This is a genomic window from Pseudothermotoga sp., assembly GCF_031962025.1.
GTDB lineage: Bacteria > Thermotogota > Thermotogae > Thermotogales > DSM-5069 > Pseudothermotoga_B.
The window spans coordinates 1-57,671 of sequence record NZ_JAVRKW010000007.1 but is presented as its reverse complement, the minus strand read 5'-3'; the positions used below and the strand labels follow the sequence as shown (position 1 = coordinate 57,671).

The following is a 57,671-nucleotide window of genomic DNA, read 5'->3' as shown; positions in this document are numbered from 1 at the left end:
AGCGGCAGCACCTTTTTCTGGCTTCATTTCGTCGTCCACTATGATCAGTTCGATGGGTCTACCGAGAACTCCGCCAGCGTCGTTGATTTCCTTAACAGCCAATTTCATTGCGTTTGCCGCCTGCCGTCCTGTAATATCAGACAGAGGCAAGATGGCACCGATCTTTATCGGTTTTTCTGCCAGAACACAGAGCGCGACTATTAGCGACAGGAAAACGAAGAACTTTCTCATACCAGCACCTCCCTTCAATTTTCAAAGAATCTGCAATTTGCTGGCTTCTTTTTTGAGCATTTCTCTGAAATCTGGATGTGCAATCTCGATCAAAGCCTTTGCCCTTTCTCTGGTGGTTTTACCTCTGAGCCAGGCAACACCCCATTCTGTGACTACATAATCCAGTTCCTGACGCGGCACTGTCACCGGTGAGCCGGCTGGTAGAATTGGAACTATTGTGGAAATTGTCCCGTTCTTTGCCGTAGATCGAAGGGCTATTATCCCTTTACCTCCCTTGCTCTTAACTGCTCCGCGGTGTGTATCGAGTTGACCACCAGTTCCACTGTAATGCTGAGTGCCAAGCGCCTCTGAGCAAACATTACCGGTTAAATCAACCATCAGCGCAGTATTAATACTCACCATTTTGTCATTCTGGCAAATCACATAAGGATCGTTGACATATCTGCCTCTGAGGAAAAAGACCGAGGGATTATCGTCGATGAATTCATACATTCTCTTGGTGCCAAAAGCAAAAGTGCAGATGAATTTGTCTTTCCAGATACTCTTTTTCTTGTTGGTAATAACACCAGCTTCAAACAGGTCTATCATTGACTCGGTGAACATCTCTGTGTGAACACCAAGGTCTTTTTTGTTTGTCAGGAACTTGGCAACGGCATTTGGTATTCCACCTATACCCAGTTGGATGGTTGAACCATCTTCGATCAATTCACTTATGTGTTGTGCAATCAATGCTTCGGTTTCTGTCGGTTCAACCAGTTCAACCTGCGGGAGTTCATAATTTACTTCAACTACGTAGTGAACATCTTTTATGTGGATGTGGGTGTCACCGTGAGTTCTCGGTGCATTGGGATTCACTTCCAGAACAACGAGTTTTGCCTGTTCAATAACATCTTTTTCGTAAACTACCGATGCCGACAGAGTTAAAAAACCATTTTTATCCATCGGTGATGCAACACCAACAAAGATATCAACGGGATGGCTTTCAAGCAAGTTTGTTCCCGATTGGTGCAAATTATTAGGCACATAGCTGACCGTACCAAATCCGTTTTTCACAGCTTCCCTGTTTGACTGACCAAAGAACCATGAAGCGTTTTCAAAAACTCCGTTGAAGGATTTGTCCATGTAGAATGGATAATTCTCCATGTTCAAGCACGTGAAAACTGTGACATTATTCACTCTATCGGCAACTCTGTGCAGATTTCTTAAAAAGAGCTTTGGCTCTGCCGGTGTCATTCCAACAACTATAGTCTGATTTGATTCAACCAAGCTCAGTATTTTTTCAATATCCACGAGCTTAGATTTGTAAACTGTGTGCCAGTCCAAGATAATCCCTCCTACCAGCTGACAGGCTCTTTAAGACTACCCCAGCGAACAACGGCTGCGTTCCATGTCCAGCCAACTCCAGCCCCAACAAGAACTATGACATCACCATCTTTTATCTTTGCGTTGAGAAGTCCTTCTTTTATTGAGAAGATTTGGTCATTCTGACCCATGTGTCCGTATTTTTCCAGATAGGTGGTCTGACTTTCTCTAAGACCGAGTTCCTTAAGCACCTCAAGATGAGCAGACCTTTTGAAATGCAATATTGCCAGATATGAGATGTCTTTTCGAGTTAACCCGCTTTTTCTCAGGGCATCGTCGATCACAAAATAGAAATTTTTGAGCGTCACTTCATTCAATCGGTTTTTGAATTTTTCTGGTTCCTGTATCTGAAAATAGTAGTTTTCAAGATCCTGTGGTTGAATGGGCCATTTTCTGGTTCCACCAACCGGTACTATGCAATCTTCAGCAAATGATCCATCGACGATGCTTGACACACCAAGCAATGCGTTTTTCCCCAGATTTTTCTTGAGCACCACGGCTGAACCACCTGCACCAATATCAATCATGAAAGATGTATGCTTGTATTCATGGTTCACAAGATCCACATTTCTGTATCCGCTCACCAGCAGGACGCAGTTTATGTTTTTCTCCGAAAGCATCAACGATCTTGCGACCTGCAGTCCGACTATCATCGAACCGCACATTGCTTCCATGTCAAAAGCCCAGGCATTTTTTGCACCTATTTCGTAAGCTACCTTTGTACTCGCTAGCCAGCACGGGTAGTCTTTGTGCTGTGCGCCATTCCATATAACGACATCGATCTGTGAAGGATCTATCTGAGCATCTTTGATAGCTTCACGGGCAGCCATAATGCCCATAAAGCTCGTGGTGTCACGCTCTGAAGGGATGTACTTGCCGATTATACCGAATTTTTCAACAAGTACGCTGGCAGGAATCTTTGTCAGTTTTTCCAGATCTTCAGCGGAAAGATAGTTACTTGGCAGATAAGTGCCTATTCCGGCGATTCCAACATGTTCTGTCATAGTAATTCCCCCAGACAAGTTGACAGTTGATTCACCATAAATAGTAACACCTGAGTCATCTGTTTTGCAAACGCACGGATAAGTCCTTCACGCTGATTTTTTGACAAAATCTACCTATTTCTTCTTCTGGCTTCTTTTTTCTCAGGATTTCTCGTACAATCGCTACTACTTAACAGGATCGAGATACCTTTGAAGATAAAATCAGACAATCGGGACAGATAATCATTCACACGCTGTGTGTTACCGTACTTTTGCACGACCAGATCTTCACCCATGAAATGTCCTATCCCCATCAAAGCAAGAGCAAGATTATCAGGTGAGAAATCTTTGAACTGTCCATCTTTCATTGCTTTTTGCAATGGTGGAAGGTAACTGCTGAATATTTTCTGATAATAACTTCTGGAAATAGCAGGATTGAAAAACTCGGCTTGTCTGACAATTAGATACATATTCGAATGGAGCATGAAAAATTTCAGAAAAGCTAAAAAACCAGCTATTTCAGCATCTCTTCTGTCTGAGAATTTTTTGATTGCAGTCGAAATAGTGATTCTCATGTTTTTGTTAGTTGACATCACAAGTTCTTCCAGAATTTTTTCTTTGCTTTCAAAGTGAACGTAGAATGTGCCACTTGCCACGCCTGCAATACGCGTGATATCACTTATCATGGTGTTTCTGTAACCGTGTGTACCAAAGAGTTTTTCGGCAGCTTGCAAGAGTTTCATTTTCGTAGAAGTAACCTCGACTTTCAGAGGCTGTAGATCTGTTTCAAACACCTCTTTGCTGAGCTTGTGATCATTTGGATCAAGACCTCTCATTGCAAATTCGACCAGGTCGTCTACTATTTTCCGATCAACGCTGTAATCGTTTTGGAGTGATTTGTATATCGATACGAAACGAACAGGACCTGTTATGAACCACCTGAGGACCATTTTATTTTCTTCGTCGCAGTCTGGAATGATTTTGTCGAGTACCTTGTTCAGTGTCTTTTCAACTTTTCGAAATACTCCTCTGCGCAGGTAAACTGCTTCGTGCAATATCTTATAACAGTATCTGTTGTTGGAAAAAAAATCAAAGTAGTTCTCTATGAATGATCGGACTATCTGGCTCGCATCGGTACCGTTGACCTTTTGCATACGAGTCTGGAATCTCTCAAAAGAATGATCTAACAGTTTTTGGTATATCGATTCTTTATCGGAAAAATACTGGTAGAAAGTGGCATTTTTTACACCGGCTTTGTGTGCAATCATGGGAATCGAGACACCATAGTATCCATAGGTCGCAAAAAGTTCATTTGCTACATCCATCAGATTCTTGAGGGTCTTCTTTCCATCAGATCTTCTGGGGTCTCGTCTCATTCTGAATTCCTCCAAATGAATCATCTTTCATGTTTTTATTATATACCTTATTTTCTTTTTATATCCAGCACTTTCATGCGATAGTAAAGTGTCCTAACACTCATTCCAAGTGCAGCAGCAGCTTTGGGAACATTCCAGTCATTCTGGTCCAGCGCTTTGAGTATAATCCCTTTCTCGTATTCAAAAAGCATTTCTTTGAGATTTCCAGCCGATGGTACGTCAACTGCATGGTAAGTGGTTTTCAGAGGCGGTAAGTGGTGTAATCTCACAAGTCTATCTTCACTGTCCATATTTATCATCGCGCGACCTATAACATTCTCAAGTTCTCTCACATTCCCGGGCCAGTTGTAATTCATCAATCTGACCAAAGCATCTGGTGAAATACCTTCCACCGTTCTGCCATATTCCTGATTGAGTTTTCTTATTATATACTGAATCAAAATTGGTATATCTTCTTTTCTCTCTCTAAGAGGTGGTAGAAATATTGGAAAGACATTGAGCCTGAAGTAAAGATCCGGTAGAAAGGTGCCTTGCTGTACCATTTTTTCTAAGTCCATATTTGTCGCGGCAATTATTCTTGCATCTATTTTTGTCGCTTTGGTGTCTCCAACGGGGACTATCTCTCTACTCTCCAGAAACCTGAGCAATTTCGACTGGACAGTTAAAGGCATCTTGCCAATCTCGTCGAAGAAAATGGTCCCGTGCTGGGCTTCTTCGAGTAAGCCTTTCTTGCCTTCCTTTCTCGCTCCCGTGAAAGCTCCGGATGCATAACCAAAAAGCTCGGATTCTAAAATCGATTCTGGAATTGCCGCGCAGTTAACACTCACAAAGGCTCGATCTTTCCTATCACTTGCATTGTGAATGGCATGTGCAAACAGTTCTTTGCCTGTGCCGCTCTCACCTCTCAACAGCACAGTGGCTGGAGTGGGTGCGACCTTCATTGCCTGGGTAAGTGCAATTTTCATCTTGGGACTTTCTGCTACTACATCTTCAAAAGTGTATTTTGCACCCATTCTTCTGATCAGTCTTTTTACCTCGTCCAGTTCTTTGTTCAGTCTGATGATTTCTGTAACATCATGGATCACAGCAACGCTTCCTTTAAACTCGTTTTTCACAAAAAGTGGAGTAACATCGACCACAACTTCTCTTTTTCCCGGACCAACGAGCAGTCTTGCACCATAAATCGGTTGCCTGGTTTTTGCCACTTTTATGTGCATGCTTTCACCCTGAGCGATGTCGACAGTTGCAAGTTTACCCACAACTTCGCTGGAGCTGTAGCCGGTGATCTTGGTGTAAGCTTTATTCACCATAACTATCTTTCCGTCTTCATCGGCGACAGATATCGCATCGCTTGTCGACTCAATGATTGCTTTCAAAAGTGCTTCCATTTGTCTCAAATTTGTTACCTCTTCAGCCATCTTTTGAACGCTCGTAATATCTCTAAAAATTGCCATAGCACCTATTATCTGTCCAGAACTGTCCCTGATAGGAACCCGAGTTGTTATTATCTGTGTATGACCAAGCTGCTGGATCCTGTCCGGTTCTGGTATACCTGTTTTCAAAACAATGTGCAATCGTGTATTGGGAATGGCATCAACAACATTTTTGCCAATTGCCTGTGAAATGGGGATTCCCAGAATCAGCGATGCCTGTTTGTTCATAAAGATTATCCTTGCATCTTTATCCACCATTATTATTCCTTCAACTATTGAGTTCAACACAGTTTCAAAAAGCTCTGCTTTTGTCACCTGACCACTCCTTTTGACACCCCTAATCACCCACCAATTCTTACCAGTTCACAGCTATCTTTCACAGTGCCAACTCTGACATCAGACAACAAAGATGCGGTTTGTAATTCATACATTCATTTATCTTCATTAGACGAGTTTTCTGGCTGATTTGCTGTAAATTTCTAAAATCTCATCTGTAGAGAGATCACGAACACGCTTTTGCAAGATTTCCGCGCGAACATCTTGAAGAGATCTCAGGGCATATCGAACAGTTTTATTGGGTGAAGTGAAAAGCCTGCGCAAAAACAGGGCATATCCACCAGGTTCAGGTGTTTTCTGCTTTTTGACCATGACTATTATGGTCGATTCCACTTTTGGTGGTGGAGAAAATGAGCTTTTTGGTATGTTGCATATTCTTCTGATTGTGTAAAAACTCTGAGCTAAGGCTGAGATGAAGGTGTATTTTCTGGTGGATGGTGAAGCTGTGAGTTTTTCTGCAAATTCCTTCTGAACAATCAGTACTGCCTTTTTGAAAGAAAGGTCTATTATCTTTCTGACCAACTTTGATGAGATTTGATACGGTATACTGCCAATACAACAGCTCAAGTCTGGCAGTTCTTGGATATCTACTTTGAGAAAGTCTTTCACTCGTATATCTAAATTAATGCTATTGACACTTTCTTTGAGCTGATTGGCGATCTTTTCATCGATCTCATAAGCCACGATTTTGAAACCGTTTTGAAGAAGAAATTTGGTTATAAAACCCTTTCCTGGACCTATTTCGATGATTGTTCTGTTTTTTTCATCCAGTAATTGTTCTATCAAACAGTGTACTGCTTTTTCGTCTGTCAGAAAATGCTGGCCAAAAGGTCTCATGATTCGAAAAGTACCTCACAAACTCCTTCTATTGCGATTGTTGAATCTTCCTTTATCACATTCGTATCAAGCACAAGTCTGTGCTTATCAGTTATCACTTGAGTTATTTTGACTTGTATTTCTATCTGCTCGTTTATGTAAACCGGCGCCCTGTATTTGAACTGCTGCTTTACAAGAATAGTTCCAGGACCTGGAAAGTCCATACCGAGAACCTTTGAGATCAGTGATGCGGCAAGCATTCCATGACAGATTCTTCTTTTGAAACGTGTTGATTTTGCGTACTCTTCGTCCAGATGAACGGGGTTTTTATCACCGGTGAGTTCTGAAAAATCTCTGACCATTTTCTCGGTAATGACAAATTTTTCACTGTAAGTCTGACCAACCTGAAAATCTGAAAATGTCATCTGGTCACCTCCGTAATTTATTATACAGTAATACATTCATCGCTGTTTTCAGAGGGTATGTCTTATAGCTGATTTTTTGTAATACTAACTACAACTTTGAGTAATTGAAAAACCATAAAATACAGATAGTAAACACGCAAGGGGTGAAGATATGAAAAAGAAGCAAAAGAATCCCAGAACAGTTTCGCAGTATGAGCTCCTTCGTATGTTAAAAGAAGGGGAAAAAGGTGCTGAAGAAGAGATGCGAAGGAGGATGACCCTTGTTGACGCAGAACAATCAGACTGCACCAGATCAAGAAAAGGCGTCAGAGGATCGTAGTTCCATTGAATTTCTCAATTTCTCTATGTCCATAGATGGCGTAAGTGTACTGAAGAACATCGATTTAACGGTTCAGACAGGCGAATTCACGATAGTATATGGCCCAAGAGGAGCTGGTAAATCTGCCCTGTTGAGGTCCCTTCTAAGGTTGAATAAAGAGATATACGATAACGTCGTCTGGGATGGAGAGCTAAAGATAAACGGCAAACCAGTAACCGCTTATGAGAAAAAGACCCTCAGAAGGCTCGTAACTTATATCGAACCATCCTTTGTTGAAGCGCTCGATCATTTGAGATTTGGTGAATTCATAAATTTAGTTCTATCGGAAAAACAGGTGGCATTGGACGAATTTTCATCAGAACTGGATAGGCTTGGCATTCTCAAATTACTTCGAAGAGAATTGCAGACGCCACTGAAAGAGTTTTACACGATGGAGAAGATCATGATTCTCCTTTTTGCTGCAATTGTGAGAAAATCTTCCATAATCGTTCTGGATTGTATTCTTGATCACGTTGATGACGAAACTCTTGTTCCTGTTGTTAAAGAGCTTTCAACGTTAAAAGAAGACAGAGTTGTCATATTGAGCACCAGACACAGGAATCGTTTCTTACCACTTGCAGATATTTTTGTGGTTATGAAAGATGGTAAAATAGAATATAAAGGAACACCAAGAGAGTTGATTTTGAAGAGGTGACAGCTTGAAGGTTATAACCGTTACTCTTAACCCTGCTCTGGATCGAGAGTTCATAGTTGAAGATTTTCAGGTTAATGAACTTCACAGAATAGCGCATCACAGAGATATAATGATGTCACCCGGGGGTAAGGGAATAAATGTTTCCATTGCACTTGCAAAATTGAGAGTGCAGTCTGTGGCTATTGGAATACTGGGTGGTTATATTGGACGCGTCCTTTTAGCGGAACTCGGTAAAATTAGCCCGCTGATAAGCACGAGTTTTGTGCATATAGATCAGGAAACACGCGAAAACATTTCCATAATCGATCCAAAAAACCACACCCTGACTGAGATCAATTCTCCCGGACCTGTTGTTGAAAAACACGCACTGGATCTTTTGCTAAAGCGTTACGAGATCTTTTTATCCCGTGCCGAAATGGTCGTTCTCTCTGGAAGCCTTCCTCCAAACTTTCAGGGTGACGTTTATGGAGTTTTTGCAAAGCTGGCAAAACAAAAAGCAAAGCATGTATTCATGGAAGTAGTCGACGAATATATCAAGCCTGCTCTTCAGGTACAGGTGCCGGATGTGATAAAACCAGACACAAGAGAGAAAAATGTCGTTCTTGGAAGAGAACTTTTTACCCTCGATGATTATGTTCAGGCGGCAGTTGAACTCGTCAAAATGGGATGCAGGATGTCTGTGATATCTTATCAGATAAAAAGCGATGTTGTTGCAACCAGCGACGGTGTCTGGTTGATAACCACACCACAAGATGTAGAGATTTCGAATTTGCTTGGAGCCGGTGATGCCTACATAGCAGCCATGGTTTATAAAAGGCTTTCTTCACCAGCTCATGATCTGCTCGAGGTAGCTAAGTTCGGGTACGCTGCTGCGCTGGCGAAGACGAAAAAACCACTAAAAGAGATGCCAGAGTATGAAGAGATAATGGCTTGTTTGCAGGATTGTCAAGTTGAGAGACTTCGGTAGGTGGTTTAAATGCGAGTGTTTGATATCATGGTCAGAGATGTTACAGCAGTTACCAAGGATGAGACTGTCGGTAATGTTTTGAAAATAATGGCAAGCCAGCTTCTTTCAGGTATACCAGTTGTCTCAGAAGACATGCACGTGATTGGTTTTGCAAGTGAGAGTGATATAATCAAAGCCGTTGTTCCCAGTTATTTTTCTCTTTTGCAATCTACGTCGTTCATACCAGATATGAATCAGTTTTTAAAAAACGCTGTTCTTATAAAGGACAAACCCATATCGGAATACATGACGCACCCACCGGTTGTAGTCAACGAAAATGCCATGCTGGTACACGTTGCTGACATCATGATTCGATACAATACCAAGACAATACCAGTTATAGATGACCAGGGAAGGCTTGTTGGGATCGTCAGCAGAACAAATATTCTCAAAGCAGCGATGGAAGGGGCTCTTTGAGTGAAAAAGGTTTATGTAACATTTCTTGGCTGTAAAGTCAACCAGTATGAAGCCGAGTACATGATTGAAAAACTCGAGCAAAATGGTTTTGTTGTCTCACCGCACCCTTCAAAGGCGGATCTCTGTGTCCTGAACACCTGCATGGTTACTTCAGAAGCTTCCAGAAAGTCAAGGCAGATACTTCGAAAATTGAGAAAACTCAATCCCAAAGCTTTGATAATTGCAACCGGGTGTTACGCGCATTTACAGCAACAGGAGCTCTTAGAGATAGGAGCAGATCTGGTACTTGGTAACAACGAGAAAAAGGATCTGACCGATTACATAAAAAGATATCTTCAGCAATCAGAGACAAAAGTCGTGAATGTTTCAGAACCGGTGCGTGAAGTAGATGAAAAAGTTCAGAATTTTCTGTCTGACAGGACCAGGGCGTACATAAAGGTAGAAGATGGCTGTAATGAGTTTTGCAGCTATTGTATCGTTCCTCTGGCGCGAGGACATCGGATAAGGTCCAAATCCGTCGAAAAGGTGGTTGACGAAGCAAGAACGCTTCTGGGAAATGGTTACAGGGAGATCGTTCTGACTGGAATCAATCTGGGTAAGTACGGTGTGGATCAGCAAACAAATCTTGCCGAGCTTTTGAAAACCATGCTGGAAAAATTGTCTGGTGATTTTAGAATCAGATTGAGTTCTTTAAATGTTCAGGATATAACCGGCGAGCTGATAGAGGTATTTGCACAGAGCGATAGAATCTGCCCACACTTACACATTCCCATGCAGAGCGGGTCGAATGAGATCTTATCGAAGATGAACAGAAAGTACACCGTTGAGGAAGCCTATGGAATATTTGATAGATTGAGAGAGATTAACCCGGACTTTTCAATTACAACGGATATAATAGTCGGCTTTCCTGGTGAAACAATCGGTGACTTCAAACAAACTCTTGAAATGGTTAACAGGGCTGTTTTTTCAAGAGTACATGTTTTCAGATACTCTGCCAGACCAGGAACGGTTGCATCGAGATTCGATCATCAGATACCGCCTGGTGAAAAAGAACGCAGAAGCAAGGAATTGTCTAAGGTCGTTGAGGAAGTCTCAAGAATGTATCGAGAAAAAAGCATCGGAAAGCTGAGAAAGGTTCTGGTCGAACAGAACAGGTCCGGTATATCTTCGGGCTACGATGAATACTATGTCCGCCATGAATTCACAGGTGGTTGTATCGGAAATTTTGAAACTGTTATGCCAAAGCGTGTAAATGGTGCAGGGGTGGTGTCAACACTTGCTGGTTTGGAAGGGTCAATGGCTAAGGAAGCATGAAGCGAGTTTACCGATTGATGAGCCAGGAGTACTTTATGGAGGTATACCGTACGAAACACTTAGGACCTACCAGAAAAGGTTGTTTGCCGCAAAGTTTCATTATGAAAGGCTATCAGTTTCTGCAGCTTATTTAGGTATGAAAGTCCCTGTTGAGTATGAACGCTTTCGCCAGATTATTTTGCAGGGCATAGAGAACTTTGAAGACGATGTATCGATAAGGGTATTGCTTTTACCGCGCGGAGAAATCAGCGCTTTTAAATACCAGCTTCATGCAGGCGAACTGATTATTTACATGGATCAGCTGAGGGTTTTTAAGAAAGAAGAAAAAATCCAGGTAAAGCTCAGCAATATAAGAAAAATCGATAGTTGTGCGACACCGGCTGATTTAAAAGTCGTTGGTAGAACAGATATCTTGCTTGCAAAATCCATGAAAGGCAATGCATACGATGTGTTGATGCTTGGCAGTAAAGGACAGCTCTGCGAAGGGACCTTTACCAATGTATTTCTTGTGAAAGACAATCGCATCGTGACTCCAGATCTTGAAAGTGGTATTTTGCCAGGTATAACCAGAAAAAATGTAATAAGCCTGTGCAAATCTTTAAAAATCGGGATTGAAGAGCGCTGGGTTGAACCATCGGAACTCTATGGGGCTGATGAAGTTTTTCTCACTCACACCAGCAGAGGTATTGTGCCGGTCGATGAACTTGATGGCTGGAGAAAATACTCAAAATCTGTTGGATTATTTCTGTCAGAGAAATTTGAGGATCATATAAAAACCATAGAGGAAAACTGGATATGAAGAAAATAGGCGAAATTTTCGATTCGCTTTCATCTAAAAGCGATGTTTTCAAGCAATTGAGATTTAGAATAGCTCTGTCGGATTTGAGAGATTTTCTTGGTGAATCGCTTGCTCGGCATTGTAAATTTGTGGAGTACCGTGATGGTGTAATCTTTTTTGAGTGTGATGATACCATGTGGCTCACAGAAGCGAATTTTATGAAAAGAAAACTTAGAGAGAAAATAAAGCAGGTTTTTCCAGATCAGCAAATCGTTGACGTGGTTTTCAGGAGGTGCAAGTAGTGGCTATAGAATATGGTGCGGAAAGCATTCAGATCCTGAAGGGTCTTGAGGCAGTCAGAGTAAGACCCGGTATGTACATAGGCTCCACGGGTAAAAGTGGACTGCATCATCTTGTATACGAAATTGTCGATAACAGCATAGATGAAGCCATGGCTGGTTTTTGCAGTGTAATTCGTGTTACCCTTTTCGAAGACGGATCTGTGGAAGTTGAAGACAACGGTAGAGGTATCCCTGTAGATATTCATCCAGAGACAGGCAAGAGTGCTCTTGAAGTTGTAATGACGACTCTACATGCCGGTGGAAAGTTCTCAAAAAACGTGTATAAAGTCAGTGGAGGACTGCACGGTGTGGGAGCCTCGGTAGTCAATGCCCTGTCTGAGCAGCTTGAAGTGTGGGTACACAGAGACGGAAAGATATATTACCAGAAGTATTCAAGAGGAGTACCTCAATGTCCAGTTACAGTGGTTGGTGAAACCGATAGAACAGGAACGATAACACGTTTCAAACCAGACGGACAGATATTTTCCACGCTGGAGTTTGATCCAAACATAATAGAAAGCAAACTCAGAGAACTGGCATTTCTCAACCCGGGACTGAAGATTATCTTTGAAGATAAGATCAACGAATACTCCAACACCTTTCAATACAGAGGCGGACTGAAAGAATATATAAAGTTCTTAGCACAGAATGATAAGCCTTTGCACGATGTGATCGAAATATCCGGTGAATACGAAGAAGTACTTGTAAATATAGCCATTTTGTACACCGAAGCATATGAGCAGGAGAGGATCTATTCGTATGCAAACAACATAAGAACCATTGACCACGGCACTCATGTAACGGCTTTCAAAAATACAATCACAAAGATGCTCAATGAGTATGGAAAATCACTTGGAGTTTTGAAAAAAGACGAATCCTTTCAGGGTGAGGATGTGCGTGAGGGTTTAACAGCGGTGATAAGTGTGTTTTTGAAAGATCCAGAGTTCGAGGGGCAAACAAAATCAAAACTCGGAAATGAAAGTGCAGGCTCTGCTGTCTCCAAGGTTTTGAGGGATAAACTTTCGGAGTATTTTGAACTCAACAAATCTGTGCTGAAAGTCATACTCGATAAAGTGGTTAAAACCATGCAATCTCGCGAAGCTGCCAGAAAAGCACGAGAACTGGTCAGAAGAAAAAACGCAATGGAGAATTTGTCGCTCCCTGGAAAACTCGCTGATTGTGTCTCATCAGATGTTGAAAAATCCGAATTGTTCATAGTTGAAGGAGACTCGGCTGGAGGTTCGGCAAAGCAGGCACGCGATAGAGAATATCAGGCAATTTTACCGCTGAGAGGAAAAATTCTAAATGTTGAGAAATCATCAATTCAAAAACTGCTATCCAATGAAGAGATCAAAAACATAATCGTGGCTGTGGGTACAGGCATTGGAGACAGTTTTGATATATCTAAACTTCGCTATGGAAAGATCATAATTATGACTGATGCCGATGTGGATGGCGCTCACATCAGAACACTGCTATTGACATTTTTCTTCAGATACATGAAACAGCTCATTGAAGAGGGAAAGATATACATTGCTGTTCCTCCTCTTTACAAAGTCAATTTTGACTCCAGGTCGACCTATTTATATACCGAGGACGATTTCAAAGCCTTGAAAAAAGAACTTGGAGATACAAGAAAGATAGAAGTTCAAAGGTACAAAGGTCTGGGAGAAATGAATCCAGAGCAATTGTGGGAAACCACCATGAATCCTCAAACAAGAAAGCTCATCAGAGTTGATATCGAGAATGCCGAAGAAGCTGACAGGCTTTTCAATCTGTTAATGGGTGAAAATCCTTCAGAAAGAAGAAGTTTCATAGAAAAACATGCTCTGAAGGTGACCTATTTGGATGTATAATCCAGATAAAGCGATAATAACCCTGGGACTTTTCTTAGTTTTTATTTTTTTCTTTGTTGCTTTAAGGTTTTCACCTGTTTTACATCGTGCTTCAAACAACAATGTACCGGCTTATCTTGTGTCTTACAAAAATAGAATCTGGTGGATATCACAGAATGGAAAACTTTTGTACACGGCAGCTTTAGCCGATGTTTTGAAAAAGGCAGTTGTAAGTGGTGCAGATATAAGAGAACTGTCTGTGAGCAAAGGTTCTCTTGAGATCATAGCAAAACTGAAAGATGCCCTGAATGATCCGTGTGTTACAGAGATAAAATTGAACCAAAAATGTGCAATTCTTTTAAAAGGTGTTGTATTATATTTTAGTGACTGGGAAGATTTGGTAAATCACGTTTCACTTTTGAAAGACTTAATCTTGGTGATGGAGCCAAAAGCTGAATATTTTCTGACTTCAAGCGGGCTTGTTTACAAGATCAGAGGTGGTGGCGGTGAGGAAAAGTGAAAATTACGTCTCGATTGACATCGGTTCGCATTCTACGAAGGGTTTGGTTATCTCCAGGACGGCTGAGGGCTATGAGCTGCTTGCGCATTTTGATTTGAAGACCCGCGGGATAGATGGTGGGGATATAAGGGATGCCATCTCTTTGCAGGATACGCTGAATCAATTGATCACTCAGATAGAAGAGGTTGTAAATTTGAATCGAACAAATATCATCATATCCTCGAGTTGTGGTAAATTCGCGCTTCATGATGTAAAAAAGGAGTACATCGTATCTGACAATGAAAAGAAAACAGTCGATGAAGCGATGGTCGAGATGTTAAAGCAGTCTGCCATCGATGAGTTCGGTGACAATTATCAGGTTTTGCATATATACCCAAAAAGATACATAATCGACAAAACAAAGAGCGTGTTCAATCCCGTTGGTATGCCTGCAAAGCATCTTGAGGTAGAATTGACCGTTGTGACAGTTGATAGATCTTCCAGCTCTCTTTTTGAATTTCTGCAAGATGCAATCTCACAGGATTTTGATTTTGCAGCATCTGTTGTTTCAGGAGCAGAAGGTGTGCTAACAGACACTGAAAAAGAGAGCGGCGTATGCGTTGTCGAACTGGGACATTCTAACACAACGGTTCTTGTTTATTCAATGGGAGTTCCCATCAGACTCGAGACAATACCATTGGGTATGAAGCACGTTATTAAAGACATTTCCATAGTTTTCAATACCTCTATCGATGAAGCGGAAAGACTCCTCAAAACTCACGGGAGTGCCATATACGGAGAGCCGAGTTTTGGTCAGCAATCCATTGAATTCAAAGGACTTGATGGTAGAACTTCCAGAAGTATGACCAAGGATGAGTTGGCAAAGGTCATACACGCACGGCTCAGGGAAATCCTCACCAAAGTGAGAAGAGTTTACAGAGAAATCTGCTCGATTGTACCAGAATTTGCTCCAAGAGGTTTGCCGGGTGGCATAGTTCTTCTCGGTGGGGGTGCCAAGGTACCAAGACTGTTGGATCTGGCGTTAGATGTGTTCAAGAGTCCTGTCAGAATAGGCACATACAATACTTCTACCAATGTACTCATTAAGGATTCAGACGAAGTTCTGGACGATCCAGTTTATGCGTCGGTACTGGGTGGATTTGTATCTTTAATCGAAGCTGGGTCTGTCACAGAATCGCCGAAGAAAGAATCAAATGAAGGTTTTTTCAAAAGGCTCGTTGAGATATTCAAAAATCTCTGGTAATACCAGGGAGGTTGATAATATGGCTTTTGAGCTTGGTAAATCAAAGACAAACAATACGGATAAATTCACGAAAAAAAGAGTTCCAGTGATAAAGGTCGTTGGTGTTGGAGGAGCCGGCAACAACGCCATTAACAGAATGGTTGAGATTGGCATCAGAGATGTCACCTTTATTGCTGTGAACACTGATGTTCAGGTTCTGGAAGAAAATAAAGCCGATATAAAAATACAGATCGGTGAGAAGAGAACCAGAGGTTTGGGAGCAGGGGGAGATCCGAGAACCGGAGAGGAAGCAGCTCAGGAAAGCCGCGAAGAACTTGAACAAATGCTTCAGGACACCGATATGCTGTTCATAACCGCCGGTTTTGGTGGAGGTACAGGAACCGGAGCGACACCTGTGATAGCAGAGATCGCAAAGAGTATGGGAATTTTAACAGTTGCCGTGATAACAACACCATTTTACTTTGAAGGCAAAGAGCGATGGTCTGCAGCTATAGAAGGTTTAAAGAGACTCAGAAAGAGTGTTGACACTCTGATCAGGATTTCGAACAACAAACTGCTGGAAGAGCTACCTTCAGATGTGACTGTTGTCAACGCCTTTTTGAAGGCAGATGAAACACTTCATCAAGGTGTCAAGGGTATTTCAGAGCTGATCACAAAGAGAGGATATATCAACTTGGACTTTGCAGATGTTGAATCGGTTATGAGAGACGCAGGTGCTGCAATGCTCGGCATCGGCATCGGCAAAGGAGCTAATAGAGCTATCGAAGCTGCAAAGAGAGCTATGGAAAGTAAATTGATGGATCGACCAGTAGAAAATGCCGGAGCGATTATTTTAAACATCTCTGCTCCAAAAACCGTTCAGCTCCGTGAAATGCACGCTGCTGCAGCTATCATACGTCAGAGTTGCAGTGAAGACGCAGATGTGAAATTTGGTTTGATAATCGATGAAGAGCTGCCGCAGGATGAGATGCGTGTAACGCTCATAGCCACGGGATTTGACGATGAGGACAGTTATCTGTTCCCGGAAAGTGAGATCCCGGCTGTTTACAGAATGGGACTGGAGGATATAAATACCAATGGATAAACCACGGTACAAAAGACTTGGTGAGATTCTAATTGAAAAAGGGTTGGTAACAAGAGAAGAACTGTCAAGGGCTTTGGAAGAACAGCGCAAGAACAGAAAAGCCCTTGGTGAAATTCTGGTTGATATGGGTCTGATAACATGGGAACAGATCACCGATGCTCTGAGTGATCAGTACAATGTTCCCGTGCTTAGAGATCCACCCAAAACAATACCAGTTGAGATACTCAGAAGTATACCGCGGGCAATGATAGACGAATTGAGAGTCATACCGGTGGATAAACAATCTGACAGATTGGTCGTCATAACAGACAGCGTTTATAATCTGTCGAGAATTACAAGTGAGATCAAATTTCTGACCGGCAAGGATCCCGTTGTTTATCTTGTAACTCCAACGATTTTTTCATTGCTTTACGCCCAGCACATTCAGGGTGCACCAATGGCTCTGGCAGAAGAGCTTCCAGCAGAGCAAGTCGAGCCTGTCAGTGAAGAAGTGGCTGAAGAGACTCTCGCCGAAGCGGAAGCACCTGTTGTTAGAATGGTCAACGCGATAATTCAGAGAGCTGTTCAAATGGAGGCAAGTGATATTCATATCGAGCCATTTAGAAACTATGTGCGCGTACGCTATCGTGTAGATGGATTGCTGAGGAAAATCACTGACTATTCCAAGGTGCAGCACAGCGCTGTTGTGACAAGGGTAAAAATCATGGCTGGTCTTGATATATCCGAAAAAAGATTACCACAGGATGGAAAGTTTTACATGAACATACAGGGTGAACAATATGATTTTAGAGTTTCAACCATGCCGTCGGTGCACGGTGAAAAAGTGGTTATGAGAATACTCAAAGTCTCTGGTGCGTACAAGCAGTTAGAGGACCTCGGTTTCAGTGAGTTCAATTACAAGAAGATATCAGATCTTTTGAAAAGACCAAACGGGATAATTCTCATAACAGGACCAACAGGCAGTGGAAAATCAACCACGCTTGTTGCAATGATAAACAAACTCAAAGACATAACCGTCAACATAATAACAGCCGAAGATCCCGTGGAGTACACAATAGATGGAGTTACACAGTGTCAGGTTAATCCCGAAATAGGTTTGACTTTTGCAAGGTATTTAAGATCGTTTTTAAGACAGGACCCAGATATAATAATGATCGGAGAAATGAGAGACAAAGAAACCGCAAGTCTTGCCATCGAAGCATCCTTAACGGGTCATTTGGTGTTGAGTACTTTACACACTAACAGTGCAGCAGCCGCGATAGACAGAATGGTGAATATGGGAATAGACAGGCACATGATCAGCACATCGCTCATCGGCGTGATAAGCCAGCGACTTGTCAGAAAACTGTGCGAGAACTGCAGAGTAAAGACAGAACTGAGAAAAGAGTACTTAGAAATGTGGAAAGCAGCTTTTCCTGATATCGAACCAGTTGAATACACCGCAGGAAGTGGTTGCCCTGAGTGCGGCGGTAGCGGGTACAAAGGTCGTGTTGCAATTGGAGAGGTCCTGGTTATAACTCGAGATGTGAAAGACGCAATAATTGCAGGTGGTGGTGAAAGGGAAATATACGATTTGGCTTTGCAAAAGGGTATGCGTCCAATGTTCATAGATGGATTTGAGAAAGTGCTCAGGGGGATTACCTCGTTTGATGAAGTGCTCAGGGTGACTTCAGGCATATGAGATATTTTTCAAAAGATCCGGAGGAATGGAAAAAAAAAGAGCAGCAATTTCTGCAGCGTGAGAAAGAAAAGACTCGCAATTACCGCAGGCAGGGAATATACTTTTTGATTTTGAATATTGTCATTGTGTTGATATTCTTTCTCGGTCTCAGGATGTATTATGGTCAATTCCCAAGTCAAAGTTCCCAGCAGAACCAGCTCATCATTCAGGTTGATACTCCATACGTCTCTGGTACACCACTTGATGTGAAAGTACGGCTTTACAACAATCAAAACAAATCAAGAGAAGTTGTCATCTCTGGTTTCAATTTTCAGATCTTGAGTGATGAGGCAGCCGTATACAGTTTTTCTCAGAAAGACAGTGTGAAAACAACACTGGATGCTTTCGCAAGTCGCTTGCTGTTTGATCTCAAAAGAGAGGTTGAACTCAATTCCCTTCGCTCCGGTGAGTACAGGATAGTTGTAAAAGTAAAAGTGAATGAACAGGAGATCTCTGCCACTAAATCATTTGTAAGCGTCGAAAAGTACCAGATTCTGGTCGATGGGTTACTCGATTTCTACCTGGTCGGTGAAACCGTGAAAAGTTCAATATATATCGTGAACAACACAGCAACTGTGAGAGATTTACAGGTCCAACATGTGAAACTTTTACTGAAAGAAAGTGATCAAACAATCTGGCAAAGAGAATTTCAGATTCAATCTAAATGGTCACAGGTTGGCATAGGAAAAGATGTGAGAGTTTTAGATCAGGTTGAATTTCCCTTTGAACGCGATGGACGTTACGTGCTCACAGTTCAATGTTCCGTGAATGGCTCTCTCACCTCTGTTTCACTGCCCGTAATATGTGTGCGCGATTATGAAAAAGATTTGAAAAAGATAAAGATCTACTCTGATGTTCCAAAATTGATCAATGTACGCGACCAGATGGCTTTTTCTGTTTATTTACAAAATACGACGAATAAAGATCTTTTTTTGGTATTGGACAAAATCGATGTAACCCTGCCACCATCTGCGCTGAGTTATCAGAAGCGCTCGGTGAGAGTCTGGCTTGAGCCTTATTCGCAGTACGAGATTTTCAAGTTTCTGCCGTGGAATGCGCCTGTTATGACAAAACCTGGAATTTACAAGCTCACAGTCGAAGTGGTCTGCGGTTCAGATTCTAAGCAGTTTGAAAATTCCATACAGGTTGTAGAATAATAGTCGTTGGAGTTGTAATGGAGGTGCTTGGAAAATAGAAGTTTACAGCCTTGAAAAACTCGATTTTTATAGAGTGATCGACCTGATAGAGAAATTCGCTCTCAGTGATGTTGGAAAACAGTTTCTCAGAAACCTGAAGCCTGTCGATAATCCCCATTCAGAGCTCAGAATGGTTGATGAAATGATTGAACTCGTCAAGAGCGAGCAGCAGATATTTCCTTCAAATTTCTCTGAAATCGACATCCAGCAGATACTCAGCAAAGTGAGACAGGCTCAGATTCTTGAACCAGAGGAACTGCTCAGGGTTTCAAGTGCTCTTTCAATTGTCAAGACAGTGAAGAAAAACATATCAGATCTTGAGGACAGTGGTTTTATAAAAGAGCTTGCCAGATCTCTTACAGTACATGATGAAATCATCTTTGAAATACACAGGTGTGTGTCTGAGGATGGATCAATAAGAGACAGCGCATCAGAAAGATTGAAACAACTGAGAATCGAATACAGACGATTGTCGGAACAACTTCGAAAAAAGGCAGAAAGCTTTGTCAACACAAACAGAACGTATTTGCAAGAACCCATCGCAACCTTGAGGGATGGCAGACATGTTTTTCCCGTAAAGGCAACCCACAGATCGCAAATTAAAGGCATAGTTCATTCCGTTTCTTCTTCGGCTGCAACTTACTTTGTTGAGCCCGAGGAATTCGTTTCTCTGAACAATGAACTGAAAGAACTGAAAGAAAAAGAGCAGGAGGAAATAAACAAAATCCTGCGAAATCTCACTTTGAGTGTACTTGAACGCATAGAAAAGATAGAGCAGGACATATCGACTCTGGCTCATCTGGACAGTCTGTATGCGAGAGCTGTTTTTGCACACCGTTATGATGCACATGTGATATACCCATCGAATGAGATGGAAATAAAATTGATCTTGGCTAAACATCCATTGATTGAAAAACAAAAGGTCGTGCCAGTCGATATTGTCCTTCCAAGCCACAAATGCGGCTTGGTATTGACTGGACCGAACACAGGTGGTAAAACTGTCTCGCTCAAAACCGTTGGACTTTTTTGTTCCATGATGATGTCAGGTTTCCCCATACCGTGTGATGAGAACTCCGTGCTCCCTGCATTTTCAAAGATCGTAGTCGATATCGGTGATGAGCAGGACATCAAGCAGAATCTGAGCACCTTTTCATCTCACATAGTGAATGTCATCAAGGCATTAAAGATCGCCGATCCACAAACACTCGTTTTACTCGACGAACTCGGATCAGGCACCGATCCAGTCGAAGGAGCTGCCTTAGGGCTTTCTATAATACAGAAACTCAAAGAATCTGGTTGCAAATTCGTCATCACCACTCATCTGACACCAATTAAAATCTATGCCGCAAGTGATGAAAAACTTGTGAGCGCCTCTGTTGAATTTGACCCGCAAACTCTTGAGCCGACTTTTCGCATTTTGATGGGTGTACCCGGTGCCTCTCATGCATTTGAGATCGCAAGAAGACTTGGACTTGATGAATCCGTTTTGCAACAGGCTCAAGAATTCATTGGACAGGAATACATGAACGTTGAGAAAACCATTGAAAAATACCAGGAACAAACTGCGATGCTCCGTCAAAAGATTCAGGAATTAGAAAACGAGAAAGCGAAAATCGAAAAGTTAAAGGCAGAGTACGAGGCAAAATACGATGAGCTTAAAAAGAAAAAGATAGAAGAGCTCGATGAAGAACTGAAAAAAACTTATAACCAGATAAAGGAGATGAAAAAACAGATCGATGAAGCTATCAATAACGTCAGAAAGAAGAATCAGGACCTGGATGCGCTCAAAACGGCAGCCAAGCTTTTCGAACAGCAGTCAAAAACTGTCAGAGAACTGGAACTTGTAAAAGATCAGGTTTGTGAACCTCTGTCGGTGGGAGATACCGTACGACTTAAAAATGGTCAGGCTATCGGAAGGATTGTAGGTACAAAGGGTGAAAAATTCGTCGTTGATTTCAATGGAATAAGAATAGAAGCACATCCTCGGACCTTGGTGAGAGCTTTAGCAGAAAAAAGAGAGTCATTGACAGTTGACTTCAAAAGTACCTTCAATGGTCTGGGTAAACCAGAGATAGATGTGCGTGGATTGACAGTGGATGAAGCTGAACCGGTGATAGAAGATTTCATTGACAAATTGATCTTATCTGATTTCAAGATCGGTTATGTGATTCACGGAAAGGGAACGGGCAGGCTTGCCGTCGGAATATGGGAAATACTCAGACGCGATGGCAGAGTGAAAAAATACCGATTTGGTACACCCGCTGAAGGTGGTACAGGGGTAACTGTCGTGGAGGTGTGAGTTTGATTTTTGCGCTTGATGTTGGAACAAGAAAGGTAGCCGGCTTGATCGGTTATATTGAAGATGATGTTCTCAATGTTCTGGATTTTGAGACAGTTGAGCATCCTGCGCGAAACATGCTCGATGGTCAGATACATGACATAAAGGGTGTTGCAAAAGTCATCGAGACAGTTAAAAAAAGACTTGAAGAGAGAAACGAAGTGAAACTGAATGAAGTTGCAGTTGCAGTAGCTGGTAGATTTCTCAAAACGGTGGTTCTCGAAGCAGAGATGGATTTCTCAAAAGATCTGATCGATGAAGATACAATTAAAGAACTTGAAATGAAGGCTGTATCTCAGATTCCATCGAGTGATGAGAGCGGCTCTGAGCTGCATTGTGTTGGATATTCAGTTATAGAATACCGGCTTGATGGTTTATGGATAAAAAGCTTGGTCGGTCACAGAGGAAAAAAGCTCTATGTTCGTATTGTTGCCGCGCTTTTACCCGTACAGGTCGTTGATGCCATGATCGCTGCATTGCACAGAGCTGGTTTGAGACCTTCTTTTTTGACGCTCGAGCCCATGGCGGCTTTGGAAATAGCTGTGCCGGATGATCTGAGGATACTCAATATTGCGCTGGTTGATATCGGTGCTGGAACAAGTGATATCGCAGTGGCAAAGGGTGGAACAATAGTTGGGTATGACATGGTTCCCATGGCTGGTGATGAGATCACCGAAGTTGTCGCTCAAACCTATTTGCTCGATTTTCTCTCGGCTGAAAAAGTGAAAAGAGCCATCAACGATCAGATGTCTTTTGAAACAGTCGATGTAACAGGTAATAAAATAGTTGTCGACAGATCTTCTGTTTTGAAAGCGATCTCACCCACCGTAGAGATGATCGCAAAAAGTATAGCCGAGAAAATCAAGCAACTCAATCTCACCAGACCGAGTGCCGTGTTTCTAGTCGGTGGAGGTGCAAAGTTGAAATACCTTCAGGATGAGCTGGCACGCGCACTCGATTTACCAATAGAAAGAGTTGCACTGAGAACAGTTGAGGAATTAGCGAGGATCAAAAGTTTGAGAGAAGACTTCAAAGGTAGCGAATATGTCACACTTGCCGGCATAGCCTACATAAGCACGCGCAGCTCTGGCAGTATATACGACACAGTGACCTTAAATGGTGAAAGAATGAGGTTGATTAAAATTGGCCAAAACCAGAGTATCTTGCAGCTTTTAATCCAAAAAGGCTTCAAATTCACAGAAATCTTTGGCGTACCACAAAACGCAATCGTCTTTGAAGTCAACGGTGAGACCCGAATGATACCAGCAAAGATCTTGGGTGGTATGAAGGCTTTTTTGAACGGAGTAGAGGTTCCACTGCACCATGTTGTTAGAAATGGCGATGAAATAGTTGTAAAGCGCAATGAGGATGAGAAACCCGTTGAACCAAAGGTTCGAGATTTTGTAAAACAAATAATCGTTGAAGTCGACCAGCAAGAATTTGCAAGGTTCTGGCCCAGAATTTCGATCAACGGTGAACTGATAGAAAATTTAGACCATCCAATCAAAGATGGTGACAGGATATCTGTTCAATATCCAGATGCTGAGCAGATCAGAAAGATGATCAGTGAAAAGACCGGTTTTGTGAACTATTCTATAAACGGCGAAAGCAAAACGATTCAAAAGGTCTTTTTTGAACTCAAAAGCATTGAAGATGGTGAAAAAGAACAAAAATTCACCTTTAAAACGCGCAGAATAAAGATAAAAGACGTCTTACCAGAGTACGAACCGATAAGAGTCTTCTTCAACGACGAAGAAGTCGTTCTATCTCCTGTGAACAGTGTAGTTCTTGTGAATGGTGAATATGCTTCTGTAGACTCAGAGTTGACAGAAGGAATGGAAATAGAGTGTTCACTATGGCAGCCTATCGTCGCAGATGTTCTTGCAAAGGTCGATCTGAAAACAGACGGCATTACAGACTATAAAATCTTTCTAAACGACATGCCGGTCAGCTTTGCTCAAAAAGTCAGTCAAAATGACAGAATACGATTCGAGGGTATTAAAAAGGTTCAACAAGCCCAACCATAAATCTCACTCTGCCATTTAAAAGATCCAGGCTCAAAAAGAGTTTGTCGATGAAATTTCTTGGCGGAGTTACAAAAAACTTTGCAGAGGCATAAACCGCCTTTGTAAAATCAAAATTACTGCCAAATGGGTACAAAAAACCAAAGCACAAAAGCAGATTTTCATGTTCAAACTCACCAAATACTCCTGCAGAAAAAGAGAACTTCCAAGTGGTATCAGTTGAAGAATCAGATGGAAAATTGCCATACATCATAGCAACAGAAGGTCCAAAAGCCATGTTTGAAATTTTGTACAACGGTATTTTCCCCAACACCTCAAGATTGTACAGGTTTGTGGTTGTGCCCTCTATGGTTCTGGCAAGATCAAAATCGAATCCAGCATCGATCGAATAAGAGTTGTCGATCAACCCACCAGACAGATTCCATCCTGTTATGTTCCAGAAAACTACACCACCACCAATTACCCAGTCAGTTGCAAAAACTGAACAGGTGAAAAGTATAGCCAACAAGATGAAGGTTTTTTTCACTCTATCACCTCATTTCTCGTAAGGTACACCATCTGCTGCAGGTGGTCTGGTTTTACCTATGAATCCGGCTATGACGATCAGTGTTACGATAAACGGGAACATGTTGAACAAAGGCTTACTTGAAGAAGCCACGTGCAATACTGGACTGCTCTGCAACTGATTGGCAAATGCCTCGGAAAAGCCAAACAGCAAACTTGCCCACATTGCTCCTATGGGATTCCAGTTTCCCAGGATCATAGCTGCCAGAGCTATGAATCCACGTCCACCCGTCATCAATTCTCTGAAATTACCGACCTCTCCAACACTCAAAAAAGCTCCACCCAGAGATGCCATGATACCGCTCATCAAAACTCCAAAATACCTTATCATGTAGACATTTACGCCGAGCGTATCAGCCGCTTCTGGATTCTCACCGACCGCCCTCATTCTCAAGCCCAGTTTTGTCTTGTATATGATGAACCATGCTATCGCAACGCATCCAAAAGCAAGGTATATCATCGGGCTTAACTCACCTATGGACTGTGCAAGAAAATCGTTTTTCATCAAAAAAGGTATGCGCAGCTCGGGAATCTTTCCCACGATATCAGTTTGCCCCGGTCTGCCAAAGATGGGTTCCATTAGAAAGCCTGTTACACCCTGAGCAAGGAGTATCAACGCTGTACCAGAGACAATCTGATTTCCTCTCCATTTTATACTCGCCCAGGCATGCAGCCAAGCCATGCCAAGTCCGACAATCATGGCAAACAGAACGCCAATCCATGGATTTCCTGTAATTGAGGTGAAGACAATAGACACAAAAGCCCCCATCAACATGATTCCCTCAAGGGCTATATTCACGACACCAGTTATTTCACTAAAAACACCGCCAAGCGAAGCGAAAATAAATGGTGTTGCAGCTGTCAGTGTTAGTTTGTAAAAAGCCGGATTTGTAAAAATCTCCCAAATCGCGGTAAGAACTCTCATGAGGCTTTCACCTTCTTTTTTCTTATCAACATCGTTCTCACAATTCTATCTGCTGCGACTAAGAAAATAATGATCGCCTGAACGATCAAAATGATGTGCTTTGGTACTCCCACAAATTGCATCTCGTTCGATCCTGTTCTCAACGAACCCATCAACAGTGCTGCAAAGATTATCCCTATGGGATTGTTTTGCCCTATCAGCGCAATTGAGATTCCATCGAATCCCTTACCACCCGATAGCGTACCGAGAAATCTGTGATGAACTCCCATGACTTCCAAGGTACCCGCAAGACCGGCAAGTGCGCCACTTATTGCCATTGCGAGTACGATGTTCTGTGAAATTTTGATTCCACCGTACTCAGCCGCGTACGGGTTGAACCCCGTCCCTTTGAGTTCATAACCTTTTGTCGTTTTTTCAAGCAATATGTAAATCGCTATCGCCGCAATAACTGCAACGACGATCCCTGAAGTTAATTCCGTTGCCTGTACAGTCATCAGCGGTGGAAGTTTCGCTGAATTGGCTATTTCAGGGCTTTTTGGAGTTCCAAAGCCAACCCCCATAGGCACAGTTACAACATAACTCGACAAGTACTCCGCTATCCAGTTCAGCATGATTGTCGTAACAACTTCATGTGCACCCGTCTTCGCCTTTAAAAAACCAGCTATAGCAGCATAACCAGCTCCAGCAGCCATCCCAACTACCATTGTGAGAGGTATTGCAAAAACTGAAGGCATCCAGGCTATGTTTATTGCAAAGGCTGTTGCAATCATCGCGCCCATAACCATTTGACCTTCTGCACCTATGTTGAAAAGTCCTGCTCTGAATCCAAAACCGACGGCAAGCCCAGTCAGAATCAAAGGTGTGGTTTTGATGATCACTGAAGCTATTGCCAGTTTCGATCCAAATGCACCTTTAAACAGTGCAGTATAGGCGACTATCGGGTTCTGACCAATTAGAAGGATGACAACAGAAGATATCAAAAGCGCTATTATCACAGAAAAAATCGGTACCGCAAAAGCCCAGAATTTGCTGTTCAATCTCTACACCCTCCTGAGTTCTTCGAGTTTGTGACCAGCCATCATCAAACCTATTTCCTCGATAGTTACCTGCTGTGGATCAACTTCTCCCATGATTTGCCCGTTGTACATAACGGCTATTCTATCACTCAGAGAGATGATCTCGTCCAGTTCCATGGACACGAGAAGCACAGCCACTCCACTATCCCGCAGCCCTATCAGGGCTCTGTGTATGAATTCCGTTGCACCAATGTCAAGGCCACGCGTTGGCTGAGAGACGACTATCAGCTTTGGTTGCGCACTTATTTCTCGAGCAACGACCAGCTTTTGTTGATTTCCACCGGAAAAATTCATTCCCAGCATCTTGATATTGTTCGGTCTCACGTCGAACTGTGAGAAAACCTTTGCGGTAAACTCTTGAATTTTTTTGTGATCAAGAAAATCCCCTTTCGCAAATGGTGGTACGTAGTGCCTGCCAAGGATCATATTGTAATAGGCCGGATACTGTAGGATCAAACCGTACTTATGTCTATCTTCAGGGATATGGGTCATACCCCTTTCGCGCAGTTCTCTCACCGTTTTACCGGTCACATCCTCACCCATCAAGAATATCCTGCCCTTTTCAGGCTTTCTCAGACCGGTTAAAGCCTCTATCAGTTCAGATTGACCGTTCCCAGCCACACCAGCTATTCCATATATCTCGCCTTTTCTGACCTGAAAACTCACTCCCCTTACAGCATCCAGTTTTCTGTAGTCTTTCACCCACAGATTCTCGACTTTGAGTACAACATCAGATGGATTTGCTGGTGATTTTTGAACGCTGAACACTATGTCTCTTCCCACCATGAGTCTGGCTATCTCTCTCACATTTGTCTCGTTTTTGTTCAGAACGCCTGTTACTTTACCCTGTCTCATAACTGTGATCCTGTCGCTTATTTCCATGACTTCATTCAATTTATGTGAAATGAATATTATGGTCTTTCCATTTTCTTTGAGTTTTTTAAGGATTGAAAACAACTCCTGGGTTTCCTGTGGAGTGAGAACGGCTGTTGGTTCATCTAATATGAGAATTTCGGCGCCTCTGTAGAGTGTTTTAATAATTTCAACACGCTGCTGCATACCTACGGGTAGTCCTTCTATCTTCGCCGTTGGATCAACCTGCAGCCCATAAGATTTCGATAGCTGTTCAACTTCTCTCTGTGCTTTTTTCAGGTCAAAGATGATTCCTCTGGTTGTTTCAGAACCAAGGACGACATTCTCGGCTACGGTGAGGTTGTTAACCAGCATGAAATGTTGATGCACCATGCCTATTCCCTTTGCTATAGCATCTCGGGGTCCTTTGAAATTGACCTTCTGCCCGAATATCCTTATTTCACCCGAGTCTTGCTTCAATAAGCCATATAGTTGATTCATCAGCGTGGTTTTACCGGCACCATTTTCACCGACTATTGAATGTATCTCTCCTTTGAAAATAGTTATATCCACATGATCATTGGCAAGTACCCCTGGAAATTGCTTAACTATCTGAATCATTTCAACGGCTTTTTCCACAGCGAATCCTCCAAATTCAAAGGGGGCATGAAGCCCCCTGAGTTTTAGAATGGAAAAGTTATTGAAGGAACCTGGAAAGCCTTCAAACCGTCTTCGGTATCTGGTATAGTGAGTTTTCCATCTTTTATCAATTTTGTAAGGTATTCAAGCTCTGCTATAACTGAGTTTGGTATCATGCCTTTGGTGTACTTCATCGGGCTTACACCCGCACCATTTTCTTTTACACCCAGTACTTTCAATCCACCTTCGAAAGTCCCTTCCCAGGCGGCTTTTACACCGTAATACGCTGCTGAAGAGATGCCTTTGGTTGCACTGCACAGCACAACACCGGGAGCCATATAATCCTGATCGACATCAACACCGATTGCGAAGTAGCCTTTCTTGTTTTTCATGTAATAGTCGATTATATCTACGAGCTTGTCGGAGCCAACAAGAGCAACCATTTTCTCTTTTGCAGCCTCTATTCCACCGTTACCGCAGGCACCTGCCGCCAAAAAGACTATGTCCGCACCCTGTGCATACTGAGCCAGCGTGAGGTCTTTACCTTTCTTTGGATCTTCAAAGTCGTTGGTGTATCCTCTCAGAACCTCGACTTTTTTCTTGTGCAAAGTGGAGTAGATCTTTGCACCAGTTTCAAAACCATAGCGGAACCTCTCAACTGGTGGAATGGGAATACCACCGACAAAACCTATCTTACCTGTCGCAGTCATTGCAGCACCGATGTAACCGGCATAGAATCCTGCCTGCTCTTCTTTAAAGATATAGCAGACAACATTTGGCAGTGATTGCCCTTCAGGTGGTGTGATATCTATTCCGACAAAATACGTGTTGGGAAATTGTTTGGCGACTTTGAAAAGGGCATCGGTCATCATAAAACCAACTGCAAAAACTACATCAGCCTGCTGAGCAGCTTTTGTGAGGTTTGGAATGTAATCAGCCTGCTCATAAGACTGTATGACCTGTGCTTCTGCGCCAATTTCCTTTGCGGCAATCAGTGCACCTTCCCAGGTTCCATCGTTGAAGGATTTGTCGCCCAAACCACCAATGTCAGTGACCATGATCACCTTGAAACCCAGTGCGAAAACTACAGCCGCCACCAGCAAAATAGCTACTAACACCTTTCTCATAAAACTTTTTCCCCCTTTCTGAGAAGTTTATACAGATTGATGAAAACAGGTACTACCGCAATAATAAATATACCAGGATTAATCCACCCTGATACACTGACTTTCAAAACTGGTATACCCTGCTCGACAAAGACCATAAGATCTTTCATGGATAGCCATTTGAAGATTGCAGAACCTGCCAGAATCACAGATGGTACCAGCGATGTTTTGCTGTTGAAAATCATCATGCACATGAACACAACCATGATACCCAGAGCTATCGAAGCCGAAGTTTTTTCTCTGTTTACAGGTATATCAGGTTTTGTGCTCTGTATATTGCTGTATGCATCAAATGGAATTCTTTTCAATAAACTTGACAGAATGGGATATTTGACTGTGAACAGGTCTCTTAGATAAGCTGAAAAATCATCTCTAAGGTATTTTGCCGAGAACGTCATGACCTTATCTACATAACCGTAGAACTTTTTGTAGGTCGATTCGAAATTCGACTTTCTACTTTTTTCATCAAGAAGGTAAGACTGAAGATCCTTTGATGGTCCTGAGAACAACTTGATTCTCTGATCGAAATTGTCGCTGTTGAAAAAGTCAAGTGAATAGGAAAAATCGATATACGATGGTAGAATACTAATCTGTTCAAAGGCTTTCAGTTTCTGTGCACTATTGAGCACGTCTACAAACTCTGTCAATACCTTTTTTGTCTCATCCATACTCACATAGAGTGTCGAGGACATCGAACGGGCAAAATAAGAGATTTTTGAAAGTTCGTCCTGGAAAAGTTCTCTTTTAAGCGCGCTGTAGTAGATAGATTCTTTCAATTGACCAAAATTGTCCATTGAAAGGGAATCGCAATTATAAACAAATGGCATCAAAAAGACAGCCACAATCGCACACAAAAAGATTAATTCCAAAAATCCCTTTTTCTTCAAATTCTTTCTGATTAATAGAAAGACTGCAAACAAAAAACCAATAACCGCGAAAAGACCGTAGAACAACGATTCAGATGGTGAAAGAAAATCAAAAAGATAAATTAGATAGAAAACTTCAAAACTCATCACAGCAGAAAGAGTTACCATCATCAACTTTCGATACTTCAACGCAATAGCTATTGCAAAAGCATAGACAACAAACCTAATCCACCAGATATTGCTGTTCTTTGGCGTAATGGCTATTACTTTTTGAGCTATCTGAGACTGAAAGGTTGTAACAGGTTTTGAAATATCTCTGGCTAAAAATGCCGCCTCTCTGTTTATATGAGCCGATGCACGGCTTGGATCTTTTGTCACGTTTTCAACAACTCTTTTTACAGCATCTTTAAGTGTTTGCTGAACAGATGGGTCAGAATAAAACAGGCTCAAATCTTTTAAATGTGCCAGATTTTCTGGTGGTTGAAAAACATAATCTACCTGTAGATGTTCTAATTGCTCTACGTCAACAGGTGGTTTTTGTTCACAGAGCCCTATCTGGTAACTTATAATCCATGCAAAGAATGTGCGTGCTTCTTTGCTCAAAAGATCCCTGTATGAACTGAAAAATTTCACAAAACCGTTGTTTTTCATCACAATGTCTGTGGTCAGTTTGGTTCTATTCATGCGTGCTACAAGATAAGAAAGAAATAAGCTGTATGCCAACTGTTCATCTTCACTACTGGCTTGGGCAACATCATAAATCGATCCCAGATAATCTCCAACATCAGGCATTGCTTCACGTTTGTCAGCAGATCCAGCTACTAAAAGTCTGTAATATCTGTATAAAGAGAGATTATTCAATTCTTTCTCTACAAGAGATAGAAATGGGTGAGAAAAGTCCCCTTGAATGTATTGGTTCACCAGTTGTGTGTAAATGTTCAGCGAATTTTGCATATCGAGTGCAAAAACTTGGACCATCAGAAACACCAAAAGTATAAACACGTATTTTTTCATCAACTTTCAGCGCAGCCAACTCCATCTTATACAAGATGGAAAAATGCGCTCTTTCCTCCTCCCTGTTTTGTGTATCACAAATATAATACACGAAACATCTAAGTACATGCAAATCACAAACTCAATGTCAGATGAAAACTGTCTTTGACAGTAATCCACATTCAGTACCTTTACAGCATAAATTTTTGTCACGCTGACGTGACAAAAATTGTCAATGACATAGCAGGTCATAGTGAATCTTTTGTTCAATCAGATTATATATTAAAACCATAGAATGAGTGGGTTGATCTCAGAGACTATGGATTTGTTATATCAAATTAAATAATCTAAATCCATGATCTATGATAAAATTATTACATGGTGATGATATGTTGAAAATTTTAACTCTCAACAGTTTTTCAATCTACAATGAAAACGAAAAATTGGATTTGACTAAGATCAAATCCCGTAAAGCGCGGGACCTGCTCAGATATTTTGTTGTATTCAGGCGTAAAAATATATCAGACGAGATACTGTGCGAGATTTTCTGGCAGGATATGGAAGAAAAGTACGCAAAGATGAATCTACAGAGCACAGTTCATATGCTGAGAGCCTTTCTTGGCAAAGACCTTATCACATTCCAGAATGGGAATTATTGTTTTGATCCTTCTGGAGTAGTGCAGTGCGATGCAGATGAGTTTGAAAATCTCATAAAGCTATCCAGATCAACAAATGATTCTACCAGCAAAAAATCATTTCTTGAGAAAGCGGTGGCAATGTACAAAGGTGATTTCATGGTTGAAAATTTGTATGAAGACTGGACTATACAGTTTAGAGAATACTACAAAGATCTTTATGTACAAGCCCTGATAGACTTGGCACAGATATTCATCCAAGAAAATGATTTTGCAAGTTCTATAGAAGTACTTAGAAAAGCGCTGATTAATGATCCATTCAACGAAACGGCGGCATTTATGCTCATGAAAGTGTACTTGAAGAAGGGGTGTCCTTCTGAAGCTGTAAAGGTGTACAGAAAATTTTCTGAGATTTTAAACAAGGAACTTCAAATCAAACCGTCAAAAGAAATGACCCAGTTGTATGATTGCATAATCAAAGGCGATCTGGAGAATCGATGGATTGTTGTCATATAAAGCAAACTGTGCCATTCGAAAAAAGAAAAGGTAATGCAACAGCTAAAGCAGGTGATTCGTGAAAGCGATCATATTCAGGTACTTTCCGATGACAAGATTGGTGTATTGATCAATGGAATTGCCGAAGAAACCGCCCAGAACATCTACCAGAGAATCAAAGCTATTTTAAATGGTTCTACCGACGAAATAAAAGTGTTTTTGAGAAAGGCACGTTAAAAAAGATATTTTCAATGTATTTTCAGGATTTATTAAATAGATTTTCAGGATAGTATGCCACAATTGCCATGTCGTATAAATATCTGAATTCTCAGGTGGGGATCAAATGGCTTACAAATTCAGGTGTCTCAATTGCGGGGAGATAACTTATTCGGCAGCTCCGTTGGAATACCAGAAAAACAAGAATTGCCAGAAGTGTGGTGGCAAAGTCATACAAATTTATCCACCGATGCGCCTGGGTGAAATTTTAGTACAGTTAGATGCGATTACTCAGGATGAACTAAACGAAGCACTTAACATTCAAAAGCGTATGCTCACAAGAGCAACCATAGGAAAGATACTCCTTCGTTTACAGCTCGTGAATCAAATGGATCTGGAGAGAGCTCTGAAAATACAGCAAGAAATGTTTAGCCGATAGATCACTAATAAACAACTACAGGACGTTTTGTTTCTGGGTTTGTGATTATCGAAGCCTTGACACCATAAATTATTTCAAGATTACTGGTGTTAATCACCTGTTCGGGTTTGCCACAGAAGATTATCTTTCCGTCTTTCATTAAAACTAATCTGTTGCACAATTCAGCAGCCACATTTATATCGTGGAAAGCGGCGACCAGGATTTTGCCATCCTGATGCAGGTTTTTCAGAAGATCTTTTATTTTCACCACATGACCGGGGTCCAGATGTGCAGTTGGTTCGTCTAAGAGCAGAATAGGTGTATCCTGTGCCAGTATTCTGGCGATAGCCACTCTTTTCTGTTCACCTGTGCTGAGATTGTAAAATAATCTATCAACGAATTTGGCACAGCCTACTTTATCAAGTGCGTTTTTAACAATTTCAACATCTTCTTTTGTCCATGATGAGAAAAAACCCCTTGAGTAAGGTAATCTCCCAGTCAAAACGATCTGATTCACTGTGTAATTGTAAACCGGTGCAAAATCCTGTGTAACAAATCCGACCATTTTTGCTAACTGTTTCCTTCTGATCTTAGACGGATCTTTCCCGCCTATTCTGACCAATCCACTTGAGACTGGTAGAAGCCCGGCTATTATCTTGAGCAGTGTTGTTTTTCCACATCCATTTGGACCGAGTAATGCCACAAAATCGCCTTTGTTTATTTGCAGACTGACTTTGTCTATTGCAAACTGATTCCTGTTACTGTAACGGAAACTCACATCTTTGAGAACAATTTCAGCCACTGGCACCACCTCTTTTCATGAGAAAAAACATCACCGGTGCACCAACAAAGGCTGTTATTACGCCAATTGGTATCTCAGAAGGTCTTATTAAAGATCTTGCTAAGGTGTCACATATACAAAGCAATATTCCACCTGTCAGAGCACTTGAAACAATCAAAATTCTGTGATCAGGTCCGAACAACCTGCGTGCCATGTGCGGTGTTATCAACCCGATAAATCCAATCACTCCACAGACTGAAACGATCATGGCTGTAGTAAAGCTTCCTGCTGAATAGATGAGGATCTTTACGAACTCAACGTTAACTCCAGAAATCTTTGCCTGGTTCTCACCAAGAGATATGGCATTTAGCTGCTGTGACAAGCCTGTGGAAACCATGACAAAACCAACAACACTCAGTAAAGGCAGTGGTAAATCTTTCCACGTAATACCTGACAGAGTTCCAAAAAGCCATACGTAGGCATGTGTGATATTTTTCCTCAAAAGCATCATGATCATAATAGTGGCAGAGTTGAACAAAATACTGACCAGTACACCACTGAGTATGAGCTCGGTTATCGGCGTTACGCCGTTTCTTCTGCCCAGAATTACGGTCATGGAAGCAGCTAAAATTGCAAAACCAAAACTCAGTATGGACATTTTGTGCAACAGATTTAAGCCAAACACATCTACCAGCAGCAGAGAAAGAACTGCTCCAAAAGAGGCGCCAGATGATACTCCAAGAAGGTATGGATCAACAAGTGGATTTCTTAAAAGACCCTGAAAGACGCTTCCCACGGTGGCTAAACCAGCACCGGTTATCACAGACATAATCACTCTCGGCAGTCTTATATTCCAGATTATGTGCTGCCAGTTGCTTTTTCTCAAGAATATAGATTTTAGGACCTCAGTGAATGGTATCTTAGTTCCTCCAAAGCCTGCGCAGAGTATTATCGTGCTGATTAGCAAAAGACCCACCGAAAGAAAGCGCCATTTTTTCAATTCTATTTACCTCCATAGAAATCGTTGTAGAATTTTTCAACAAAACTTATTAGCTGTGGTACTGCAAGTGACAAAAGATTTCCATCATAAACGTATATTCTGTTTTTCTTGACTGCGTTGATGTTTTTGAATAAAGAGTTTTGTAGTAGTTTCTGTTTGACCTGTTCTTCCGCGCCTGGAACGTAATTTGCTACGATGATTACATCAGGATTTTGAGCAGCTATAAATTCAATGGAAACAGTTAACCACCCATTTGCTCCGGTGTATGGGGCTGCTATATTCACACCGCCGGCGAGTGTTATGATGTCGTTTAAATATGAACCCTGCCCGCAAGTCCAGATATCGCGAATTTCAGGACCGGGCACATCGAGTAAATACACCACTTTAACTCTATTTTCCAGAGGAATTGTATATGCCTTCTTGGCTATGGAAATGTAGAAATTGTTGAGTTGAGCGGCTAATTTTCTTGCTTCATCGGCTTTATCAAACACAATACCAACCAGCACAAGATCGTTGATTATCTGCTGCACCGTGTTGGGATTTAGAACGATCGTTGTGATCTTCTGCTCATCGAGTTTTGAAACCTCTGGCAGTTGAAACCCTCCAGACAAAAAAACGATATCTGGTTTCAAGCTCAGTATCTTTTCGATGTTCAGTGGGACCATATCTCCTATTTTCTCTGCTTGAAAATCATCCCATTTTGTCACCCCGACTATTTTGCTTTCAACACCAAGGTACTCAAGGAATTTCGTCGCCAAAGGTGCCGCACTGACTACTCTGTGTGGCTGAGATGTGATTGTGACCAATCTGCCTGCATCATCAACAACGGTGATTGGATAGGCAAGTGCTAATACAGAGACAGCTACCATCAAAACAATTAAAAAGTTCCTCAAACTTCTCATTTGGATACCTCCTTTGCAAAATTTTTCACCACCTTCTTGGTTTCGAAGAAAGTGGTGATGTCGATCAAAGGGCAGGTCTCCCGACTCCTGGATCATCCTACTCCCCACGCCTTCCCAGCTTTCCGCCAGTGGCTTTTGTGGGTTTCGTCCCCAGTTACGGTGGCGTCCCCGTGCCGGATTTTCACCGGCTTCCCTTTTAAACCTTCCTGGTACCCTCTGACGCCTCTTATTTACTTTTCGTTTGTATTATACAACGATTTTATCCCGATCCAAAACACCGGGAAGAGATATGCCATGACTGGCAAGAACAGACGAACTTCTCTGGTCAGCGCTACTGTTGCATTCAGAGCAAAGAATGGTATTACCCAGATCCATGTCTTTTTGTAAAATTCAATTTCTCTCAATTTTTGTATGAAAATCAATGGTAACGCAAAAAATATCATTGGGTAAATCCATGCCCAAGGATCATGAAGGTTATCTTTTATCCTGATCAATGGCGTGTAATAAACAGCATTCGGGAATATTACCTTCGCCAGAAGATAGGTCATCATAATAGGGAAAACTGACACAGAAATGACTTTGAGCAACTTGCTCTTATTCCACGGGAAGCTATACAGACCATAGATAACAGCAACAAAGAATGCGTGATCTGTTCTCATAAAAGACTGAATTACCACAAGCAAGAAAATACTCCACCACGGTTTTTCTTTATAAATGAGCATTACTCCAAGAATAAACAGCAACAGTGAAAGATGAAACTCTTGCTGTAGAAAATCACCGTAACTGAACGCCAAAAATATGGAATAAGCAAACATGGAAAGATAAGAAATAAATTCACTGCAAAAGGTTCTCATCCATGAATACAAGAGCAACAGCACAAAAGCCGTAGCGAAGAAACGCATAGTGGCATATCCATAAATGACTCTGTTCAAGTCGCTCTTATCGTCGAAAATTTGTGTGACATCGTATGGAAGCTGTTTAAATAATTCACTTACAAATTTGAAAGGATCTTGAAACCAATCTTTCCAGCCCAGACTGTTTACAACATTCAACAAAACGTTTGTCATCACTACGTTATCAGTGGTTTCTAACAATCTCTCCTTTAGGAAATTTTCAATGTCATTCGCAAGCTTCTTTCGATCTTGCTCGGGAAAGTACGAATCCAGATTCAGCTTATTGTCAAGTACGGCATTTGGGTTATTATCAAAGCCCGCCCATCTTTTAGCAGTGAGATATGGACTACAGTACCAGCGCACTGGTACGTGTTTAAATAATTTTTCAACCAACCAGTATGACAAGAGTCTGTACTGATTTGGAGCAGGTCCTTTGCCTTCCACATATATATTGTGCGAATAATAAAAAAAGAAACGTCCTGCCACACTAAAAACATTTTCAACCAGCCAGAATCCAATCGACGTTACAAAATAAGAAAGCACAAAAGCGGTCAGTACCAGGACAATGATTTTCTTCGATATTTTACCCACAATCTTCCCTCCAAATGAACTTGTTTCTTTCACTTTTCAAAGATTTTTTTGCCCTTCACATTCCACCAGAATTTATCGTGGTAAATCTCTGAAGCCAGAACAAAGATGTAAACTAAGGGTGTTCTGAAAAACAGTTTCTGCAATCTTTTCAAAGGACCAAACCACAGAAGATCGCCAACTCTGCTTGCCAGATTGTCTCCAACTGTGAATTTGTAGTTCAGTTCTGATATATCATATCCCACAATTTCTATGTTCTCAATCTTCCCGTTACCCAAGCCTTCTTCATCAGCCATCCTTATATAATCAATTTGCATCGGATCAAAACCCATGATTTTTGCCGCGACAGCGTCTATGGCAACCTGATCAGCACTCGCGAGAATCAGATCTGTTCTGACAGGTTTCAACGTTCTTGGACCGGGACCATTGCCTGCCGTGGTCCCATCCATGACGGCAAAAATACCGCTGTGAATTTCTTTCTGGATCTTGAGCAAATCGACGAGCGTTTCATGTATCCAGCTGTGCGCATAATGTCTTTTGGTGTTCAACAAACCACCAAAGGCATTTTTCATAGCACCGGTTGTCGTTGTATATATATGGCACTTCATAGTTGGAAGATGGACAATGTTTTTTCCAAAAAAATAATCGGGTAATCTGATGCCCTCTGGGAATATTTTGTCAAGTGCCCTCAGCTTTGATTTTGGTTTGTAGTCAATCCATTTCATGTCCTTTTCCTCGAAGTTGTACAGAACGGGTATTTCGTACTTTGAGTAAACAACATCGAATTTGTTGAGTTTTTCTCCATGCTTGGGTCGAGTGACAACTGTTTTGTTCTCGACTGCTACAATTTGCTGAAAGCCAAATCTCTTCAAAGCCTGTATGGTCCCTTCAAGTTGCCATGGTGTGGTATTTGCCGAAGGCATGGGAAGATGCCATGAGATATTGTCCTTAAGGATGGTTACACTGTTTTTATCGAGTGCTTTTTCTATCTCCGCCATCTGTATCAGTTTTGTATAATCCTCAACAACGCTCTCAGGCCGTGTTTTCAGCACTGCCACCTTTGATTTTTTCAAGTTATCACCTCACAGAGTTGAAACCATCCATATACCAATTGCTATTATCACTATTCCTGCGATCCTGTACACAGAAAAACTCTCTTTGAAGAGAATACTTGAAAGAATCGAAACAATCACAAAGACCGCACTGGTCATTATTGGATATGCAACGCTCAATTTTGCCTTGGTCAGGAGCATACTGTAAAAAACAAAACCAAGACCAAAGCAGAAAAGACCAAGCCATATATAGATATTCTTCAAATAGTGAATAAAAAGTTCAGGGAACTTCTCTTCACTGAAAGAAGAAGCACCCATTTTGACAAAAACATTGGCAAGTGCATTGGTAACTATCGCGATTGTTAATACGAGAAATTGCCTCATGAAACTTTTCCTCCAAGGTATATGATCAAAATCACGGTCAAAAACCACAGAAGAACTGACAGAATCATCCCCTTGTCTTTCAAGAGAACATCTGTGGGCTCACCTTCACCATTTTTCAAAAGCAAAAACATGTACCTGAATATACCATACACAACAAAAGGTATGGTGTAATACAATTTGTCCGTGTTGAATTGTTCAATTGTTCTTAAATCAAGTGTGTAAAGCGTGTACATAACCATAGCGGCTGTACCTGTTGAAATCATAACGTTGCCAAGAAGTTGTGTATCGTAGTACTTCAAAATTGCCCTGGTCTCAGAACCGTTGTTCTGTGAGAAAATGAGTTCTCCTCTTCGTTTTCCAAAACCAAGAAAAAGCGCAAGAAAGAAGGTGCTTGCAACGAGCCAGCCAGATGGCAGAGAAGATACCGCATAACTACCAGCGATCACTCTGAGTGCAAAACCAGCCGAGATACAAAAAACATCGATTAAAACCATGTTCTTACCCTTCATGGTGTAAAAGATATTCAGCAGTAGATAAGCACACAGGCAAACAAAGACCTGCCAGTTTATGAAAAATCCAAGCACAAATGAAACCAATATGAGAATACATGCAAAAAGCAAAGCTTGCCCTGGTTTTATCAGATTTGCTGCTATTGGTCTTTTTTTCTTAACAGGATGTAATCTATCAAGCGGCGCATCTTTGATGTCATTCAAAATATATATTGCACTTGAAAGAAAGCAAAAACTAATAAATGCCACAAATGAAGCATAGATGAACGACATCTGTGTAAATTTACCCGAGAACACTAAAGGTGCACCAACAAAAAGATTTTTCACCCAATGCTTTGGCCTGATCAATCTCAAAAACTCCAGAGTACAACCCCCTATGTGTGAGATTATACCAAAAAAATTGGGGGCAAAAGCCCCCAATAGTTGTAAAGACCGCTTTATATTATTGCCTGTTGTGTTTCTTTGTCAAAGATGTGTATCGTGTTCATATCCAAGACCAGATCGATCTTTTCTCCTTCCTTAGCCTTTGTTCTTGGATCAACGCGGGCAACTATAGAATTACTACCAGCGGTGACATGCAACAGGGTTTCACTGCCAAGAGGTTCTACCACATCAACGATTCCCTGGATGGTATTCTCTGGCTGTGGAGCCAGTGCAAATAGCTTATCAAAAATGTTCTCCGGTCTTATCCCGAACACAACCTGTTTTTCTATCCATTTTTCAAGCGTTGATTCGTGTTCCTTGACGACTTTTACTTTGAAACCAGAGGTCTTCACCCATATTCCACCGTGTTCAGCTACCAAAGTGGCATCGACAAAGTTCATAGCAGGGCTTCCTATGAATCCGGCGACGAACATGTTAGAAGGTTTGTTGTATATTTCATAAGGCGAGCCTATCTGTTGTATGACACCATCTTTCATAACAACGATTTTATCAGCCATTGTCATAGCTTCAACCTGATCGTGTGTGACATAGACTATCGTTGCTTCAAGACGATGGTGCAATTTTTTCAATTCACTTCTCATCTGCACTCTCAGCTTGGCATCTAAGTTGGACAGAGGCTCGTCAAACAGGAAAACCTTTGGATTTCTAACAATTGCCCTTCCCACTGCAACACGCTGTCTTTGACCGCCTGAGAGCTGTCTCGGCTTACGATCGAGCAACTCTTCAATACCGAGTATCTTTGCAGCTTCTCTAACCCTCTTATCGATCTCCGCTTTGGGGAACTTCCTCAGCTTCAAACCAAAAGCCATGTTTTCATAAACGGTCATGTGCGGATAAAGTGCGTAGTTCTGAAAAACCATCGCAATGTCCCTATCCTTTGGCTCGACATCGTTGACGACTTTCCCATCGATTCTGATCGTACCTGATGTGATTTCCTCAAGACCTGCGATCATTCTGAGAGTTGTGGTCTTCCCGCATCCTGAAGGTCCAAGCAGTACTACAAACTCCTTGTCGTTGATTGTGAAAGTTGCCTCTTTCACAGCAACTACTTTGTTCTCGTACACTTTTGTGACTTTCTCAAGATCTACCTGTGCCATCATTACACCTCCTCAATATCTTCCTCAATTAATTGCTGCTTATCTATTTCACCAAACCGCGATGGATCACCTATTTCAAGCAGGTACAAATCGTACAGATCATCGATTAACTTCGACATCTTTTTATATTTCTGATAATCGATTATCACAACACACGGTGTGCCGTTTTTTGTTATCAGAACATCACTTTTACGTGCTTTTTTGACAACCTCAGACAATTTTGCTTTTGCCTGTGCCAGGCTGTAGAATGTCTCGTTGTTTTTTGGCACAACAAAACCTCCTGACCATAATTATAGTCAAATTAACATTCGAAATCAAGTATCGAATCTATCAAATCACAGATGATATAATCAACATGTGAAAACAGGAGGTGGTCATGTGAAAATAATAGAGTCAGCACCGAATTTCAGTGAGGGCAGACGTGAAGAGATCGTCAGGGAGATAGTTGCTCAGGCGGAAAACGTAAAGGGTGTTTGGGTTCTTGACTGGTCGATGGACAGCGACCACAACAGATCAGTCGTCACACTCGTGGGCGATCCTGAACCTCTGTTGAACGTTCTTTTCAACATGACAAAGAAGGCTACAGAATTGATAGATATGAGAAACCACAAAGGAGAACATCCAAGAATGGGAGCAACCGATGTCATACCCTTAGTGCCTGTTATGGGGGCAGAGATGTCTGAGTGCGTTGAGTTGTCCAAAATCCTGGCAAAGAGGATAGGTGAAGAGTTGCAGATACCAGTCTTTTTATACGAAAAATCAGCAACAGCACCACACAGGGAAAATCTTTCAGAGATAAGGAAAGGTGAGTTTGAAGGGTTTTTTGAAAAAATAAAACAACCCATGTGGAAACCGGACTTTGGACCGGATCAGGTACATCCAACTGCTGGTGTTACAGCCGTAGGTGCAAGAGAATACCTGATAGCTTTCAACGTGAATCTGGGAACAACCAGAATAGACATAGCTGAAAAAATCGCTAAAGCCGTTAGACACATAAGTGGTGGATATCGTTATGTAAAGGCAATAGCTGTGGAATTGAAAGATAAAAATCTGGTGCAGGTTTCTATGAACATGACCAACTACAAGAAAAGTCCTCTGTTCAGAGTATTTGAAACTATCAAAAGAGAAGCCGAAAGATACGGTGTACCAGTAGTTGGAACAGAGATAATAGGCATGGTTCCGATGCAGGCGATGCTCGAAGTCGCGCAGTATTATCTACAACTGGATGACTTTGGAATCAACAGAATTATCGAAAATCGCGTCATGGAGATCTTGGCAAAAGAAGGTGCCCAGAAATAATGCAGATGGTTGTGCATGCAAAAAGGTTGTACACACCAATTGGGAACAGTCCTAAAAGAGGTTCTCAGATGTCTGAGGTTGAAAAGTATGAGAATGTGTTTATACATGTTGAAGATGGTAAGATAGTAGATCTTTCAGATCACGAACCTCGATCAACTGCATTTTTTCTACAAGCAGATCTTGTCGTTCCGGGTTTTGTGGATTGTCACACACATGTTCCATTTTACGGTTACAGAGAAAAAGACTTCTTGAAAAGAGTTTCCGGTTTGTCCTATTCACAGATACACAACTCTAAAGGAGGAATTTACGAATCTGTTTCAAAACTCAGAAAGGCAGAGATCAGCGAACTTGTTCGTTTTAATTTTCGATTTGTCAAATATTTTCTCAGAAAAGGTGTGACAACCATAGAATGTAAAACTGGATATGGACTTGACGAAGAAAACGAACTCAAACAGCTCAAAGTAATGGAAATCCTCAAAAAGATATCACCAGTTGATATAATTCCGACTTTCATGGGTGCCCATGCTGTTGCTATAGATTTCAACCAGCAAGATTATGTCGATTATTTGATAAAAATGTTTGATCTTGTAAAAACCAGATGTGATTTTGTTGATGTTTTTTGTGATGTCGGTGCTTTTGATATATACAACACAGAAAGATATCTCAAGGCAGCCAAAGAAAATGGGTTCAAAATCCGTATTCATGCAAACGAGCTGTCTAACATAGGCGCAGTGAAGCTCGCAATCCAGTTGAATGCAGTCTCTGCTGATCATTTGCTGAAGCTCGATGATGAAGACATTGAAATTCTTTCTCAGAGCAACACAATAGCTGTTTTGATGCCAACCACGAGTTTTTACTTGGGTGAAGTTTATGCTCCAGCCAGAAAACTGATAGACAGTGGAGCAATTGTGGCTCTGGCGAGTGATTTTAACCCCGGGTCAAGCCCTGTACTTGAACCATCACTTGTCATGAATATAGCTGTGAGATCTCTTGGAATGTCACCTTGGGAAGTTCTCACTGCTTATACGCTCAATTCTGCCTGTGTACTTGGTGTAGCAGACAGGTTGGGAACCATCGAAGTTGGTAAGGACGCCGATTTTGTGATTTACAAAGACGCAGATCTTGAAACTATAACGTATTTTGTGGGAATAATTCCGGAGTATACTGTGAAAAGGGGTCAGATCTTTGAAAATTGAAGTTATAGTGGTAGGCAAACTCAAGGACTATGCATATAAGGCGTGCAGCGAATATATGAAAATGTTAAGACCTTTCACACAAGTAGAACTTTTGCAATTGAAACACGCTAAAGCGACACAATTCAATGAAATTGCCCTGAAACAGGAAGCACAGGAGGTACTATCTCGTGTGAAGGAATCAGATTATGTAGTTTTACTGGACCAGAGTGGAGAAAATCTCGATTCAGTTTCTTTTGCAAAACATCTATCTCAATTGATGTTGAAAACATCGTCGATAGTCTTTGTCGTTGGAGGACCTTTCGGTGTTGACAGCACTCTGAAAAAAAGAGCAAATGAACTGCTTTCTCTTTCAAAAATGACTTTCACCCATCAACTTGCAGTTGTTGTGCTGTTTGAACAGCTTTTTAGGGCTTTTAAGATCATCCACGGTCAAAGGTATCATTATTGAGGAGGTGAGATCTAAGTGGATGATCCAGCGAGTAGTGTCTCGGTTTTTCTGTATCTGTTGTTCATCCTGATCTTGTTAATATTCTCTGCGATGTTTTCGGCATCTGAAACGGCTCTCACTTCGGTGAGTAGATTTAAACTCCTGAAAAGGGACGAAAAGGAGGGTATTCACAGAGTTAATCGGCTTTTAACAGCAACTCTGGTCATGAACAATTTTGTCAATCTTCTGCTTTCTTCTATTGCCACGCTTCTTCTTGTGCGATTGTTCAAAAATATGAACAGCGGAGCAATTGCCTTGCTTGGCACGATTTTTACAACAACGGTAGTTTTAATATTCGGAGAAATCACACCAAAGATTTATGCGCGTGAATATTCAGAGAAAGTTTACAGCCTGACAGAAAAATTCATAGTGTTTTTTGAGAGATTGCTCAGCCCCGTGATCAAGTTGCTGCTTTTTTTGAGCAATAAAATAGTCAAGATCTTTGGTGGTCAAGCCATGGAAGACGCTCCTTTTATTACCTCTGAAGATATCATCGAAGCTGTTAATCTTGGAAAAGAAGGTGGAACGATAGACCACCAGGAAGGTATGATCGTTGAAAGAACTTTTCAGATGAATGAAACAACCATCAAAGAAATCATGACTCCACGAGTTGATGTCGTTGCAGTGGAAGAAAACACATCGCTACTGGAGCTCATGGAAGTTGTCAATCGCGAGGGCTATTCCAGAATACCGGTTTATCGAGAAGACATAGACAACATCACTGGTGTTTGCTATGCAAAGGACGTAGTCGGATACATTCAACAAAATGGTGCACAAGAGCTCGGTGAGAAAAAAGTAAAGGAAATCATGAGAGAGCCCATATTTGTTCCTGAAACAATGAGGGTTGGTACACTGTTGAAGATTTTCAAAGAGAAAAAGATACACATAGCTATAGTTGTCGATGAATTTGGGGGAACGGCAGGCATTGTAACTTTAGAGGATATCTTAGAGGAATTGATCGGTGAGATAATGGATGAGTATGACTATGATGAAATCAGTGGAATCAAAAAGGTCAGTGAGAACAGCTATTTGATAAATGCCACAACGCCCATAAATGATCTTGAGCGTGAATTAAACATCCACTTTGAGGAAACAGAACACGAAACCTTGGCTGGATATCTTCTGGAACTGTTTCAGAGAATACCTTCAGTTGGCGAAGAAATAGATATCGGTCAATTTCACTTCAGAGTTGTTGCAGCAACCAAAAACAGAATCGAGCGTGTGCTGATGACTATCAAAAGGGGTGATCTTGCTGAAGAATGAAGAATTGATCAAAATGGCAATAGAATCGATGAATAAAGCCTATTCGCCTTATTCAGGTTTTCGCGTCGGAGCCGTTGTTGTCACAAAAAACGGAAAGATTTTCACAGGATGCAACATCGAAAACTCGTCTTACGGGTTAACTGTATGTGCCGAAAGAGTTGCGATCTTTTCAGCTATAGCCGCAGGTGAAAGAGAAATAGAGAAACTCGTCGTTGTGGCAGACACTCCTGAACCTGTCAGCCCATGCGGTGCATGCAGACAGGTAATGAGTGAGTTTGGGGATTTCCAGGTGATTTTAACAAATCTGAAGGGAAAATACATATCAACCACAGTCAGTGAGCTATTGCCATACGCTTTCAAGTTAAAGAGGTGAAATGGTTTGAAGTCTGGTTTTGTCACACTTGTAGGTAGACCAAACGTTGGTAAATCAAGTCTTGTAAATGCCTTTTTTGGTAAAAAAGTGCTCATCGTTTCAGAAAAACCGCAGACCACACGCAACAAAATCAGATGTATTTACACAGACAAAGAACACCAGATAATCTTCACAGACACACCAGGTATACACAAACCAATGCACAGACTTGGAGAGTTCATGGTGAAAGCCGCTGTTCAGGCAATGAAAGGCGTTGACCTTATATTATTCGTTGTAGATGCAACCAAGGGCTTTGGTGAACCAGAAAAAAGAATATGCGAACTGGTCAAACTTTCCAGGACCAGAACTTTTCTGGTCGTCAACAAAATAGATCTTTCAAGTGATTATGAGCTTGTAGCAAAAACGAGTATGAGTGAATGCAGTTGTCTTTCAAAGGTTTTCTTCACCAGTGTAGTCAAAAATGAAGGTATTGAAAATCTATTTGAAGCCATCAAAAATGAGATGCCCGAAGGTCCCATGTACTTTCCTCAGGATATGGTAACTGATCGTCCAATTTCATTTCAAATTGCAGAGATAATAAGAGAAAAGATACTTTTACTTACAAGAGAAGAGATACCGCATTGTGTAGCTGTCATAGTGGACAGTATGGAAAAGCGCCAGGATGATTTACTGTACATAGCAGCGACCATCTATGTAGAAAGAGATTCCCAAAAAGGAATAATCATAGGTAAAAATGCAAATATGCTCAAACAAATAGGAACTCTTTCCAGAATAGAGATAGAATCGATCTTGGGTTCAAAAGTTTACCTTGATCTTCACGTCAAGGTGAAGAAAAATTGGAGAGATAAGGATTTCATAATATTGAATGAAATCGGAATGAAAGACGACATAGAATAGGAGGTTGCTCATGTCCAGGATATATATAAACCTGAACTTACTTGAAAAGAACACAAAGGATATTCTCTCGCTGTGTTCAAAACACGGTGTGGAACTTGTAGGTGTGACAAAAGTCAGCTTAGGAGATCCGCAGATTGCCCAGTGTATGAAAAACGCAGGTGTGAATATCATAGGCGAATCAAGAGTTGAGAATATCAAAAGGATGATCAAATCAGGTATTGACAAACCTTTCATGATGCTGAGAATACCAGCCATCAGCCAGCTTGAAGAAATTGTGAGTCTGTGTGATCATATCCTTGTATCCGAGTTAAAAACTGTGAAAGTAATTGAGGAAATTTGCGAGAACACCGGCAGGTCTGTCAATCTCATATACATGGTAGATGTTGGTGATCTGAGAGAAGGTGTGTGGTACGAAAACGCTGTCGAAGAGATTATTCAAGCCGTGAAGATGTTGAAAAAAGCACGGATTACAGGTGTCGGAACGAATTTAGGGTGCTATGGTGGTGTACTACCGTCCAATAAAAACTTGGGGAAACTTGTTGAGATTAAAAATATGGTCGAAAAAAGGACTTCATGCAAATTATCTGTTGTGTCTGGTGGAAACACTGCTGCTCTCAAATTACTTGAAAGCGGAGAACTACCTTCAGGTGTCAATCAATACAGAGTCGGAGAAGCAATATTTCTTGGAACCGATGTGACAAACAACCGACAGATCAACTGGTTAAGACAGGATGCGATTATTTTAGAAGCACAGGTAATCGAGGTAAAGACAAAACCTTCTTTTCCTGAAGGAGAAACCGGTCATGATGCCTTTGGAAGAAAGCCCATTTTTGTCGATAGAGGCAAACGCAAACGCGCTATACTTGCGCTTGGCGAGCAGGATATTATTCCAGCAGGTTTGAAACCACTGGACAGTGGTGCTGAGGTGATACATGCATCGAGCGATCACACCATAGTTGATGTCACAGATTTAGAAAGAAAGATTGATGTTGGCGATACCATGAGATTTAGATTGAGCTATGGTGCTTTATTGAGGGCTATGACTTGTCCCCATGTCGAAAAAGTCTATATACGGGGGGAATGAAAATGAACTTTCTGGGTGAAAGATACTTGCTCAGCAATGAAAATGCTGTGAAATTGTATGAAGCAGTGAAGGATCTACCAATAGTTGATGCTCACAACCATGGGGATGTAAAAGAAATAGTCGAAAACAAAGGATGGAATGATATATGGGAGGTTGAGGCTGCAACAGATCACTACGTCTGGGAATTAATGAGGAGAAGGGGAGTGACTGAAGACAAAATAACAGGGAATGCCACCAATTATGAAAAATGGCTTGCTTTAGCAGAGGTTTTCCCAAAATTTGTTGCTAATCCCACATACGAATGGATTCATCTTGACCTGAAAAGACGATTCAAAATAGATGAGATCATATCCAAGCAAACCGCAGAAACGATATGGTACAAATCAAAACAAATATTAAGAGAAGATAGAATGAAACCACAAAATGTACTCAAAGAAATGAATGTCGAGATAATGTGCACAACAGATGATCCAACTTCAGATCTGAAATACCACAAATTAGCTCGTGAAACAATATCAGGTATCAAAATTCTGCCGACCTGGAGACCTGACAGAGCCTGCAAAATAGATACAAAAGACTGGAAAAATTATGTTGAAAAGCTTTCAACATCAACAAATACAGATATATCCAATCTCGATGACTTTCTAAGTGCCCTTGAGAAAACCCATGAATATTTTGATAAATTAGGATGCGTCTGCAGCGATCACGCCTTGCTCGACCCATTTCTGGAACCTGTCAGTAAACAAAAAGCAAGTGAAATATTTGACAGATCCATGAAGCAGACCGTGTCATACGAAGATTTAGTGATTTTTCAATCTTATATGATGTATCAATTTGCACAAATGAATGAAAAGACAAACTGGACAATGCAACTTCACATAGGTTCGTACAGAGATTACAGGAAGAAACTTTTTGACTCACTTGGTCCTGATAGCGGTGGGGACATTTCAGCCGGTTTTGTGGATATTGCGAGAGGAATGAAGGAATTCTTCAACGCTTTTGATGGTAAACTCAAGATAGTCTTATACTGTATGGACATGACATATCTGTCGGTTGCTTCAACCATAGCGCGAGCCTTTGAGAATGTTTTCTTGGGTGCGCCGTGGTGGTTCAATGACAGCCCGTTCGGAATGAGATTCCAGTTGCAATACATAGCTTCTGTCGATCTGTTGAGCAATTTTGCCGGGATGGTCACAGATTCACGTAAACTCATGTCTTATGGTTCGCGTACCGAAATGTTCAGACGAGTTTTATGTGATGTGGTTGGTGAAATGGTGGACAGAGGACAGGTTCCAATCAAAGAAGCTTTAGAACTTTGCAGCGAACTTTGCTATTTTAGACCAAAAGAGCTGTTTTTCTCAAAAAAGGGGTGAATTTCATGGAGTATACCGAGTCAGACAAGAAAAAGCTTGACAAAAAGATAAAAGAAGGCTACGAGCTTGTCGAAGTAGTTGTTGACAAGAAAAACAGATATGCAATTTTGCAGAAAAATGAGCAGTACATCGCTGTGAAACTTTCTAAGGTGAAAGAAAAATGATATGGTTATCCCTGATTTCTGGATATCTCATTGGTAGTTTTCTACCTGCATATTTTTTAACCAGAGCAATCGTAGGGATCGATATAAGAACTGTTGGCAGTTTTCACGCAGGTACAACAAATGTTTTTAGAACAGCAGGGCTTGTTCCTGCGATTATAACAGCTATTTATGATCTCTCAAAAGGTGTCATCGCTATATGGCTTTCTATCCTGTTTGGTAACCCATTGTGGGTAGGGTATCTGAGTGGTTTATGTGCAGTAATAGGGCATATTTTCCCATTTTATCTACAATTCCGTGGTGGTAAGGGTGCAGCAACAACAATCGGTTTATTGTTCATCAATTTATGGAAAATCTCCCGAATGGTACCGTTCAAATTTTTGCTTGCAGATTTATTTGCATTGCTATTTGTTGTTTTGATTATTTTTTACACTTCAAAAAAGGGTGACGTAGTGGGATTATTCGTCTTACCGGCTCTGGCACTGCTGATATACATCAGAGTTGGGCTAATAAACGGATGGTTTGCGTTAACAGTCATCGGGATACTTTTTCTCATAAATCTGAGAAATGCTGTGGAACAAGAATTGTTCAAATTCAAACCTGATGTTCGCATTTGGAGAGTCTTTATAAGACCCGCGGCGATAAGTTTGAATTATCTTGCATTGATAATGCCACGCCAGGATTTCTTGCTTTTGTTGGGCATCGTCTTACTGATCTTCATGTCAACTGATATCACCAGACTAATGAGTAATAAAGCAAATAAATTCTTTCACTCCAGTATGAAATTCAAATTGTACAAAGAGGGTGAAAAAAGAAAGATATCCTCAATGACTTTGTTTTTAATAGGTGTGTGGGTAACATTTTTCCTTTTCCAGAGGAACATTTCTATCCTGTCAATAAGTTTGCTCTCATTGAGTGACCTGTCTGCAAAATTAATAGGAATGTCTTTCGGAAAAAGAAAAATATTTCATAAAACCGTCGAGGGGACATTGGCTCATTTATCTGTATCTGTGTTTATTGCTTATTTTACAAGTGTCGTTGGATTGATCAATTTTTATGTAGGTATATCAGGTGCCGCGGCGGCAACGCTGTGTGAAATGTTACCGCTTTCTGTGGATGATAACATCTCTGTACCACTTTTTTCTGCACTGACAATGAATCTATGGAATCTGGTTTGATCCTTCCAAGAGATCTTCCTTTTTCAGATTGTGTCCTATCTTTTTCTTTTTCAAAAACAGGTGAGCAAATACAAAGTGATCCAAGGCTGTATTATGCAGGTGGTATTAAATTGAAAAGTGATTATCAAAATGCATTTTCGTTATTGGCGATGCATTTCTTTTATGATTTTCAAAATCTAAAAAGATCATAAAAGTATATAAAAATTAAAAAATCATTTTGAATTATAGAAATTATTTGTACTTGGCAATTAATAATAAAATTGAAAAATCAAGCATAGGTCGATCAATGAGTGGTTTTGTCGGTCATGCTGAACGGCGTGTGAATTTTCCCGTGGTATAGTACAAGCCCACGTATTGAAGAGCTTTTTTCAAAGCGGTGTTGATTGGATACCTTGATGAAGCAAGGAAGAAATCTATGGATAAAAGTTTTGAAAAGTAATCCTGAGCATTTGGTAACTCAGCAATGTGGCTCATGAGATTATTGCGAAGATATCTACAACTCAAAGGCTGTATGATATTTTTTCTCACTACCAGACTTGCTGAAAACAGACGGCAGATTAGAGGTCTAAACGCATGATAGGTACAGCCACCTTTTGAATTATCAGGATCAAACAGTACACAGATATCTTCTTCTGTGGCCTGCTCAACTCTGTCAAGCCATTTATCTAAAAGATTCACCTGGGAAAAGTGAACTGCCAGCGGTATGAATTCAAGAACAGTTGCTTCTATATTGTACGCAGGCGTGTTGCAACATTCTCTGCAACCATCGCAGGAGGGAAAAGATTTTTGAATCTGATTGAGTTCTTCATACAATTTGAGTACTTGGTCTGAAAGAATTGCTATTCGGTCCATCATCCAATAGCTGATCAAACCAGTTTTTCATTACACCAGATTGAGATAGATATGAAAAGTCGAAAAATAGAATATTACGTTTGAGATTTGCCAGGCAAGTCTGTTGAAGTGTATATATGGTGAATGTGTTTGCAATATAAGGTACATTATATTGCATCGATAAAATTCATCCACATCGTTTTGCACCAACCTCAAAATTTTTATAGCGTTTATGTTCATGGCACTTGCAAAAAGTTTTCATCAGGATGAATTACAAAGGAGCGTCAGTATTTCGAGTCGCTTTTGGTTGTTGATAGGTATTCAGCCTAAATTTCGCCTGCAAAGACCTGGAAATGTCATGCATAAAACCACAGCGGCAAGTTTTGTCAGTGAAACAGAGAACTTTCTTCATGTCACTTTCCAGATTTACCAAGTTGTAATATATATGCCAATGTCAATTCACCAAGAGAGGATAACCTTTTTTTAGAAAATGATACTTTTTTCACAAATAGGAGGTGGAAATATGGCAAAGTACCAAGTGGCAAAAAGTTTAGATGTTCGTGGAGAGGTCTGTCCTGTTCCAGATGTTGAAACAAAGAGGGCTTTGAAGGACATGAAATCTGGAGAAATTCTGGAGGTGTGGATTGACTATCCCATGTCCAAAGAAAGAATACCTGAAACGGTCAAGAAACTGGGACATGAAGTTCTGGAAATTGAAGAAGTTGGAAAAAGTGAATGGAAGATATACATAAAGGTCAAATAACAGGAGGCGGTCTCTGTGGTCTGGACAGGGCTCTTGATAGGATTCATATTCGGAATAATTCTTCAACGCGGTAGGATTTGCTTCAACTCAGCATTCAGAGATACACTGATTTTCAAAGACAATTACCTGATGAAGCTCGCGGCTCTCGCACTCGCTCTTGAATCGATCACTCTACTTTTGTTTGCACAGTTCGGACTGATTGCACTCAATCCCAAGCCTCTCAACTGGATAGCAAATATTCTTGGCGGTTATATCTTCGGACTTGGAATGGTGCTGGCAGGTGGTTGTGCCTCTGGTGTGACTTACAGATCCGGTGAAGGTATGACAACTGCATGGATGGCTGCCATTTTTTACGGACTCACTGCGTACGCAACAAGTTCCGGTCTTTTCTCACCCTGGAAAAAGTGGATTGCGAATTTCAACATAACGGTGCAGAACAGCCAGTCAGTTTATGCTCCAAAAACAGGACCAACCATAGCGAGCGTTTTGAATATCAATCCGTGGATTGCTGTTTTAATTTTTGCGGCTCTGTTGATGTGGTACGCATTTGGAACCAAGACTTCTGAAAGACCAACCAAATTGAATTGGGTCGTTGCCGCAATTCTCATAGCGATACTTGCACCCATCGCCTGGTGGACAAGTGCAAAAGCGGGAAGAAATTACGGGCTTGGTATCACAGGTGGATGGGTCAACCTGTTCAGTGTCTATACGAACAAAAAACCTCTGTCCTGGGAAGGCGCAGAGATAATAGGCATAATACTTGGAGCACTTGTTTCTTCACTCGCCGCAAAAGAATTCAAACTGCGAATGCCTAAAAGTCCAAAAACTTATCTGCAGGTCATGGTGGGTGGAATTCTGATGGGTTTTGGTGCTGCAACAGCTGATGGATGCAATATAGGGCACTTCCTGACCGGGGTACCTCAGCTTGCAATATCTTCAATCATAGCTTCGATCTTTTTCATACTCGGTAACTGGACAATGGCTTGGATTCTATTTGGTAAGGAGAGATCACAATGAAGATAACAATACAGGCGATGGTTCAACCTTACACTTATGAGGATATAGACACGGCAATAAAAATCGCTGAAGCGGCTGTTAACAGAGGACATGAAGTAACTCTCTTTTTGTTCGCAGATTCTGTGATCTGTGTGAACAAGAATATCAAACCGATCAGAATAGACAGGAATATCCCTGAAAAGCTGAAGGATATGATCAGTTCTGGTAAGTTGAGAGTTGACATCTGTGGCATCTGCATGGATTACAGGGGAATAAAAGAAGATATGATCGTAGATGGTTCAAGACCAAGTGGTCTGCCGGAACTGGCGAGTCTTCTTGCCACTACCGACAGATTCATAAACCTGATGGCTTGAGGTGGGAAAGATGAAAAAATTGCTCTTTGTTGCCTACCAATCTCCAGTGGGAAGTATATGGGTGAATGAAGCTTTTAGAACGGCTTTTGGAATGTATGGAGAGGATCTCGAACCAAGTGTTCTTCTTCTGAACGAAGCTTGTGTTGCACTGTCGAAGAATACCAAACCCGAAGCTCTTGGTTTGCTGCCACTTTCTATCTGTCACAATTACATAAAGCGATACGGGACCAAAGTCTATGCAGTTAAGCAGGATCTTGAAAAATTCAATGTCAGAGAACTGGAAGAAAAATTCTCGGCGCAGTTGATGGACAAAGATCAATTGTCTGATTTTCTCCACGATTTTGACTATGTCATTTTCATGTGAGGTGATACGATGGCGTTGATACTTGTCAAATACGGGACAGACCATCCGATCGAAAAACTGAAAATCGAAAACGCCAGAGCAGAGGATAAGATAGTGTTCATTCAAAACGGCGTTTTCTGGGCACTGAAAAAGGTCGATACAAAAGCAAAAACATTCGCGATAAAGGACGATTTTCTGGCAAGGGGTTATGATGAAAAAGATTCACAGGTACCTTTGATCGATTATTCGCAGTTTATCGAAATTGTTGAATCTGAACCACAGTTCATAGGTTAATGTGTTAAAATATAGTACAAGATCATTGCCGCGGTGAAACCGCGGCATTTTACCAAGGATGATGAACTGAAAATGAAAAGGTCTGATCTGGTCGAACTTTTCAAAATACTCTCAAACCAAAAGCGACTCGAAATACTGACGCTCCTTCTTGACAGCTGTTTAACTGCGAATGAAGTTGCGCAGAAACTAAGAGTCGATCTTTCAACGGCTTACAGATATCTCATGCAAATGCATCGCCGTGGGATTCTTTCGATCGTAAAAACTCCAGATGGCGATCGATTTGATTTTTCATCCGCACGCATGCTCAGAATTATTGAAGAAGCCATCAATTTTGTATCAAACAAGCGAGAAATGCCCGCATCCGAAAATGTTTATTATAAAAAAGATGCTGATGAACTTTTCAAACCCAAAAAAATCTTTGACTTTCGAGGTGAAGTCTGCCCCATACCGGAACTCACTGTGAGAAGAGAACTTGAAAAACTGGCAGATGGAGAGACTGTGCTTGTAATAGTGGATTATCCCCTTTCTAAAGAAAGAATTATCAGTTACTGCAGTAAAAGTGGTTATCACGTGATTGTCATGGATGATGAGACAGATACGAAAATATACATAGAAAAACAATCTCAAAAATGAGGGAAGTGGATGGTTCTGTTTAGAACAGCTTTCAAGATAGCCTTTCGAAACTTCCTTGTGAGGTTCAAATCGGTTTTTGTTCTGATTTTTGGTATAGGTGTTCCTTCGATGCTTCTTGTAGGTGGGCTTTCTCTGAACGATTCTGTTGGTCGTTACATAGAAAAAAGCTTTTCAGCAAACTTTGGTGTAGCAGATGCTTATGTTGAAAATAGAAGGAACAACATCTTTTTCAAAATGCCATTGGATCAAAGGATCATAGATGAATTAGTCGTTAAGCAAGATATTTCGTCTATTTTACCTGTTGCCGAAACACTTGGACGAATAGAGTACGGCTCGAAATTCCAGGACTGTCTTATCATAGGTGTTGAGCCAGAGGATCTGGAAAAATTTGTTCAAACACCGGTTTTACTTTCCGGCGGTAATGCAATCATTTCAAAGGATCTTGCAGATTTTTTGAATATTTCCAAAGACAGCACCATCACGCTGAATATCGCAAGAGGAGAAATACAGTTAAGAGTTGCGCAGATAGGTCAGAAAGGCTTTTTGAATTTTCGTGGAGAGAATTTGCAGTATACCGGCACGGTTTTTGTGAGCAGAGACTATCTCAAAAACATTGTGGCATTTCCAACGAGAATTTATATGAGCCTTAAGATGCCAATAGACCAGCATGACGCTTTTGTAGAAAAACTGAAAACAGAACTTGGTGTAAATTCAGTCAGTATGAAATCACGTCTTGCAAATTCCTCGGTGAGCAAAGCCCTTGGATATTTGACAATCGCTTTTAGCAGTTTTTCAATGATTGCAGCCTTTGTACTGGTCTACCTGTTTGCACAGAGTTTTGTTCAAGAGCGAAATACCACAATGGTAACATTGAGAATTCTTGGAATGAAAGCCAGACACATATCATTGATACTCATCCTTGAGGGCATGGTTTATTTACTCATAGCCGGATTTGTGGGTAGTGTGATTGGAATTTTTCTTGGAAACTTTCTGCTTCAAAAATTGCAGACGATTACCAGTACTTTCACCAGTGGATTTGGCACAGGGTTTTCACAGCTTGCTCTATATATTTCTCCTAAAACAATAGTGATCGGCATCTTTGCAGGTTTGATATTTCCACTGTTGATATTCATTTTCAAAATACGCAGCATAACTCGAAAGCCACCTGTACAGATGCTGAGAATTCAAGAACAAAAAGTTTCGTCTATCACATCAACTGTGATTACTTTGCTCAGTTTTATTGTGGGCATATCTTTGATAATCTTTCTATATTTTTCCACACCAGCTGAATCTGTGAGTGTGTGGAAGATCTTGCAACGAGGATTGGGATTTTTCATAGGTAGTTGCTTGGTATTTTTGTCAATCGTCAGTCCATTGAGAAAGGTTTTCTCGAGGTTTTCGAAAAAAGGTTCAGTTTCTACTTTCATTGCACTCTCTTACGTGGATCGGTACAGGAAAAACACCTTTGTGATTACTCTGATGTTCAGCCTGATCATCTTCATGATGGTGATTGTCATGACGATCCCATACAACGTTGAACAGTTCTTGAAAGAGCGACTGAAAACAGGGCTTTTCGGCTACAATTTCATGGCAGTTTACAACCCGTTGAAACTGGTCTTTGCAAAGGGAGAAATAGATTCTGTAGATACTTTGAAAGATCCAGCCAAGGTTTATATAGCCCAGTTTGAGGACGATCTGATAGCTTTTGTTGACAGCAGTTTTTTACAAAAAGCTGTTGTTTCTATTGAAACAAATACCGAGTGGAGAAAAAAACTCTTGCAGCCAGGTACAGTTGTTGTTGGACATGTTTCACAGCAAGAAAAAAAGCCATCGACAATCTCAGGTACTGTGAAATCACCTTTTAGAATCGGTGAAAGTGAGACTATGAGCTTTCAGGTCATCGACACCTTTGACATGAGAAAACTGATGGTTCCGGTTAAATACATTGCATCGACGAACAGTATGCCGAAAAACGTGAGAGTCATTCCTGTGATCCTTGGAAAGGTTGAGCCGCAAATGGTCTCACAGATAAAAGAATTCTATACAAAGAAACTTGACTTTCCCGTGTATATAACTGAAGAACTGAACAGACTGTTTTCAGGCATTGATATTCTTGTACAAACAGGTGTTGCATTGCTTTATTTTGGACTGATAAGTGGCTTCAGTGGCATAGCATTTCACGCTTTGCGCAGTGTGCTAATCAGGAAAAGACTCTCTGGCACTCTGATGGCAATCGGCATGAGCTCCAGGGACATTGGTACTGCCTTTGTCTTAGAAAATGTGATCATGTCTTCAATGGGGATTGCAATAGGTGCCTTTGCCGGTTTTTTGGAATCAAAAGATCTTGTGCGATTGATCTTTACGTTGTTTGGTTCTGGACAGTTTGTCTTTCCAGTGTGGTATTTTGCTGTTATGATTGTGGCAATATATGTTGTCATAGTAACTGTCGTGTTTTTGCCTGTGATCTTTGCTCAGAAAAACCCATCTGAAGCACTGAGAGCACCCGAATGAGGAGGGTAAGGATGATACAGATCAAAGAGCTTTATAAAATTTATGGAAAAGGAGAAAACCAGGTAGAGGCGCTCAAAGGTATTGATCTCACAATAGAAGATGGTGAATTCATGGCAATTCTTGGACCATCTGGTTCTGGAAAAACCACTCTTTTGAACTGCCTTTCAGGGATAGATTCTCCAACACGAGGTGAAATCATCTTTGATGGCATTGCATTCCATTCTCTCACAGAAGAGGAGAAAACTAAATTCAGAGCCAAGCACATGGGTTTTATCTTCCAGTTTTTTAACCTGGTTCCTGTTCTCACGGCTCTTGAAAATGTTGAACTTCCGCTCAAAATACTGGGGATAAACCACAGGCAAGCGACAGAACGTGCACGGGAGATGTTGAAAAAAGTTGGACTTTTGAATAAAGCAAATAGATTCCCATCACAGCTTTCTGGTGGCGAACAGCAAAGAGTGGCGATAGCCAGAGCAATTGTACATGAACCCAGTGTGATATGGGCAGATGAGCCAACGGGTAACCTTGACTCTGAAACGGGAAGCAATGTGATCGAGCTGCTTGATAAAATGCGAGTTGAGCACGGTACAACACTGGTGATTGTTACCCACGATGAGCGTATAGCAAAAAGAGCCGACCGCGTTGTGGTTATAAGAGATGGAAAGATCATAAATCAACAGGTTCACTGAAATATCGTTCACAAATTCTCGCTTGATTTTTCATCAAAATCGAGAAGTTCATCAAGTATTCTGCAAGACTCTTTCACAAACTCAGGACAGATTACTTTGAAAATGTTCTTTTCTCTTGCTTTTTGCAAACCTTCAGCAGTGCTTATATCATAACCAAGAAGGTCTTTGCAGAATATAGAACCCTTAGCCGATTTAAATCGTTCAACAAACTCTCTTGCAAGAGAATATGTCTGCTCTTTATTTTCTATGTCTCCACCTGTTTTCAATCCGATTATCATAAGAGCACCAGAAACAGCCCCGCAGACATTCGCCAATCTGGCTATACCACCACCGAAAGCAGATGAGATTTTTAAAGCCACTTTTTCATCTAAACCAAATATTGGTGCATAAGCTACAAAAACTGATTGCGAACAGTTCAAGCCTTTTTCAAACAGATCAATCGCCCTTTGATTCATCAAAATTCAGCGCAGTCAATTCCATCTTCTGTAAGATACAAAAAATGCGCTCTTTCCTCCTTTCTGACATCTTTGAAATAACATACACCTTGACCTCCTCCCAATCCCCTAAATGGGATAGGATTCCCATTAAGGAGATTAGGCTTCCCGTTTCAACATGGTGTGACTTACCAGGATATAGGGAT

General features: G+C 41.2%; 60 protein-coding genes and 1 riboswitch (1 of these 61 running past the window's edge). Of the genes, 35 read left to right on the top strand and 25 right to left on the bottom strand.

What is annotated here, in order from left to right; genetic code table 11:
• The 7 genes from AC4E92_RS07005 to AC4E92_RS06975 form a co-directional block, all read right to left on the bottom strand.
• Positions 1 to 231 carry the start of an ABC transporter substrate-binding protein gene (locus AC4E92_RS07005; RefSeq protein WP_490239880.1) on the bottom strand. Its footprint begins 999 nt before the window's first position, so only the first 231 of its 1,230 coding nucleotides appear in the window; it begins with the start codon at positions 229 to 231; the stop codon falls past the left edge of the window.
• A gap of 21 nt (positions 232 to 252) precedes the next feature.
• Positions 253 to 1,554: an acetyl-CoA hydrolase/transferase family protein gene (locus AC4E92_RS07000; protein ID WP_490239879.1), complete on the bottom strand. Its 1,302-nt coding sequence runs from the start codon at positions 1,552 to 1,554 to the stop codon at positions 253 to 255.
• 11 nt (positions 1,555 to 1,565) lie between these two features.
• Positions 1,566 to 2,597: a 3-oxoacyl-ACP synthase gene (locus AC4E92_RS06995; RefSeq protein WP_490239878.1), complete on the bottom strand. Its 1,032-nt coding sequence runs from the start codon at positions 2,595 to 2,597 to the stop codon at positions 1,566 to 1,568.
• Positions 2,598 to 2,707: 110 nt separating this feature from the next.
• Positions 2,708 to 3,952: a TetR/AcrR family transcriptional regulator gene (locus AC4E92_RS06990; protein WP_490239877.1), complete on the bottom strand. Its 1,245-nt coding sequence runs from the start codon at positions 3,950 to 3,952 to the stop codon at positions 2,708 to 2,710.
• Positions 3,953 to 3,999: 47 nt separating this feature from the next.
• Positions 4,000 to 5,700, bottom strand: coding sequence for a sigma-54 interaction domain-containing protein (locus AC4E92_RS06985; RefSeq protein ID WP_490239876.1), 1,701 nt, complete (start codon positions 5,698 to 5,700; stop codon positions 4,000 to 4,002).
• A gap of 129 nt (positions 5,701 to 5,829) precedes the next feature.
• Positions 5,830 to 6,558, bottom strand: coding sequence for a 16S rRNA (adenine(1518)-N(6)/adenine(1519)-N(6))-dimethyltransferase RsmA (gene rsmA, locus AC4E92_RS06980; RefSeq protein WP_490239875.1), 729 nt, complete (start codon positions 6,556 to 6,558; stop codon positions 5,830 to 5,832).
• Positions 6,555 to 6,962 carry a MaoC family dehydratase gene (locus AC4E92_RS06975; RefSeq protein WP_490239874.1) on the bottom strand — a complete coding sequence of 136 codons (408 nt, stop codon included), beginning with the start codon at positions 6,960 to 6,962 and terminating at the stop codon, positions 6,555 to 6,557. Before AC4E92_RS06975 ends, rsmA begins: the two co-directional genes overlap by 4 nt.
• Before the next feature lie 260 nt (positions 6,963 to 7,222).
• Between AC4E92_RS06975 and AC4E92_RS06970 the strand changes: the two genes are divergently transcribed.
• Genes AC4E92_RS06970 through AC4E92_RS06905 form a run of 14 tightly spaced genes read left to right on the top strand, consistent with a single transcriptional unit; the run spans position 7,223 to position 23,794 of the window.
• The gene (locus AC4E92_RS06970) at positions 7,223 to 7,975 is read left to right on the top strand and encodes an ATP-binding cassette domain-containing protein (protein ID WP_490239873.1); all 753 of its coding nucleotides are present in this window, start codon (positions 7,223 to 7,225) and stop codon (positions 7,973 to 7,975) included.
• 4 nt (positions 7,976 to 7,979) lie between these two features.
• Entirely contained in the window at positions 7,980 to 8,942 is a 963-nt protein-coding gene (locus AC4E92_RS06965; RefSeq protein ID WP_490239872.1) for a 1-phosphofructokinase family hexose kinase, read from the top strand.
• Positions 8,943 to 8,951: 9 nt separating this feature from the next.
• A complete protein-coding gene (locus AC4E92_RS06960) occupies positions 8,952 to 9,398 on the top strand; it encodes a CBS domain-containing protein (protein WP_490239871.1) in 447 nt (148 codons plus the stop codon).
• Positions 9,399 to 10,712, top strand: a complete 1,314-nt coding sequence (mtaB, locus tag AC4E92_RS06955; protein WP_490239870.1) for a tRNA (N(6)-L-threonylcarbamoyladenosine(37)-C(2))-methylthiotransferase MtaB — start codon at positions 9,399 to 9,401, stop codon at positions 10,710 to 10,712.
• On the top strand, positions 10,675 to 11,511 hold the full coding sequence (locus AC4E92_RS06950) for an aminotransferase class IV (protein ID WP_490239869.1): 837 nt from the start codon (positions 10,675 to 10,677) through the stop codon (positions 11,509 to 11,511). The genes mtaB and AC4E92_RS06950 overlap by 38 nt, the downstream gene beginning before the upstream one ends.
• A complete protein-coding gene (locus AC4E92_RS06945; protein WP_490239868.1) occupies positions 11,508 to 11,792 on the top strand; it encodes a DciA family protein in 285 nt (94 codons plus the stop codon). The genes AC4E92_RS06950 and AC4E92_RS06945 overlap by 4 nt, the downstream gene beginning before the upstream one ends.
• Before the next feature lie 5 nt (positions 11,793 to 11,797).
• Positions 11,798 to 13,687 carry a DNA topoisomerase (ATP-hydrolyzing) subunit B gene (gene gyrB, locus AC4E92_RS06940; RefSeq protein WP_490239896.1) on the top strand — a complete coding sequence of 630 codons (1,890 nt, stop codon included), beginning with the start codon at positions 11,798 to 11,800 and terminating at the stop codon, positions 13,685 to 13,687.
• Positions 13,680 to 14,186 carry a DUF4894 domain-containing protein gene (locus tag AC4E92_RS06935; protein WP_490239867.1) on the top strand — a complete coding sequence of 169 codons (507 nt, stop codon included), beginning with the start codon at positions 13,680 to 13,682 and terminating at the stop codon, positions 14,184 to 14,186. Before gyrB ends, AC4E92_RS06935 begins: the two co-directional genes overlap by 8 nt.
• The gene (gene ftsA / locus AC4E92_RS06930) at positions 14,173 to 15,429 is read left to right on the top strand and encodes a cell division protein FtsA (RefSeq protein WP_490239866.1); all 1,257 of its coding nucleotides are present in this window, start codon (positions 14,173 to 14,175) and stop codon (positions 15,427 to 15,429) included. The genes AC4E92_RS06935 and ftsA overlap by 14 nt, the downstream gene beginning before the upstream one ends.
• Before the next feature lie 19 nt (positions 15,430 to 15,448).
• Positions 15,449 to 16,513, top strand: coding sequence for a cell division protein FtsZ (gene ftsZ, locus AC4E92_RS06925; protein ID WP_490239865.1), 1,065 nt, complete (start codon positions 15,449 to 15,451; stop codon positions 16,511 to 16,513).
• Positions 16,506 to 18,194 (top strand): GspE/PulE family protein, encoded by a 1,689-nt coding sequence (locus tag AC4E92_RS06920; RefSeq protein ID WP_490239864.1) that lies wholly within the window; start codon positions 16,506 to 16,508, stop codon positions 18,192 to 18,194. The genes ftsZ and AC4E92_RS06920 overlap by 8 nt, the downstream gene beginning before the upstream one ends.
• Positions 18,191 to 19,390 carry a hypothetical protein gene (locus AC4E92_RS06915; protein ID WP_490239863.1) on the top strand — a complete coding sequence of 400 codons (1,200 nt, stop codon included), beginning with the start codon at positions 18,191 to 18,193 and terminating at the stop codon, positions 19,388 to 19,390. The genes AC4E92_RS06920 and AC4E92_RS06915 overlap by 4 nt, the downstream gene beginning before the upstream one ends.
• Positions 19,391 to 19,424: 34 nt before the next feature.
• Positions 19,425 to 21,728, top strand: coding sequence for an endonuclease MutS2 (locus AC4E92_RS06910; protein ID WP_490239895.1), 2,304 nt, complete (start codon positions 19,425 to 19,427; stop codon positions 21,726 to 21,728).
• On the top strand, positions 21,725 to 23,794 hold the full coding sequence (locus AC4E92_RS06905) for a cell division protein FtsA (protein ID WP_490239862.1): 2,070 nt from the start codon (positions 21,725 to 21,727) through the stop codon (positions 23,792 to 23,794). Before AC4E92_RS06910 ends, AC4E92_RS06905 begins: the two co-directional genes overlap by 4 nt.
• On the opposite strand, the gene AC4E92_RS06900 is transcribed toward AC4E92_RS06905, so the two are convergent.
• Genes AC4E92_RS06900 through AC4E92_RS06875 form a run of 6 tightly spaced genes read right to left on the bottom strand, consistent with a single transcriptional unit; the run spans position 23,766 to position 30,896 of the window.
• Positions 23,766 to 24,317, bottom strand: a complete 552-nt coding sequence (locus AC4E92_RS06900; RefSeq protein WP_490239861.1) for a hypothetical protein — start codon at positions 24,315 to 24,317, stop codon at positions 23,766 to 23,768. The two genes, AC4E92_RS06905 and AC4E92_RS06900, sit on opposite strands and share 29 nt — an antisense overlap.
• Before the next feature lie 9 nt (positions 24,318 to 24,326).
• Positions 24,327 to 25,280, bottom strand: a complete 954-nt coding sequence (locus AC4E92_RS06895; RefSeq protein WP_490239860.1) for an ABC transporter permease — start codon at positions 25,278 to 25,280, stop codon at positions 24,327 to 24,329.
• Positions 25,277 to 26,317, bottom strand: coding sequence for an ABC transporter permease (locus AC4E92_RS06890; protein ID WP_490239859.1), 1,041 nt, complete (start codon positions 26,315 to 26,317; stop codon positions 25,277 to 25,279). The genes AC4E92_RS06895 and AC4E92_RS06890 overlap by 4 nt, the downstream gene beginning before the upstream one ends.
• A 3-nt stretch (positions 26,318 to 26,320) precedes the next feature.
• Positions 26,321 to 27,847 carry an ABC transporter ATP-binding protein gene (locus AC4E92_RS06885; RefSeq protein WP_490239858.1) on the bottom strand — a complete coding sequence of 509 codons (1,527 nt, stop codon included), beginning with the start codon at positions 27,845 to 27,847 and terminating at the stop codon, positions 26,321 to 26,323.
• A gap of 44 nt (positions 27,848 to 27,891) precedes the next feature.
• Positions 27,892 to 28,974 (bottom strand): BMP family lipoprotein, encoded by a 1,083-nt coding sequence (locus AC4E92_RS06880; protein ID WP_490239857.1) that lies wholly within the window; start codon positions 28,972 to 28,974, stop codon positions 27,892 to 27,894.
• Positions 28,971 to 30,896 carry a hypothetical protein gene (locus AC4E92_RS06875; protein WP_490239856.1) on the bottom strand — a complete coding sequence of 642 codons (1,926 nt, stop codon included), beginning with the start codon at positions 30,894 to 30,896 and terminating at the stop codon, positions 28,971 to 28,973. Before AC4E92_RS06875 ends, AC4E92_RS06880 begins: the two co-directional genes overlap by 4 nt.
• Before the next feature lie 368 nt (positions 30,897 to 31,264).
• Here AC4E92_RS06875 and AC4E92_RS06870 point away from each other — a divergent pair, with 368 nt between their 5' ends.
• The 3 genes from AC4E92_RS06870 (at position 31,265) to AC4E92_RS06860 (ending at position 32,657) form a co-directional block, all read left to right on the top strand.
• Positions 31,265 to 32,023 carry an AfsR/SARP family transcriptional regulator gene (locus tag AC4E92_RS06870; protein WP_490239855.1) on the top strand — a complete coding sequence of 253 codons (759 nt, stop codon included), beginning with the start codon at positions 31,265 to 31,267 and terminating at the stop codon, positions 32,021 to 32,023.
• 33 nt (positions 32,024 to 32,056) lie between these two features.
• A complete protein-coding gene (locus AC4E92_RS06865) occupies positions 32,057 to 32,239 on the top strand; it encodes a hypothetical protein (RefSeq protein WP_490239854.1) in 183 nt (60 codons plus the stop codon).
• Between the two features lie 106 nt (positions 32,240 to 32,345).
• Entirely contained in the window at positions 32,346 to 32,657 is a 312-nt protein-coding gene (locus AC4E92_RS06860; protein ID WP_490239853.1) for a cyclic di-GMP-binding domain-containing protein, MshE-related, read from the top strand.
• Between the two features lie 4 nt (positions 32,658 to 32,661).
• Here the strand turns inward: AC4E92_RS06860 and AC4E92_RS06855 are convergent, their stop codons facing one another.
• The 9 genes from AC4E92_RS06855 to AC4E92_RS06815 form a co-directional block, all read right to left on the bottom strand.
• Entirely contained in the window at positions 32,662 to 33,438 is a 777-nt protein-coding gene (locus AC4E92_RS06855; protein WP_490239852.1) for an ABC transporter ATP-binding protein, read from the bottom strand.
• Complete coding sequence (locus AC4E92_RS06850; protein ID WP_490239851.1) at positions 33,431 to 34,417, bottom strand: FecCD family ABC transporter permease; 987 nt, start codon at positions 34,415 to 34,417, stop codon at positions 33,431 to 33,433. The genes AC4E92_RS06855 and AC4E92_RS06850 overlap by 8 nt, the downstream gene beginning before the upstream one ends.
• A gap of 2 nt (positions 34,418 to 34,419) precedes the next feature.
• A complete protein-coding gene (locus AC4E92_RS06845) occupies positions 34,420 to 35,319 on the bottom strand; it encodes an ABC transporter substrate-binding protein (RefSeq protein WP_490239850.1) in 900 nt (299 codons plus the stop codon).
• Positions 35,320 to 35,372: 53 nt separating this feature from the next.
• Positions 35,373 to 35,551, bottom strand: a riboswitch (cobalamin riboswitch).
• On the bottom strand, positions 35,550 to 36,803 hold the full coding sequence (locus tag AC4E92_RS06840; protein WP_490239849.1) for a hypothetical protein: 1,254 nt from the start codon (positions 36,801 to 36,803) through the stop codon (positions 35,550 to 35,552). Its footprint overlaps the riboswitch before it by 2 nt.
• 29 nt (positions 36,804 to 36,832) lie before the next feature.
• The gene (locus tag AC4E92_RS06835; RefSeq protein WP_490239848.1) at positions 36,833 to 37,873 is read right to left on the bottom strand and encodes a DUF362 domain-containing protein; all 1,041 of its coding nucleotides are present in this window, start codon (positions 37,871 to 37,873) and stop codon (positions 36,833 to 36,835) included.
• 9 nt (positions 37,874 to 37,882) lie between these two features.
• Positions 37,883 to 38,236, bottom strand: coding sequence for an EamA family transporter (locus AC4E92_RS06830; RefSeq protein ID WP_490239847.1), 354 nt, complete (start codon positions 38,234 to 38,236; stop codon positions 37,883 to 37,885).
• A complete protein-coding gene (locus tag AC4E92_RS06825) occupies positions 38,233 to 39,093 on the bottom strand; it encodes a decaprenyl-phosphate phosphoribosyltransferase (RefSeq protein WP_490239846.1) in 861 nt (286 codons plus the stop codon). Before AC4E92_RS06825 ends, AC4E92_RS06830 begins: the two co-directional genes overlap by 4 nt.
• Positions 39,094 to 39,182: 89 nt before the next feature.
• A complete protein-coding gene (locus AC4E92_RS06820) occupies positions 39,183 to 40,286 on the bottom strand; it encodes an ABC transporter ATP-binding protein (RefSeq protein WP_490239845.1) in 1,104 nt (367 codons plus the stop codon).
• A 2-nt stretch (positions 40,287 to 40,288) separates the two neighbouring features.
• Complete coding sequence (locus AC4E92_RS06815) at positions 40,289 to 40,555, bottom strand: type II toxin-antitoxin system Phd/YefM family antitoxin (protein ID WP_490239844.1); 267 nt, start codon at positions 40,553 to 40,555, stop codon at positions 40,289 to 40,291.
• Positions 40,556 to 40,664: 109 nt separating this feature from the next.
• Here AC4E92_RS06815 and ftcD point away from each other — a divergent pair, with 109 nt between their 5' ends.
• The 10 genes from ftcD (at position 40,665) to AC4E92_RS06765 (ending at position 49,597) form a co-directional block, all read left to right on the top strand.
• Positions 40,665 to 41,585 (top strand): glutamate formimidoyltransferase, encoded by a 921-nt coding sequence (gene ftcD / locus AC4E92_RS06810; protein WP_490239843.1) that lies wholly within the window; start codon positions 40,665 to 40,667, stop codon positions 41,583 to 41,585.
• A gap of 68 nt (positions 41,586 to 41,653) precedes the next feature.
• Positions 41,654 to 42,781, top strand: a complete 1,128-nt coding sequence (hutI, locus tag AC4E92_RS06805; RefSeq protein WP_490239842.1) for an imidazolonepropionase — start codon at positions 41,654 to 41,656, stop codon at positions 42,779 to 42,781.
• Entirely contained in the window at positions 42,771 to 43,229 is a 459-nt protein-coding gene (locus tag AC4E92_RS06800) for a 23S rRNA (pseudouridine(1915)-N(3))-methyltransferase RlmH (protein ID WP_490239841.1), read from the top strand. The genes hutI and AC4E92_RS06800 overlap by 11 nt, the downstream gene beginning before the upstream one ends.
• 15 nt (positions 43,230 to 43,244) lie before the next feature.
• Positions 43,245 to 44,531: a hemolysin family protein gene (locus AC4E92_RS06795; protein WP_490239840.1), complete on the top strand. Its 1,287-nt coding sequence runs from the start codon at positions 43,245 to 43,247 to the stop codon at positions 44,529 to 44,531.
• Positions 44,521 to 44,904 carry a cytidine deaminase gene (locus AC4E92_RS06790; protein WP_490239894.1) on the top strand — a complete coding sequence of 128 codons (384 nt, stop codon included), beginning with the start codon at positions 44,521 to 44,523 and terminating at the stop codon, positions 44,902 to 44,904. The genes AC4E92_RS06795 and AC4E92_RS06790 overlap by 11 nt, the downstream gene beginning before the upstream one ends.
• Positions 44,905 to 44,910: 6 nt before the next feature.
• Positions 44,911 to 45,801 (top strand): GTPase Era, encoded by an 891-nt coding sequence (era, locus tag AC4E92_RS06785; RefSeq protein ID WP_490239839.1) that lies wholly within the window; start codon positions 44,911 to 44,913, stop codon positions 45,799 to 45,801.
• 10 nt (positions 45,802 to 45,811) lie between these two features.
• Positions 45,812 to 46,885, top strand: a complete 1,074-nt coding sequence (locus tag AC4E92_RS06780) for an alanine/ornithine racemase family PLP-dependent enzyme (RefSeq protein ID WP_490239838.1) — start codon at positions 45,812 to 45,814, stop codon at positions 46,883 to 46,885.
• Positions 46,886 to 46,887: 2 nt separating this feature from the next.
• Positions 46,888 to 48,258, top strand: a complete 1,371-nt coding sequence (gene uxaC, locus AC4E92_RS06775; RefSeq protein WP_490239837.1) for a glucuronate isomerase — start codon at positions 46,888 to 46,890, stop codon at positions 48,256 to 48,258.
• Positions 48,259 to 48,263: 5 nt separating this feature from the next.
• Positions 48,264 to 48,422: a hypothetical protein gene (locus tag AC4E92_RS06770; protein ID WP_490239836.1), complete on the top strand. Its 159-nt coding sequence runs from the start codon at positions 48,264 to 48,266 to the stop codon at positions 48,420 to 48,422.
• Positions 48,419 to 49,597, top strand: a complete 1,179-nt coding sequence (locus AC4E92_RS06765) for a glycerol-3-phosphate acyltransferase (protein ID WP_490239835.1) — start codon at positions 48,419 to 48,421, stop codon at positions 49,595 to 49,597. The genes AC4E92_RS06770 and AC4E92_RS06765 overlap by 4 nt, the downstream gene beginning before the upstream one ends.
• A gap of 303 nt (positions 49,598 to 49,900) precedes the next feature.
• Here AC4E92_RS06765 and AC4E92_RS06760 read toward each other — a convergent pair whose 3' ends face one another.
• A complete protein-coding gene (locus AC4E92_RS06760) occupies positions 49,901 to 50,467 on the bottom strand; it encodes a YkgJ family cysteine cluster protein (RefSeq protein ID WP_490239834.1) in 567 nt (188 codons plus the stop codon).
• A 484-nt stretch (positions 50,468 to 50,951) separates the two neighbouring features.
• Between AC4E92_RS06760 and AC4E92_RS06755 the strand changes: the two genes are divergently transcribed.
• From AC4E92_RS06755 to AC4E92_RS06720, 8 genes are all read left to right on the top strand, one after another.
• Complete coding sequence (locus AC4E92_RS06755; RefSeq protein WP_490239833.1) at positions 50,952 to 51,191, top strand: sulfurtransferase TusA family protein; 240 nt, start codon at positions 50,952 to 50,954, stop codon at positions 51,189 to 51,191.
• A gap of 15 nt (positions 51,192 to 51,206) precedes the next feature.
• On the top strand, positions 51,207 to 52,208 hold the full coding sequence (gene tsuA, locus AC4E92_RS06750; RefSeq protein WP_490239832.1) for a thiosulfate transporter TsuA: 1,002 nt from the start codon (positions 51,207 to 51,209) through the stop codon (positions 52,206 to 52,208).
• Positions 52,205 to 52,561: a DsrE/DsrF/TusD sulfur relay family protein gene (locus tag AC4E92_RS06745; RefSeq protein ID WP_490239831.1), complete on the top strand. Its 357-nt coding sequence runs from the start codon at positions 52,205 to 52,207 to the stop codon at positions 52,559 to 52,561. Before tsuA ends, AC4E92_RS06745 begins: the two co-directional genes overlap by 4 nt.
• Before the next feature lie 10 nt (positions 52,562 to 52,571).
• The gene (locus AC4E92_RS06740; protein WP_490239830.1) at positions 52,572 to 52,925 is read left to right on the top strand and encodes an intracellular sulfur oxidation protein; all 354 of its coding nucleotides are present in this window, start codon (positions 52,572 to 52,574) and stop codon (positions 52,923 to 52,925) included.
• Between the two features lie 9 nt (positions 52,926 to 52,934).
• Complete coding sequence (locus AC4E92_RS06735; protein WP_490239829.1) at positions 52,935 to 53,198, top strand: DsrH/TusB family sulfur relay protein; 264 nt, start codon at positions 52,935 to 52,937, stop codon at positions 53,196 to 53,198.
• Positions 53,199 to 53,270: 72 nt separating this feature from the next.
• Positions 53,271 to 53,831 carry a sulfurtransferase TusA family protein gene (locus tag AC4E92_RS06730; protein ID WP_490239828.1) on the top strand — a complete coding sequence of 187 codons (561 nt, stop codon included), beginning with the start codon at positions 53,271 to 53,273 and terminating at the stop codon, positions 53,829 to 53,831.
• A gap of 9 nt (positions 53,832 to 53,840) precedes the next feature.
• Positions 53,841 to 56,342 carry an FtsX-like permease family protein gene (locus AC4E92_RS06725; protein ID WP_490239827.1) on the top strand — a complete coding sequence of 834 codons (2,502 nt, stop codon included), beginning with the start codon at positions 53,841 to 53,843 and terminating at the stop codon, positions 56,340 to 56,342.
• A gap of 11 nt (positions 56,343 to 56,353) precedes the next feature.
• Positions 56,354 to 57,031: an ABC transporter ATP-binding protein gene (locus AC4E92_RS06720; protein WP_490239826.1), complete on the top strand. Its 678-nt coding sequence runs from the start codon at positions 56,354 to 56,356 to the stop codon at positions 57,029 to 57,031.
• Between the two features lie 8 nt (positions 57,032 to 57,039).
• On the opposite strand, the gene AC4E92_RS06715 is transcribed toward AC4E92_RS06720, so the two are convergent.
• Both AC4E92_RS06715 and AC4E92_RS06710 read right to left on the bottom strand, forming a co-directional pair.
• Entirely contained in the window at positions 57,040 to 57,486 is a 447-nt protein-coding gene (locus AC4E92_RS06715; RefSeq protein WP_490239825.1) for a C-GCAxxG-C-C family protein, read from the bottom strand.
• The coding region (locus AC4E92_RS06710; protein WP_490239824.1) for a hypothetical protein at positions 57,467 to 57,671 on the bottom strand (205 nt) is incomplete at its 5' end. The genes AC4E92_RS06715 and AC4E92_RS06710, both read right to left, overlap by 20 nt.

Bases quoted from the DNA above. Each gene is read 5' to 3' on its own strand.
- AC4E92_RS06995 (WP_490239878.1), bottom strand. From the start codon at position 2,597: ATGACAGAACATGTTGGAATCGCCGGAATAGGCACTTATCTGCCAAGT.
- AC4E92_RS06990 (WP_490239877.1), bottom strand. From the start codon at position 3,952: ATGAGACGAGACCCCAGAAGATCTGATGGAAAGAAGACCCTCAAGAAT.
- rsmA (WP_490239875.1), bottom strand. From the start codon at position 6,558: ATGAGACCTTTTGGCCAGCATTTTCTGACAGACGAAAAAGCAGTACAC.
- AC4E92_RS06975 (WP_490239874.1), bottom strand. From the start codon at position 6,962: ATGACATTTTCAGATTTTCAGGTTGGTCAGACTTACAGTGAAAAATTT.
- AC4E92_RS06960 (WP_490239871.1), top strand. From the start codon at position 8,952: ATGCGAGTGTTTGATATCATGGTCAGAGATGTTACAGCAGTTACCAAG.
- AC4E92_RS06945 (WP_490239868.1), top strand. From the start codon at position 11,508: ATGAAGAAAATAGGCGAAATTTTCGATTCGCTTTCATCTAAAAGCGAT.
- AC4E92_RS06935 (WP_490239867.1), top strand. From the start codon at position 13,680: ATGTATAATCCAGATAAAGCGATAATAACCCTGGGACTTTTCTTAGTT.
- ftsZ (WP_490239865.1), top strand. From the start codon at position 15,449: ATGGCTTTTGAGCTTGGTAAATCAAAGACAAACAATACGGATAAATTC.
- AC4E92_RS06920 (WP_490239864.1), top strand. From the start codon at position 16,506: ATGGATAAACCACGGTACAAAAGACTTGGTGAGATTCTAATTGAAAAA.
- AC4E92_RS06915 (WP_490239863.1), top strand. From the start codon at position 18,191: ATGAGATATTTTTCAAAAGATCCGGAGGAATGGAAAAAAAAAGAGCAG.
- AC4E92_RS06895 (WP_490239860.1), bottom strand. From the start codon at position 25,280: ATGAGAGTTCTTACCGCGATTTGGGAGATTTTTACAAATCCGGCTTTT.
- AC4E92_RS06880 (WP_490239857.1), bottom strand. From the start codon at position 28,974: ATGAGAAAGGTGTTAGTAGCTATTTTGCTGGTGGCGGCTGTAGTTTTC.
- AC4E92_RS06865 (WP_490239854.1), top strand. From the start codon at position 32,057: ATGCAACAGCTAAAGCAGGTGATTCGTGAAAGCGATCATATTCAGGTA.
- AC4E92_RS06860 (WP_490239853.1), top strand. From the start codon at position 32,346: ATGGCTTACAAATTCAGGTGTCTCAATTGCGGGGAGATAACTTATTCG.
- AC4E92_RS06845 (WP_490239850.1), bottom strand. From the start codon at position 35,319: ATGAGAAGTTTGAGGAACTTTTTAATTGTTTTGATGGTAGCTGTCTCT.
- AC4E92_RS06830 (WP_490239847.1), bottom strand. From the start codon at position 38,236: ATGAGGCAATTTCTCGTATTAACAATCGCGATAGTTACCAATGCACTT.
- AC4E92_RS06820 (WP_490239845.1), bottom strand. From the start codon at position 40,286: ATGGCACAGGTAGATCTTGAGAAAGTCACAAAAGTGTACGAGAACAAA.
- hutI (WP_490239842.1), top strand. From the start codon at position 41,654: ATGTCTGAGGTTGAAAAGTATGAGAATGTGTTTATACATGTTGAAGAT.
- AC4E92_RS06780 (WP_490239838.1), top strand. From the start codon at position 45,812: ATGTCCAGGATATATATAAACCTGAACTTACTTGAAAAGAACACAAAG.
- uxaC (WP_490239837.1), top strand. From the start codon at position 46,888: ATGAACTTTCTGGGTGAAAGATACTTGCTCAGCAATGAAAATGCTGTG.
- AC4E92_RS06770 (WP_490239836.1), top strand. From the start codon at position 48,264: ATGGAGTATACCGAGTCAGACAAGAAAAAGCTTGACAAAAAGATAAAA.
- AC4E92_RS06765 (WP_490239835.1), top strand. From the start codon at position 48,419: ATGATATGGTTATCCCTGATTTCTGGATATCTCATTGGTAGTTTTCTA.
- AC4E92_RS06755 (WP_490239833.1), top strand. From the start codon at position 50,952: ATGGCAAAGTACCAAGTGGCAAAAAGTTTAGATGTTCGTGGAGAGGTC.
- AC4E92_RS06745 (WP_490239831.1), top strand. From the start codon at position 52,205: ATGAAGATAACAATACAGGCGATGGTTCAACCTTACACTTATGAGGAT.
- AC4E92_RS06740 (WP_490239830.1), top strand. From the start codon at position 52,572: ATGAAAAAATTGCTCTTTGTTGCCTACCAATCTCCAGTGGGAAGTATA.
- AC4E92_RS06735 (WP_490239829.1), top strand. From the start codon at position 52,935: ATGGCGTTGATACTTGTCAAATACGGGACAGACCATCCGATCGAAAAA.
- AC4E92_RS06730 (WP_490239828.1), top strand. From the start codon at position 53,271: ATGAAAAGGTCTGATCTGGTCGAACTTTTCAAAATACTCTCAAACCAA.
- AC4E92_RS06725 (WP_490239827.1), top strand. From the start codon at position 53,841: ATGGTTCTGTTTAGAACAGCTTTCAAGATAGCCTTTCGAAACTTCCTT.
- AC4E92_RS06720 (WP_490239826.1), top strand. From the start codon at position 56,354: ATGATACAGATCAAAGAGCTTTATAAAATTTATGGAAAAGGAGAAAAC.
- AC4E92_RS06715 (WP_490239825.1), bottom strand. From the start codon at position 57,486: ATGAATCAAAGGGCGATTGATCTGTTTGAAAAAGGCTTGAACTGTTCG.